Origin of the sequence: Pseudomonas halotolerans, assembly GCF_039581215.1 — a bacterium.
GTDB classification, from domain to species: Bacteria; Pseudomonadota; Gammaproteobacteria; order Pseudomonadales; family Pseudomonadaceae; genus Aquipseudomonas; species Aquipseudomonas tehranensis.
In genome coordinates this window covers 1-55,524 of sequence record NZ_JBCNTJ010000016.1, presented here as the reverse complement: position 1 = coordinate 55,524, position 55,524 = coordinate 1, and the positions used below count along the sequence as shown (strand labels likewise).

The window sequence follows — 55,524 nt, the reverse complement described above, 5'->3', positions numbered from 1 at the left end:
GCTGTTTCCCCAGTGGGAAGTGGTGCGTTATCTCGACAGTCGCGTGCCATGGCCTTACCCGGCTGACGGCGGACTGACTTACGTTCGCGACCACGCACTCCCTGCCATTGCAGCAGGGCGCGAATGGCATTGGATGATTCGTATCGCTGAAGACGCGGCACAGTGCATTGGCAGCATCAGCCTGTACGATCAGCCGGGTAACAACCGAGGCTTTTGGCTGGCACCTCAGTGGCAGGGAAAGGGTTACATGCGCGAAGCCTGTGAAGTAATCAACGCCTATTGGTTTGAAACCCTGGGGCGTCCCGTCATGCAAGTGCCCAAGGCGGTGGGCAATCATGCTTCGCGCAAGGTTTCGGAGCATGAAGGGATGCGTATGATTGCAACGCAGCAGGGGGAATTTGTCTGTGGTTCGTTGCTTAAGGAAGTTTGGGAAATGACGCGGGAGACGTGGCTTGAGAAAAAGGCTGCGCTGGGGGCGGGTTGAGCAGAACTTCGAGGGGCCGGTCGCCTTGAACGTGAATTCACTACATTCGCCAGGATCCATTTATGCCGCTGAATTTCCACAAGATGCACGCAAACGGCGATGACTTCATCCTCGTGGATTCGCGAAATTCAAAAAATACTCTAACCAGTGCCATGGCCCGGCGAATGGGTGATCGCCATCGAGGCATCGGTTTCAACCAGCTCGCGGTAATGCTCGATTGTGAGGATGCAGACGCACGCCTGATGTTCTGGAATGCAGATGGCTCCACGCTGGACGTTTGCGGCAGCGCGACGCGGGGCGCGGCGGATCGGTTGATGCGCGAAGCGAATGTGACTTCGATAACGCTGCGCACCAAGCGCGGTTTGCTCACTTGCGAACGAACTTCAAGCGGCGCAATTTCCGTCAACATGGGGCAGCCGCTTTTCGGCTGGTCGGACATTCCCTTGGCTCGGGACCTGGACACGGCTGTTTTGCCACTGGCGGGTAGCCCGATAGCGTGCAGCATGGGCAACCCACACTGCACTTACTTTGTGGATGATCTCGCCGACGTTGATATCGCGACAATCGGCCCGGTGATCGAACCCCACCCCTTGTTCCCGCTCAAGACCAACGTGCATTTCGTCCAGGTCATCAATCGAAAGCACATTCGTTTGCGCATATGGGAGCGGGGCGGTGGCATCGCACTCGGCTCAGGCTCCTGCTCCTGCGGCGCCGCTGTTAACGGAATCCGTCGAGGCTTATTGGACCATTGCGTTGAGGTTGAATGTGATGGTGGAAGCGTGACGGTTCAATGGGATGGCGTTGGGCCGGTCTTTCTCATCGGGCCGGTACAGGCAACGTTTTCCGGAGTTTTCACCGACACTGCTCAGCAAATCTCCACCTGATAACGGAAAGTATCAGCAGCCCCCCGGGACACTCGGTATTCCAGTGGCTGCCGGTCGTAGCCCAGCGCCACCCGTTCGACCACCACCACTGGGCTGCCGACGGTGACTCCCAGGGTGGCGGCGAGTGGCTCATCGGCCGAGGCGACGGTCAGGGTTTCTCGCGCAGACGCAACCCGCATGCCACAGCGTTCTTCGTAGAATGGGTAGAGCAGGGTGCCGAAGTCGCTCAGGTCGGTGTCGAGCAGAGCGCCGAAGCGAGCGGCTGGCAGCCAGATTTGCTCGTGGAACAACGGCCTGCCATCCATGAGGCGCAGGCGCTCCAGGCGAATGGTGGAGTCCTGCTCGGTCAGGTTCAGCGCTTGGCGCACGTGGGCCCCTGGGGTTTCCTGGGTGCGGCTCAGGATGCGGCTTTGCGGCACTTGCGATTGACCGCTGGCATCGACCTGCCGAAAGAAACGAAACAGTGAGCCGTCGAAGTTGGGGCGGCGCACGAATGTGCCCCGGCCCTGGGCGCGCAGCAGCAACCCTTCTCCAACCAGCGTTTCCACTGCCTTGCGCACCGTGCCCACCGCAACGCCGTAGTGACGGGTCAGCTCCGCCTCGGTGGGAATGGCTTCACCGGGCAGCCATTCACCTGCGGCGATTTTCGCCAGCATCTCTTCGCGCAGTCGTTGGTAGAGCGGCAGTCGCTCGTCATGTCCAAGGTGTGTGAGGGCCATACCGTCAATCCGATTCCAGGTAAGGCGCCACTTTACCCCAGTCATCGCGTTGACAGGGACGGTTGTTTATAGATATGGTCATTCAGTCATCTATATGAATTTCAGGTCTGTAATAGCCTTACATGCCTGGCGGGCTCCCACAAAAATCAACAAAGGCAGCTTCCTGATGTCCCTGTCGTTCGAAGGAATAGATACCCACGCCCACATCTTCCGGCATGACTTGCCCCTGGCGAGTGATCGTCGCTACAGCCCTGATTACGACGCCTTGGCCGAGCACTACCTGGGGCACCTGGATCGCTGCCGCCTTGCCCATGGCGTGCTCATCCAGCCGAGCTTTCTGGGCACCGACAACCGTTTCATGGTCGACGCCCTGCAACGTTACCCGCAGCGTTTGCGCGGCATCGCGGTGGTCGAACCGGACATCGAGGATGCGCAACTCCAGGCAATGGCCAAGGCTGGCGTGGTAGGCGTTCGCTTGAATCTGATCGGCAAGGCGCCGCAGGACTACACCGATGTGCGCTGGCAGACTTTTTACCAGCGACTGGCCCGGCTTGGCTGGCAGGTTGAAATCCAGTGTGGCTTTGACGCCTTGGTCCTGATTGTCCCGTTCGTTCTGGCGACCGGCGTCACGGTGGTTGTGGACCACTTCGGTCTTCCCTCCCAGGGTATCGACCCGAATAACCCAGCCCATCTCGGCTTCCTGGCCTTGCTCGGCGAGGACAGGCTGTGGGTCAAGTTGTCTGCTGCCTATCGCAGTCAGTCAGATCTGCCCCGCGCGGTTGGCGTGTTGGCGCAATTGCGTCAGGCGTGTGGCGGTATAGATCGTTTTGTCTGGGGCAGCGATTGGCCCCATACCCAGTTCGAGTCGCGCACCGGCTACGACGCGCAATTGGCCTTTGTGCACGCCTTGTTTCCCGACCCGAGCGAGCGTCGTCAGGTGCTGGTGGATAATCCATCGATCCTGTTCGGCTTTGCTGCGTCGACGCATTGAACTTCCCATAACAAAATAATACGGAACACACATCATGATGAGCCTGTACGTCGTCGCCGCGATCGTTCTTGCTGTCGCGCTGGGATACACCACCAAAATCAACATCGGCCTGTTCGCCATCGCCTTTGCCTATCTACTGGGCTGTTTCGGCATGGGCTTGAGTCCTTCCGAAATCATCGGCATGTGGCCGTTGAAGATTTTCTTCATCATCTTCTCGGTCTGCCTGTTCTACAGCTTCGCCATCGTCAACGGCACGCTGGAGAAACTGGCCGAACACCTGCTTTATCTTTGTCGTAACGTGCCGCACCTGTTGCCTTATGCGGTGTTCCTGACTGCTTGCCTGATTGCCGGGCTCGGCGCGGGTTACTACACGGTGCTGGCTTTCATGGCGCCGTTGACGCTGTTGCTGTGCCAGCGCACGGGTATGAGCCTGATACTCGGTGGCATGGCGGTGAACTACGGGGCCCTGGGCGGTGCCAACTTCGTGTCCAGTCAGAGCGGCATCATTTTCCGAGGCCTGATGACCGGCCTGGGTGTTCCCGAAAGTGAAGCGTTCATCAATGGCCTGGCTATCTTCGCCAGCACCATGGTCATTCCGCTGGTGGTCATCACCGCGTTCGTGTTCTTTGCCGGCCACGGCCGTGCGCTGAAGAATGCGGCGGTCGCGATCGAGGCGCCGAGCCCGCTCAACCGTGAGCAGAAAATCACCTTGTGGCTGACCTTGCTGATGATGCTGATCGTGTTGGCCGGGCCCATCGCACACATCCTGTTCCCCGACAACGCGACGGTGACGTTTATCAATTCCAAGGTGGACATCGGCCTGATCGCCAGCGTGTTCTCGGTGATCGCGCTGATGCTCAAGCTGGGCGACGAGCGCAAAGCCATCGCCTCGCTGCCTTGGGGCACGCTGATCATGATCTGCGGTGTGGGCATGCTGATTTCGGTGGCGATCAAGGCCGGCGCCATCGACGCATTGGCATCGTGGATCGGCGGCAATATCCCACCCGTGCTGGTAGCGCTGGTGTTCGGTGTCGTCGCTGCGCTGATGTCGATCTTCGCCAGCACCTTGGGCGTGGTCACGCCGGCGTTGTTTCCCATGGTGCCGCCGCTGGCCGCGGCCATGTCGATCGACCCCATGGTGCTGTTCATCAGCATCGTGGTTGGCGCCCAAGCCACCTCAATCTCGCCGTTCTCCTCCGGCGGCAGCCTGATCCTGAGCTCCTGCGCCGATGAGCAGAGCCGAACCCGGCTGTTTCCTCAATTGCTGCTGCGTGCCGCGCCCATCGGCTTCGTCGCGGCGATGCTGTTTAACCTTGCGCTGACTTTTATCTAAAGAGTTTTCGCTTTGGCAGGTCCGGGAAGTGGCAGGTCTGCGAGGTGCCATTCACTCAAGGCCTGCTGAACCACTGTGGCGAGGGAGCTTGCTCCCGCTGGGCTGCGCAGCAGCCCCCACTTCTACCGCGATTGCTGATTCGACTGGCGCTTAAGATCGAAGACTCAGCTCTCAGGAGTGGTGACTGACTCTGGAGCGGGTTCAGCAGCCAGCTTTAACCGGTCAGCCTTACTGATGTATTTGGATTTCTTTGGCGGGGCCAGTTTGGCACTCGCTTTTTTTGCGTGAGCTTTCAATAACTGATTTATTTTTTTACGGCGATTCATACTTTTTACTCGGTTTGTAAAGTCTTGGATGCTGGCAGAGGGTTTCCGCGCGAAGTCGAGGTCGTGAGATAGGGTTTCACGGTGTCTTCGGTTCTATCCACCCACTCCGGATCCATGTAGTGAAAGTGGTCGGGAATACCCAGAGAATAAATCCGCAGTGGGTGCGGATGGTAAGCGTGAATCGACGCAGTGGATAGACCATTGGGTTCCCCGCTACCATGGAAAGAACGGAGGGCAAAGGAAAGGAAATGGGAATTCTTGATCGCTTGTTCGGTGGCCGCTTCACTCTGCCACCTCCGCAGGAGACAACTGTTAGCGACGCCGCGATCATGAGGGAATTGCATCCCTATCGTCCCGGGCTCAAAGCGTTTGCTCAGGCAATACTGGCCGGCACGCCAGAAGATGAACGTGCCAGGTTGATCAGGCGGGTGCTGCGCAAGTACGGCTCAGGGGAGGACCCGACCACCGCGCTTGTGGAGGGGGTGCTGGACGTCGACAGGGGCCAGAAGCTTGAGCATCTGGCTTTGCTGGGAGTCGACTGGAAAGGCTTCGATGGCTTCGAGTACCTGGCACCCTGTTTGGTCAGCGCTTGCGGGGTGCAGGAGGCTTACGCCTATCGGCATGAAGGCGAGCTATCAATGCCGCAGGTACTGGCCAGATTCGATCAATGGCTGGCTGGGTTCGGCAAGCGCTACCTGCACCTGAACACCGGCGGCGATGAGTATGTGGGGTTCATCGTCGATTCTGATCGGGTTGAAACTACGATCGAGCTCGCGCAGCAAGCAGGTGTTGAAGTGAGCCTCGATAGTTTCTGATCCATGAGGGGTATCTGTTTGGCCGGAGTAGCCTGGAATGGGCTCACCGGGGGAGCAGTCAATCCGCTGCTTTGAAGGGGAGATAGCGCTGGCGCAGACCGATGCCTACCCCCACCCCTCAAGCCGCATGGTCGCGCGTACCAGGCGTTGCTCCTCCTGCTCGATCTCCTTGAGGTTGTCGCGGATGCTGTGGATGTGTTCGCGCGCAGCGCGCTGAGCCTGTTCCGGCAGGCGCTCGATGACGGCGTGATAGAGCCGGGTGTGCTGGCGGTCGATCTGGCGTTTTTGCAGGGGGCGATGGTAGAGGTTGTTGACCGAGGCGAACACCGTACTGAGCATCAAATCGGTCAACGACTGCAGGGTGTGCAGCAACACCGGATTGTGCGAGGCCTCGCAGATTGCCAGGTGGAAGGCGTGGTCAAGGCGGGCATGTTCGCGCGGCTCGGCAGGTACGGGTTGGCTGTGGGCGGCGAGCATTTCTTCGTAGCGTCGGGTGAGCAGAATGAAGTCGGCATCTGTGCCGCGCAAGGCGGCCAGGCGCGCTGATTCGGCTTCCAGCAGGGCGCGCACTTCCAGAAGATCAAACAAGGTGCGCGGCTGCGAGTTGAACAGGTGCATCAGTGGGCTGGCATCGCGGCTCCCGTTCAGGGTGGCCACCCGTGAGTCACGGCCTTGGGCGGTCTCGATAATGCCGCGTCCGCGTAGCACTTTCAGCCCTTCACGCAGGGCCGAGCGGGATATTCCCAGTTTTTCGCATAGGCGGCGCTCCGAAGGCAGCGCCTGGCCCACCTTGAGCACGCCATCGACGATCAATCGTTCGATCCGCTCGGCGACCACATCACTGACCTGACGGCGAACACCGGAGGTTTCTTCGAGCATGTCAGAGGCCTCGGCTAACTGGTAGTACCAGTTCTAAATGGTCATTCACGCTGCGCCTAATATAGCCACCAAGTCCTTTATATGTAAGGCCCCTGGCAAAGACTGGTTAGAGGTTGGCTTGAAAAAACTGGTCATACCAGTTAATTCACTCATAGACGGCCCTCCTGCAAGGCTCTACATATAGCGCATAACAAGCGGCCGGCTCGCGACCGACGCCGCACAAAAGAACAATAAAGCGAGAACGCCTGCCATGAGTATTTTGTACGACGAGCGCGTTGATGGGGCGCTGCCTGAAGTGGACAAGTCAGCGCTGCTGGCGGAACTGCGCCAGCAGCTTCCAGACCTGCAAGTGCTGCACACCCAGGAAGACCTCAAACCCTACGAGTGCGACGGGCTCTCTGCCTACACCACCACGCCGATGCTGGTGGCATTGCCTGAGCGCATCGAACACGTCGAACGCCTGCTCAAACTCTGTTATCAACGCCGAGTGCCCGTGGTGGCACGCGGGGCAGGGACGGGCTTGTCCGGTGGTGCGTTGCCGTTGGTCCAGGGGATTTTGCTGGTGATGGCGCGCTTCAAGCACATCCTCGAAGTCAATCCAGAAGGGCGTTTCGCCCGTGTTCAGCCGGGCGTCCGCAACCTGGCGATCTCCCAGGCTGCCGCCCCTTACGACCTGTATTACGCACCGGACCCCTCTTCGCAGATCGCCTGTTCGATTGGCGGCAACGTCGCCGAGAACGCCGGAGGCGTGCACTGCCTCAAATACGGCCTGACCGTGCACAACCTGCTCAAGGTGGAAATCCTCACGGTTGAAGGCGAGCGCATGACCTTGGGCAGCGATGCCCTGGATTCGCCCGGCTTCGACCTGCTCGCCTTGTTCACAGGTTCCGAAGGCATGCTGGGGATCATCACCGAGGTCACGGTCAAGCTGCTGCCCAAGCCACAGGTGGCCAAGGTGTTGCTGGCCAGCTTTGATTCGGTGGAGAAAGCCGGGCGCGCGGTGGGTGAAATCATTGCGGCGGGCATCATCCCTGGCGGCCTGGAGATGATGGACAACCTGGCCATTCGCGCCGCCGAAGACTTTATTCACGCCGGTTATCCGGTGGACGCCGAGGCCATCCTGCTGTGCGAACTGGACGGCGTGGAGGCCGACGTGCACGACGATTGCGAGCGTGTTCGCGCGGTGCTGGGCGAGGCCGGCGCCACCGAAGTGCGCATGGCCCGCGATGAGGTTGAACGGGTCAAGTTTTGGGCGGGGCGCAAGAACGCCTTCCCGGCCGTCGGCCGTATCTCACCGGACTATTACTGCATGGATGGGACCATTCCACGGCGTGCACTGCCCGGCGTGCTCAAGGGCATCAGTGAGCTGTCCGAGGCGTTCGGCCTGCGCGTGGCCAACGTGTTCCATGCCGGTGACGGCAACATGCACCCCTTGATTCTGTTTGATGCCAACCAACCCGGCGAGCTGGAGCGGGCCGAGTCTCTGGGCGGCAAGATTCTCGAACTCTGCGTCAAGGTGGGCGGCAGCATTACCGGCGAACACGGGGTGGGGCGCGAGAAGATCAATCAAATGTGTGTGCAGTTCAACAGTGATGAACTGACCCTGTTCCACGCGGTGAAAGCCGCCTTCGATCCGCGTGGCCTGCTCAACCCCGGCAAGAACATTCCGACCCTGCACCGCTGTGCCGAATTCGGTGCCATGCACGTGCACCACGGCCAACTGCCTTTTCCTGAACTGGAGCGTTTCTAATGGTGATGCAGCATGACTGCGACGCCAGCGAGGCGTTGCTGGAACAAGTCAATCACGCCCTCAATAGCGCTACGCCGTTGCGCATTCAGGGGGGTAACAGCAAGGCGTTTCTCGGTCGCAAGGTCGAAGGCGACGTGCTCGATACCCGTGCCCACCGCGGCATCGTCAGCTACGACCCGACCGAGTTGGTGATCACCGCCCGCGCCGGCACGCCGCTGGCTGAGCTGGAGGCGGCGCTGGACGCGGCCGGGCAGATGCTCACCTGCGAGCCTGCACAATTTGCCGGCGCCGCGACCCTCGGCGGGATGGTTGCGGCTGGCCTGTCGGGCCCGCGCCGGCCCTGGTCCGGCGCGGTTCGTGACCTGGTTTTGGGCACCCGCTTGATCACCGGAACGGGCAAGCACCTGCGTTTTGGCGGCGAGGTGATGAAAAACGTGGCCGGCTACGACCTGTCGCGGCTGCTGGCCGGTAGCTTTGGCTGCCTGGGGGTGATGACCGAGGTGTCACTCAAAGTGCTGCCCAAGCCGCGCCAGTGCCTGAGTCTTCGGCTTGAGATGGACGCGGCCCTGGCCTTGCGCAAACTGGCCGAGTGGGGCCAGCAACCCCTTTCGCTGAGCGCTGCCAGCCATGATGGTCAAGCGTTGCACCTGCGCCTGGAAGGCGGCGAAGGCTCGGTCGCGGCGGCCCGAGAGCGCCTCGGTGGTGAGCTGCTTGACAGCTCGTACTGGGCTGACCTGCGCGAGCAGCGCCTGGATTTCTTCGCGGACCCGCGCCCGCTGTGGCGTTTGTCGGTGCCGATCCATACCGGCGTGCTGGCGTTGCCCGGTGAGCAACTGATCGACTGGGGAGGCGCCCAGCGCTGGCTCAAGTCCGATGCCGATGTCGCGCTGATCCGCCAGGCCGCCGCCGAAGTCGGTGGCCACGCCACCTGTTTCACCGCCGGCCACTGCGACATTCCGTTCCATCCGCTGGCTGCCCCGTTGCTGCGCTACCACCGACAGCTCAAAACCCAGCTTGACCCCCAGGGCATCTTCAACCCTGGCCGTATGTATCGCGAGGTGTAGCTGTGCAGACCCATCTGAGTGAACAGGCCAAGCACCTGCCGCGCGCCGAGGAAGCCGAACGTGTCCTGCGCAGTTGTGTGCATTGCGGCTTTTGCAACGCCACCTGCCCGACCTACCAGCTCCTTGGCGACGAGTTGGACGGCCCGCGCGGGCGTATTTACCTGATCAAGCAAGTGCTGGAAGGCAACGAAGTCACCGCCAAGACCCAACTGCACCTGGATCGCTGTCTGAGCTGTCGCAACTGTGAGACCACTTGCCCGTCGGGGGTGCAGTACCACAATTTGCTGGATATCGGCCGCGCGGTAGTCGATGCCGCCGTGCCGCGCCCGCTGGTTCAGCGCGCATTGCGTCAAAGCCTGCGGGCCGTGGTGCCCCATGCGCGGTTGTTCAAAGGGTTGATTGAGGTCGGCCAGGTTTTTCGTCCGCTGTTGCCGGCCAGCCTCAAGGCCAAATTGCCGCGCACTGTCCGAGCCGCCAAACCCCGCCCCGAGCCACGCCATGCACGCCGTGTGCTGATGCTTGAGGGTTGTGTGCAGCCAGGCCTGGCACCCAACACCAATGCCGCCACGGCGCGGGTGCTCGATCGCCTCGGCATCAGCGTTACGCCGATCAATGAAGCCGGTTGCTGCGGCGCGGTGGACTACCACCTCGACGCCCAGGCGCAAGGCTTGCAGCGTGCACGGCAGAACATTGATGCCTGGTGGCCCGCCATCGAGCTGGGCGCCGAGGCCATTGTGCAGACCGCCAGCGGTTGCGGTGCCTTCGTCAAGGATTACGGCCATCTGTTGGCGCAGGACCCGGCCTATGCCGAGAAAGCCAGGCGCGTCAGTCTGTTGGCCAAAGACCTGGTTGAAGTGCTCAGCGTCGAACCCCTGGAGCAACTGGGTGTGCATGCCGACAAGCGCGTGGCGTTCCATTGCCCTTGCACCCTGCAGCATGCGCAGAAACTGGGTGGCGCCGTGGAGAGCGTGCTCGTGCGCCTCGGTTTCGGCCTGACGGCTGTACCCGACAGCCACCTGTGTTGCGGCTCCGCCGGAACCTATTCGCTCACCCAGCCACAGCTGTCCAAGCAATTGCGCGACAACAAACTCAATGCCCTGGAAAGCGGTAAGCCGCAGGTGATCGTTACCGCCAACATCGGCTGCCAGACCCACCTCGACGGCGCCGGTCGCACCCCTGTGCGGCACTGGATCGAACTGGTCGAAGAAGCCCTGAACTAACCGGAGAACAGCATGCTTAGCAAAGCCGTATTGAGCCAGACCGAAGTCAGCAAAATTCTCGCCGCCGCCCGCAGCGAAGCCGAGACAAACCACTGGGCCGTGAGCATCAGCGTGGTCGACGACGGCGGTCACCCGTTGGCCTTGGAGCGTCTGGATGGCTGCTCCCCGATCGCCGCCTACATCGCCGCCGAGAAGGCCCGCAGCGCCGCCCTCGGCCGTCGTGAAACCAAGGGTTATGAAGACATGGTCAATGGCGGGCGTAGCGCGTTCCTGTCGGCGCCGCTGCTGACTTCGCTGGAAGGTGGCGTGCCGGTGATTGTCGACGGCCAAGTGATTGGCGCGGTGGGGGTTTCCGGGGTCAAGGCCGATCAGGACGCCCAAGTGGCCAAAGCCGGTATCGCCGCACTGGGCTGATTGCAAGGGTGAGGCGCTTGTTTAGTGAGCCGCTGGCTCAGTGATCCGCACGGGTATCTGACGCCGGCCATCGACTGTTTTTTGGAGAGTGAAAATGACTGAACGCGTGAACTGCCAGCGCCTGCAAGTGGCCGTCAACCTGCAACGGTTTGTCGACGAGCAAGTGCTGCCCGGCACCGGGATTGAACGCGAGGCTTTCTGGGCCGGCTTCGACGCCCTGGTGCATGACTTGGCGCCGCATAATCGCGCACTGCTGGCCGAGCGTGATGCGCTGCAGGCAAAGCTGGACAGTTGGCACCGCGCGCACCCAGGCCCGATCAGCGACATGCCGGCCTACCGCGACTTTCTCGAGTCCATCGGCTACCTGTTGCCGCAGCCGGACGCGGTGCGGGTCAGCACCGCCAACGTCGACAGCGAGATCACCCATCAGGCCGGTCCACAGCTGGTAGTGCCGATGATGAATGCCCGCTACGCGTTGAACGCCGCCAATGCGCGCTGGGGCTCTTTGTACGATGCGTTGTACGGCACCGATGCCATCGCTGAAGACGGTGGTGCTCAAAAGGGCCCGGGCTACAACCCGGTGCGTGGTGACAAAGTCGTCGCGTTCGCCCGCGCGTTTCTCGATCAGGCCGCGCCGCTGGACATGGGCTCTCACGCCGACTCGGTCAATTATCGGGTCAGTGAGGGGCAACTGCAGGTGACCCTGGCTGACGGCACCCAGACCGGTTTGGCCCAGGCCGACCAGTTCGTCGGTTATCAGGGCCTGGCCAGCGCCCCGACAGCGGTGCTGCTGAAAAACAACGGCCTGCACGTGGAAATCCAGATCGATGCCGGCAGCCCGATTGGCGCCAGCGATGGCGCAGGGGTCAAGGATCTGCTGGTGGAGTCCGCGCTGTCGACCATCCTCGACTGCGAAGACTCCGTCGCGGCGGTCGATGCGGCCGATAAGGTGCTGATTTACCGCAACTGGCTCGGCCTGATGAAAGGCGACCTCAGCGAGGTGCTGGAAAAGGGCGGCAAATCCATCGTGCGCCGTCTCAACCCGGACCGCGAGTACACCGCTGCCGCTGGCGGCGCGTTGACGCTGCACGGCCGCTCGTTGCTGTTTGTGCGTAACGTCGGGCACCTGATGAGCAACCCGGCGATCCTCGACGGTGAAGGCCACGAGATCCCCGAAGGCATCCTCGACGGCGTGATGACCAGCTTGATCGCCCTGCATGACCTCCAGCGCCACGGAAACTCGCGGACCGGCAGCATCTATATCGTCAAGCCGAAGATGCATGGCCCGGCTGAAGTGGCCTTTGCCGATCAGTTGTTCACGCGCATCGAAGACCTGCTGGACTTGCCCCGGCACACCCTGAAGATAGGGATCATGGACGAAGAGCGCCGCACCAGTATCAACCTCAAGGCGTGTATCGCCAGCGCGGCGGCGCGGGTGGCCTTCATCAACACCGGCTTCCTCGACCGCACCGGTGATGAGATGCACACCGCCATGGAGGCCGGGCCGATGCTGCGCAAGGGTGACATGAAGAGCAGCGCCTGGATCCAGGCCTACGAGCGCAACAACGTACTGGTTGGCTTGAGCTGCGGTCTGCGTGGCCGGGCGCAGATTGGTAAGGGAATGTGGGCCATGCCGGACCTGATGGCCGCCATGCTCGAGCAGAAGATCGCCCATCCCCAGGCCGGCGCCAACACGGCCTGGGTACCGTCACCGACCGCCGCCACCTTGCATGCCTTGCACTACCACCAGGTGGATGTGCAGGCGGTGCAGCGCGAGTTGGAAGCCATCGACCTCAACAGCCAGCGCGACGACCTGCTCAATGGCCTGCTCAGCGTGCCGGTGGTGGCCGCGCCTGACTGGAGCGCCAGCCAGATCCAGCAAGAGCTGGACAACAACTGCCAGGGCATCCTCGGTTATGTGGTGCGTTGGGTCGAGCAAGGCGTGGGCTGCTCCAAAGTGCCGGATATCCACAACGTCGGCCTGATGGAAGACCGCGCCACCCTGCGTATCTCCAGCCAACACATCGCTAACTGGCTGCACCACAAAATCGTCAGTGAGACTCAGGTGCGCGAGAGCCTGGAACGCATGGCCAAGGTGGTCGATCAGCAGAACGCGGGCGATCCGCTGTATCGCCCCATGGCCGCCGACTATGCCGCCTCGATGGCGTTTCAGGCCGCCTGCGACCTGGTGTTCAAGGGCCGCGAACAACCCAGTGGCTACACTGAACCGCTGCTGCACGCCTGGCGTTTACGGTTCAAGCAACAGGCCTGAGGGAGGCACGTTCTTCAATCGTCGAGGGTGCTGCGGTGTCCGTCGTGACCGCAACCCCGCAAGCCCTTGCCTTAGCAGGGGCGAAATACAACAGGCCCCGACAGCCCATGGCTGCCGGGGCCCTTGAGCATAAGCGCGGCGACGGGTGACCCCTTGTCGACGCGGTTTCGCGGAGCACACGTGCTCTGGATGCGTGGCGCCGGATACCCCCGGCAAACTGTGTGGTTCACAACAATAAAAAGGAACCAAAACCATGAGTCAAACACTGCTGTCCATCCTGGCCTTCGTGCCGCTGGTACTGGCGGGCGTGTTACTGATTGGCTTTCGCTGGCCAGCCAAATACGCCATGCCGGTGGTCTTCGTACTGACGGCGCTGATCGGCCTTGGGGCCTGGGACATGACGTTGAACCGGGTCCTGGCGTCCTCGCTGCAGGGCCTGGTGCTCACGGCGGCGATCCTGTGGATTGTGTTCGGTGCCATTCTATTGCTCAACACCCTCAAGCATTCCGGCGGCATCAGTTCCATACGCCGCGGCTTTGCCAATATCAGCCCGGACCGTCGGGTCCAGGCGCTGATCGTGGCCTGGCTGTTCGGCTGTTTCATCGAGGGCGCCTCGGGCTTTGGTACACCGGCGGCGGTCGTCGCGCCGTTGATGGTTGCGTTGGGCTTCCCGGCCATGGCCGCCGTGGTGCTCGGCATGCTGGTGCAGTCCACGCCAGTGTCTTTCGGCGCTGTCGGCACACCCATGGTGGTCGGGGTCACGGCTGGTCTTGACCAGACCGGTCTCGGTACGCAACTGGCTGCTGTGGGCAGCAACTGGGAGGTGTTTTTCCAGCTGATCGTCTCGCGGGTGGCGATCATCCATGCCCTTTGCGGGATTCTCATGCCGCTGATCATGATCAGCATCATGACCCGCTTCTTCGGCAAGAACCAATCCTGGCGCGAAGGTCTGGTCATGGCGCCGTTTGCGATCTTCACCGGCCTGGCCTTCGTTATTCCGTACGCGGCCGCTGGGGTGTTCCTCGGCCCGGAATTCCCCTCGATGATCGGTGCCCTGGTGGGCCTGAGCATTGTGATCCCGGCGGCCAAAGCCCGCTTCCTGTTGCCCAAGACCACCTGGGATTTTGCCCCGGCCAGCGAGTGGCCTGTCGAGTGGATGGGCTCCATCGAGATGAAACTCGACGACATGGCCGGCAAGAAAGCGATTTCCGTCCCCCTGGCCTGGGCACCCTATGTGCTGCTGGCCGTGCTGTTGGTGCTGTCGCGCAACATTCCACCGCTCAAGGCCTGGCTGCTGTCACTGAGCTTCGGTGCCAAAGACATTCTGGGTGAGACGGGCGTATCCGCCAGCCTGGAATTGCTCTACCTGCCGGGTGGCTTGCTCTGCGTAGTTGCGCTGATGACATTCTTCCTGCACCGCATGCGCGTCAGCGAACTGGTCGCGGCCGTGAGCGAATCGAGCAAAACCTTGCTGGGCGCCGGTTTCGTGTTGATCTTCACCATCCCCATGGTGCGTATCCTGATCAACTCAGGGGTGAACGGATCGGACCTGGTGTCGATGCCGGTGGCAATGGCGCGGCTGGTCGCAGACAGCGTTGGCAGCGTGTACCCGTTCTTCGCCCCTGCGGTGGGCGCACTGGGCGCATTCATTGCCGGCTCCAACACCGTCTCCAACCTGATGCTGGCGCAGTTCCAGTTCAACACCGCGCAACTGTTGGGCATCTCTGGCGCGCTGATGGTGGCGTTGCAATCGGTGGGCGCAGCGGCCGGTAACATGATCGCCATCCACAACGTGGTGGCGGCATCGGCGACAGTCGGCCTACTGGGTCGCGAAGGCATCACCCTGCGCAAGACCATGCTGCCCACGCTGTACTACATCGTCCTGGCCGGTACCATCGGCATGATTGGTTTTTATCTGCTGGGGATCAGCGATCCGCTGACGAAGTCCTGAAGCCTGCAGGCTGCCCGCCGATGGGGCGGGCAGCCTTGTTGTGGTTTCTGACGCTTTAAAGCGTGGTGCCCGCCGGCGCCGCCTCCAGCCGCCTGGCGATCACATCCATCACGTCGCAACCGTCACGCAGCGGAATGCAGCAAAGCTGTGCCAAATCCTGCAGGGTCGCAGGGTCGACGCTCTGTTCATCACGCATCGCAAAGTTCTCAAGGAACTGAGTAGCGGCACGGATTCGGTAGGCGGCTGCATCGAGCAGGATGTGTAGCGGGGCGCGGGTATCGACGTAGAGGGGTTGGTCGTCGGCGTTGCTGGTAAGGCTCATGTATTGGTTCATATCAAATCCTTGTGTCATGAGTGAACTGTCACACTTCGTCGCCAAACGAAGGGTGACAGCTGTACACAGGTTGGCGAACCGGAGACACAAGGAGCCGGCAGACCCGAAGGTCTCCCGTGCACAGCTGCCATAAAGCAGTTCTGTGAGCACAAGGGTGCTCCTGCCACAGCAGAAAGCACCGTTGCACTTGTGTCAATCGAGTCGCCAAACCCGGTCGCCATTTGGGGCGACGCCCAGACTATAGTCGTCACCACAAAAAATACGCAAGGGATTGATAGGGAAGAGGATTCCCAATCATATGTAGGACGGTGCCTTAGTTGTCAGCGCTCGAGCTGTATGTCCTACAACTCACCAGAGCTATCACTTACGTCTTCTGGTGGGTAAATGACATGGAGGGGAGGAGCAGTAGCTACGGGCGCAGCCGGGGAAGGAATGAGGCGAGATTTTCATTATTGTTAATAGAAAATCCCTGTGAGATGACCGTTCTCTACGAATTCACGCGGCTCGCGTAAAATTTGCTCCAGAACTGCGAATCTCGAGCTGCCTTCTTGGCGTAGAAGGGTACCGACGAGTAAGCCTCTTTTAAACGTTGCGAGCCCAGCGCCCGCCTTTCGGCTTCCTGGATGCTCAAAGCTCCACTCTGCCAAATCTTCATCCAGAAGCTGTCCGCCAGCAGCGTCGCGGAAGGTTTTACTTTCGAAGTCGTAGCGAGCATTTCGTACCTCCGGCACGTAGAAGGCTAAGGATTCATATGCTGTTTCAATCATACGTTGGATATTGCCGATAGTATCATCGTCTATCCATTTGATCGACGGGATGCCTATCCGTTCATCACCATCAATCTGGCGTTGATGCGGCCTAATGTGGCTAGTCGTCCCTCGTTTCAAGGCAGATGAAAGCATCGCGTCAGTCCGTCGGCGTATGGCGATGTCTGAAAGCCCCTCAGGATCACCAATAAATTCCCGTTTCGTATTCGCAGCAAAGGCGCCTACCGCAGCGTAGATACCGTTACCTCCTCGCCCGGGATCAACCAAACTCACGTCGATCCAAACTTGGACAGGTGTCACCATTACAGAAAAGTAGTGACCGTTCGATCCCCCCGTGCGGAACGTGTAAACCTCGGTATCGACGTAATGTTTTTCGGCGACGACACTTATGAGTTTTGTCCCAAGGCTCACTTCTGGCATTACCTGGCGCAGATCTGTGGCACTGCTGTTTTGGTATAGAAACAAGTCTTCGGTACCTGCCAGGATTTGTAAGCACCTAGTTGCAAAATCATCATGAAATTTGTCTGCTGCAGCATTCCCGTCTTCGAGGCCGCTCTGAACTCCTGCACTATTCTCCATCAACGCGAGATTGCCTCTTCTATTGAGTCGCCAGATCAAGGTATCTGGGGACCGCAAGACTATGAACTCCACCACGCAGACTACGCAACGGATTGATTGGGAAGGGATTTCCTAATCCTATGTAGGATTCCGCCGTAGTCTCATTGCCCATTTTTACTCTTCACCCCCCCGTTCCAGCCCTACACGCCCCACAATCCAATCGCGCATTCCCACCCGGCGCGGGATAATACGGTCCGGCTTGGGGTCACAAGCGCTACCCCTGATTGTATTGGCGGCTGAGAAGGATCGATCGCAATGACAGACTGGCTGCAAAGCTATGGAGAGATGGCTGAAAGGGTGCGCGGCCATGACTGGGAGGCCAGCCCGCTCGGGCCGCCGAAGCAGTGGCCCGATGTGCTGAAGACCACCGTAGCGCTGAGCCTCGCCTCGCATTTTCCCCAAGCCATCATATGGGGGCCGGACCTGATCACGTTGTACAACGATGCCTTCGTGCCCATCCTCGGCAATAAACCCCAAGCCCTGGGCCGGCGCTTTGATGAAGTGTGGAAGGAAGTCTGGAGCGACATCGGCCCGATTGTGCAGGCGGCCTTCGAGGGGCAGGCGACTTACATCGAGAATTTTCCCCTGATCATCGAGCGTGGCGGCGGCCTGGAACAGGCGTATTTCACGTTCTGCTACAGCCCCATCCGTGATCAGTTCGGCAAGGTGGTGGGCATGCTGGACACCGTCACCGAGACCACTTCGACGGTGTTCATGACCCAGCGCCTGGCGGTGCTGGATGCCATTGGCAATGCCGTGGCCAATGCCACCGAGCCGCAGGCCATCATGGCCACCACCACGCGGATTCTGGCGGCGCACCTGAACCTGTCCAATTGCGCCTATGCGGATATGGATGAAGACGAGGATGGCTTCACCATTCGCGGTGATTGGGCCCGGGCGGGTTCACCCAGTATTGTCGGGCATTACCGGCTGGCGGATTTCGGTCGGCTGGCGGTTGCCAACCTAAGGGCCGGCAAGCCACTGGTGGTCAACGATAACCTCAAGGAGCTGGCGCCCGAGGAAGCGGCGACGTTCCAGGCGATCGGTATCGCCGCGACCATTTGCGTTCCGCTGATCAAGAACGGACGTTTGACCGCATTGATGGCCATCCACGATAAAACGCCGCGGGTCTGGTCCAGCAACGATCTGGCGCTGCTGATGGAAGTGACTGAGCGATCCTGGGCGCACATCGAGCGCACCCGGGCGGACGCCGCTGTGCGTCAGGGCCTGGCGGCCCTGGCGGAGCTGAACGCGACGCTGGAAGAGCGGGTCGAGGAACGCACCGCGCGCCTGAAACAGACCGAAGCGGCGTTGCGCCAATCGCAGAAACTTGAAGCCATTGGCCAGCTCACCGGCGGCGTGGCCCACGACTTCAACAACCTGCTGACGATCATTCGTTCCTCCGTCGACTTTCTGCGCATGCCCAACCTGTCTGATGAGCGTCGCAAACGCTACATGACGGCGGTTTCCGAGACGGTGGAGCGTGCCGCCAAGCTGACCAGCCAGTTGCTCGCCTTCGCCCGGCGTCAGCCGTTGAAACCGCAGGTCATCGATGTGCGCAAGCAGGTGCAAAGCCTCGGTGACATGCTGCAAACCGTTACGGGGGCGCGGATTCAGGTCAAGGTTGAGTTGAGCGATCGACCTTGTTACATCCGCGCTGACTTGAGTCAGTTTGAAACGGCCCTGATCAATATGGCCCTCAATGCCAGGGATGCCATGGACGGGCAAGGCACACTGTCGCTGCGGCTCATTGGCGGCGCTGGCATGCCGCCGATCCGTGGTCACGCGGGGGCCGGGCAGTCTTTTGCCGCGATTGCCCTGGCGGACACCGGCACCGGTATTACGGCAGAAGTCCTGGAGCATATTTTCGAGCCGTTCTTTACCACCAAGGACGTGGGCAAGGGCACCGGGCTGGGCTTGTCCCAAGTGTTCGGCTTTGCCAAACAGTCTGGCGGCAACGTGGATGTGTCGACCGTGGTTGGGGAGGGCACGGTGTTTACCTTGTACCTGCCGGAAGTCGAGCCTGAAGAAGTTCATGAACCTATCCGCGAGGAAACCGCGCCCTTGCTGCTGGAAAACGGCAAGCGTCGGGTGTTGATCGTGGAGGACAACCTGGAGGTCGGGCGCTTTGCCAATCAGATCCTGCAGGATCTGGGCTACGAAACGGCCTGGGCCACCAACGCCGAGGAGGCACTGGACATGGTTGGCCCGGATGCGATGGCGTTCGACGCAATATTCTCCGACGTCGTCATGCCCGGCATCAGCGGTATTGCCCTGGCCAAGGCTCTGCGCCGCCGCCGCCCGGATCTGCCGGTGGTTCTGACCTCGGGTTACAGCGAGGAGCTGGCCCATCGTGGCCATGAGGATTTCGAGTTTCTATCCAAGCCCTATTCGGCCGATCAGCTTGCTCGGATTTTAAGCCGCACGATGGTGGGGCGGATTGAATAAAGCTGGCATTACGCAAATCACGCCACTCCATTCGTCGGCCAATCGCTTGCCTGAATCATCAGTCCGTTGATGACCGACTAGTCTGAAAGTCGTGAAGGCCGATATTTTTCAGGCAACGAGTTGTTGCCGGTGTGGGCCTCGACGAAAAGGGGAAAGGCGATGGGAGCACCGTACAGCGAGGATAACGGAGCCGCATATCCAATCAATGAAGGTCTGCAGTGTGGTCAATCGGCCTATAGAGCAGACTTTGGCGACGAACCGATCAAATCCATCAGGACCAAGGTGTCCAAAGTGCCGCGAGGGGAAAAAGCCAAGTTTTTGCCCAGGGTCCCGGTCAGAAAATAACGTCATAACTCAATACGTGCAGCCCCGTCATCGTGGCGAGGGAGCTTGCTCCCGCTGGGCTGCGTAGCAGCCCCCACCCTCGAATAATACCCCTGGCAGGTACTAGCGCCTGCTACTCAGCCGAGCGGGAGCAAGCCCTCTCGCCACGACACCCTTCCAGCCTCTGGCATAAATATTTTTCCATCTTTTTTCCAGCAACGGTTTCTTTCACGTTTCTTTCACAACCGCACGCGTAATCTTGGCTCATCCGTTAGAAAGCAGTACCGCAATACCTGCCCGTTTCCCCAGCGGGCTTTTTTTTGCCTGTCATAAAACTACCCCCCCGTTTGCTGTCCAAGTGATATGGCCCAACGCTATCTGGCGTAGACTGACGCCCGCGCGCACCGGCCATCTTTCCCTGATGCGGCATTTTGAGGTTTCTATCATGCGTTTGATTTTGTCCACGTTGGTGCTTGGGCTTGCGGTTGCTCAGGGCGCGTTAGCCGCCGGCGACGGCACTGCTGCGGTTGGCGGTGGTCTGGGCGGTGCGTTGGGTAATGTGGTCGGCCAACAGATGGGCGGCAGCACAGGCGCGGCGATCGGTGCCGGTGTCGGGGGTGCGGCCGGCAGTGCGGTGGGGGCTCGTAAGGGCAGCCGTACGGAAGCGGCCATTGGTGGTGGTTTGGGATCGGCCGGCGGTTCGATTGTGGGTAACAGCCTGGGCGGCTCCACCGGTTCCACCATCGGCGCGGGCATTGGCGGCGCGGCCGGTGGTGCGCTGGGTAGCAACTTGTCCAATGACAACGATGGTCACTCTGGCGGCAAGAAGCACAAACACAAGAACAAGCATAAGAACAAGCATCGTTAAGCTGATGTTTGGATGAGAAAGACCCGGCCTTGAGCCGGGTTTTTTGTTCTCCAGGGGGGGGCGGCTGGTCTGCTCACAGTGTTGGGGCGGCTGCGCCACCCAGCGGGAGCAAGCTCCCTCGCCACAGGGTGTCGGGCGTTTTCTTTGCGGGGTTATTTATCCGGAACGTTTCCCCCCTCTGCACCTCGAATTCATACATCCATCAGCAATTGCGAGGTGAGTCATGACGCCGGAAACCGAAGGTACGGAAGAAAAAGGCCCGTCGGGCGTTCCTTTCGTCAATGATCCGGGCAATGAAGACCCTGGCTCGCTGATGGACGACGCCCAGGTGCCCTTGATCGAGGGTGAAGAGGTTGAAGACGCTGAGATTGAGGATGAGTCCTACGATTGAAGTCGCTCAAACCGACCGTCCCTGTTCGCAAAACTGCATGACGTGTTGTCCCGTCATCAGGAGGTTGCCATGACTGCCGACTCGCCTGTCCCTGACGACGATGAAACCCCGGAATACCCGCTGCCCTCGCCAACCGACTCCCTGAGCCGGGACCAGCGGCCGCCAGACGACGAAGCCGGAGTAGAGCAAGTGCCCAGTGAGGATGAGGGCATCGAGACGAGCCCGGACGACCCGGACATCGCCGGTAAAGATGCCTCCGGTGAGCCGAGCTGATTGCCGGTTCCGCCCGTCGATTCATCGGCACCATTGGCAAGGCACGATTGCCACACATCAGGTAGGTACCTTGAAAAGGAGACTCACCATGATGAAATCAAATATGGCCGCGCTGACCTTGGCCGGGATTCTGTCGATCAGCTCCGTGGCAGCTTTTGCACAGTCTACAAGCGGCAATCCCCCGGTAGATAAGGGCGGGATGCCACCTTCCACCGAAATGGAGGCCGGCTCCAATACGGGGGATAACGCCAATGCCTTGCCGCCTGGCTCGGTGCAAGGCGGTAATGGTGGTGATGCCACCGGCAGCAGCACCAGCCCAGGTACCGGCAGCGGCTCAATGAGCGGTGGCAGCTCCATGGGCGGCGATGCTTCCAGTAGCGGAACGGGGGCCGGAACTACCGACAGCGGTGCTGGCTCAGGTGACGGCGGCTCGAGTGGTTCCAGTGGTTCGAGCCAATAACGCATCGCCCATCAACTTAACCTGATCTTTGTGATGGCGAGGGGAGCAAGCTCCCTCGCCACCGTCGTCGTCCACCCAGATTTACCGTTGCCTCTGCCAAGCCTCTCTCGTTATCCTGCTGAATCCTTTAAGGCGAACACGTTGCCTGGCCAAATCTGAGCCATCCCTGGAACCTTGTGTTGATAACGGATCAGATGCGATGAAAACACCGCTGCAAGAGTTTGGCCCGATCAAGGCTGTGATTTTCGACATGGATGGGCTTTTGCTGGACACCGAGGGTATTTACACCGAGGTGACCTCCATCATCGCCGAGCGTTACGGGCGCACGTTTGACTGGAGCGTCAAGCAGAACATCATCGGACGCGGGGCCGGGGATCTGGCCCGTTATGTCGTTCAGGCGCTGGAATTGCCGATCACCCCGGAAGAATTCCTGGTGATCCGCGAGCCCTTGATGCGTGAACGCTTCCCTCACGCCCTGGCGATGCCTGGCGCTGAAGAACTGGTGCGGCATTTGAAAGCCCATGATGTTCCGATTGCGGTGGGCACCAGTTCGTCGAGCCAGTCGTTTGCGCTCAAAACCACGCTGCACCGGGACTGGTTCGCGCTGTTCGATTTCATCGTCACCGCCGATGACCCGGAGGTCGGCGCGGCGAAACCGGCACCGGATATCTTCCTCACCGCAGCCCGTCGCCTGGGCGTTGCACCTCGCGATTGCCTGGTGTTCGAAGACTCACCGTTCGGTGTGACCGCGGCGAAAGCGGCGGGCATGACCGCCATTGCCATTCCGGATTCGGCCATGGCCGACGAAAAATACGCGCATGCCGACGCGATCATCCGCTCCCTGAAAATCTTCCAGCCGAGCCTGTGCGGTTTGCCAGAGCTGGAGTGGGCCTGACGACACATCGCGTCACAGCAGAACGCCGGTCATGGTTTTACCCATGACCGGCGTTTTTTTATGGCCTGAATCAGGCGCCGAACCCCCCATCGATGGTCAGGCTGGCGCCAGTGATGTAAGCCGCTTGCGGGCCTGCCAGGTAGGCGACGAAACTGGCGATCTCGTCGACGGTGCCGTAACGGCCGATCGCCATCAACGCCATCAGGCTGGCGGCGAAATCACCGTCGGCCGGGTTCATGTCGGTGTCCACCGGGCCGGGCTGCACGTTGTTGACGGTGATGCCGCGCGGGCCGAGGTCGCGAGCCAGGCCTTTGGTCAGGCCCACCAGTGCGGACTTGCTCATGGCATAGGCGGCACCGCCGGTGAAGGGCATGCGGTCGGCGTTGGTGCTGCCGATGTTGATGACTCGTCCACCTTCACCCATGTGCCGAGCCGCTGCCTGGGTCGCGATGAATACGCTGCGCACGTTGACGGCCAGGGTCTGGTCAAAATCCTCGAGCTTGAACTCGTCCAGCGGCGCCATCGCCAGTACACCAGCATTGTTGACCAGGATGTCCAGCCGGCCAAAGGCGTCGACGGTGGCATTGACGGCGTTGCGGATGGCCTCTGCGTCGGCGCTGTCGGCCTTGATCGCCAGGGCCTTGCCGCCGGCTGCGATGATACTGTTCTGCAGTTCTTCGGACTTGGCCGCCGAGCTGACGTAGGTGAAGGCCACTGCGGCGCCTTCCGCTGCCAGGCGCTTGACGATGGCGGCGCCAATGCCGCGGGAACCGCCCTGGATCAAGGCGACTTTACCGCTCAGTTGAGTGCTCATGATGTTCTCCAAACGTGGGTTGATGGCGCGAGTATCGGGATTTGGCGATGGGCTGTGTAGAGGCTTATAGATACAGTCTGTGTATACCAAAAGTTTAGAGTGGTCTTTATGGAAACCTTCAGCAGTATCGAATGCTTTGTGCGCAGCGCCGAAGTCGGCAGCTTTGCCGAGGCTGCGCGCCGCTTGAGCGTGACCCCAGCGGCAGTGGGTAAAAACGTGGCCAAGCTCGAAGCGCGGTTGGGGGTGCGCCTGTTCCAGCGCAGTACCCGTCGCCTGACGCTGACCGAAGCCGGTCAGCTATTCCTCACAGAAGTCGGCACCAGTTTCAATACGATCCAGAACGCTGTCGCCAATCTGGCCAGCGTTGGCGGGCAGCCGGCTGGCACCTTGAAAGTGAGCATGGGCACGGCGTTCGGGCGACTGTATGTGGTGCCGTTGCTGGGGGAGTTTTTGCAGCGCTATCCGGCAATCAATCCGGATTGGCATTTCGATAACCGTCAGGTGGACCTGATCGGCCAAGGTTTCGATGCGGCCATTGGCGGCGGTTTCGAACTGCCCCAGGGGGTGGTGGCGCGCAAACTGGCCGTGGCTCATCGCGTATTGGTTGCCTCGAAGGACTACGTACGAAGCCATGCGCCGGTGATTGAACCGGAAGACCTGGCGCACCATCAGGGCATCCTGATCCGTTCACCCCAGACCGGGCGTATCCGTTCCTGGCAACTGACCAGCCGCGCACGACAGCACAGCCCGCTTATGCTCAAGGCCCGCATGACCATGAGTGACTCTGAAGCCGACTGCGCCGCCGCCATCCAAGGGCTGGGCATCGGCCTGGTGAGCATGCCGGTGGCGGTTCCTTATCTGCAATCGGGGGCGTTGCAGCGGGTGCTGCCGGATTGGTACGTCGACGATGGCAACATTTCCATCTACTACGCCGAGCACAAACTATTGCCGGGCAAGACCCGGGCGTTTGTGGATTTCATCATCGAGCGGTTTGCCGAACAGGGGTTGGCGGAGCGATTCAGTGCGGTTTGAGTTTGGCTTTGGACCGAGTTGGTCCCATCGCGAGCAGGCTCGCTCCCACAAGGTTTTTGGCTGTCGCAAAATATGTGGTCGCCGTAAAAACCAGTGTGGGAGCGAGCCTGCTCGCGATGGGGGCGATGCGCTCTAGTGCTGTGAACTCACCGCCCAAACCGCCCCGGCCAACCGATGATGGTCTTGGGCCGAGGCGTGGCATAGGTGCGCACTTTCGAGGTGGTCAAGCCCAACCGCACCAGGGATTCGGCAATGGTCACCGCCGCCGTCACACCATCGACCACCGGCACCCCAGTGCGCTGGCGGATCTGCTCATCGAGCCCGGCCATGCCACCGCAACCCAGGCAGATCACTTCGGCCTTGTCCTGACTGACCGCCAGTTCTGCCTGTTGCACGATGGCCTCGACCGCCCGTTGCGGGTCTTGCTCAAGCTCCAGCACTGCCAGGCCACTGGCGCGTACCGAGGCGCAGCGAGCGAACAGGCCGGAGAGCTTGAGGCGGTCTTCGATCAGCGGCACGGTGCGGTCCAGGGTGGTGACCACCGAATAGGCATGGCCCAGGAACATCGCGGTGCTGGCGCCCGCGTCGGTGATGTCCACCACCGGTACATTGAGCAGTTCCTGCAAGCCTTCGCGCCCATGTTCGCCGTAACCGGCCTGGATCACCGCATCAAACGGTTGATCGTAGGCCATCACCCGGTCCATCACCGCGATGGCGGCCAGGTAGCTTTCGAAATTGCCTTCGATGGAGTCGGCGCCGAAGTAGGGTGTGAGCCCGACGATCTCGGTGCCCGGCGCGGCCACGGCCTGGGCCTGCCGGGCGATGGCCTGGGTGATGGAGTCGGTGGTGTTGACGTTGACCACAAGAATTCGCATGAGCTGACCTCCTTAACGCAGAGTAAGTAAGCGGCCTGCACCGAGTGAGCCGTTTTGAATCATCAATGACTGACGTTATCCACGGCGATGGACTCACCGCTGACGTCTTCGTAAAAGGGCTGCCGCTTGGCGATAATCAGGTACAGCAGCCCTGCAATCGAAGCGCCAATCAGCCAGGAGAATGGGGAAACGCTGTCGAAACCGGGCACCAGCGCCAGGACAATCGCGATCAGCGCTGCCGGAATAAACGCCGCCACGGCACGCAGGTTAACCCCGTTGCTGTAGTAATACGCGCCATTGGGGTCTTCGCTGTACAACTGCGGCACGTTGATACAGCCTTTTCGCAAGAGCCAGTAGTCGACCATGATGACGCCGTACAAGGGTCCGAGCAGGGCGCCGAGGCCGGAAAGGAAATACACAATCACCAGCGGGCTGTTGTAGAGATTCCACGGCAGGATCAGCACGGCAATGGCGGCGCTGATCAACCCAGCGCGGCGGAAGGTCAGGTACTTGGGCGCCAGGTTGCTGAGTACAAAGGCCGGGGCGACAAAGTTGGCCATGATGTTCACCGCCACAGTCACAATCAAAAATGCCAGGCAGCCGAGCACCAGGAAAAAGGTGTTGGGGATCGAGGCGATGACCTGGGTCGGGCTTTCGATGATTTGCCCGTTGATCTGGAATTGCGCACCGCAAAGCAAAACGGTGATCCCGGCAAACACCAAAATATTGACCGGCAGCCCCCAGAAATTGCCCACGACGATGGTCCGGCGACACGGCGAGGAGCGAGCGAAATCGCAGAAGTTGAGCACCAACGTGCCGTAGATCGCCAGCCACAGCGCTCCGCCGGCAAAGATGTTGCGCCACATTTCGCCGCCGGTCAGTGGCTCGCGGATCGACCAGGCAATGGTTGCGCCGGCCTGGGTGTACATCCAGCCGGCCAGGGCTGCGACAGTGACCAGAATCACTGGCCCGGCAAAACCTTCGTAGCGTCGCACCATCTCCATGCCGTAGGCCAGGATCATCAGTTGCACGAACCAGATCGCCACGAAACACACCCAGCCCAGGCTCGACAGGCCCAGGATCGCGTCGCGGTCGTAGTCGGCGAAGCCGGGGTGTATTGCGACCAGCAGCACGCGTAAAACCACGGACGCCAGATAGGTCTGAATGCCGAACCAGGCGATGGCGATAACGGCCCTGATCAATGCAGGAATCTGCGCGCCGTGAATACCGAAACTGATCCGGCTGATCACCGGGAACGGCACTCCGGTTTTCTGCCCCATGTAGCCGGACAGGTTCATAAAGCCATAGACCAATGCTGCACCGATCCCCAGGGACAACAGAATCTGCCAGCCACCGAGGCCCAGGGCATACAGACCAATGGCAAAGGAATAGTTGGCGATGTTGTGTACGTCGTTGGTCCACAGGGCAAAGATGCTGTAGCGACCCCAGCGCCGACCCTCGGCCTTGGTCGGCGCCAGGTCTTTGTTGTGCAGCCTTGGACTCAAGGTCAGCGTAGCGGCGGGGGCGTCATCAACGGCAGTGGGTGAGGAGGGCAGATCCAGCGCGATGTTATTGGAGAGACTTGTACGCATTCCGGCAGGCTCCTGATTCTCGCTGCCGCGATGACTGTGCATGAGCGCAGGGCTCGACAAATCTTCGTCGCGGCGGGGCGAGCATCATTGGTTACGGGGCATCTGCAGCCTGTACGGGATAGGGCGCTTCAGGCTTGCGGATCTAAAAGTGTGTGTATGTTTTATTTAGGTTGTATACAAAACACTTGTCGACTAAAGCCAGATTTATGCCAGTTACTTAAACGGTTTTTCGAGTGCCTATTTTGTGTTTGTAAGGTTTTATCAATAAGTGACTGAAAAATAGCCGTTAAAATTTGACCATTTGAACAGGTATTTATTTTTCAGGCTGGGCGTTGGAAAGGAAGGGGCTAACAGGAAGGGGAATCGACGTGTAACTTTTCAGGGCATTAGGAGACTAACTGCACACAAAAATGGCACCTGCGGTGACATTTTTGTGTACAGGGCAGTGGCGGCTCTACAGCGCCTTGGTTTTAGTGATGATATTGCCGGCGTGCAGCCCGCATTCTTTCTGCGTGGCTTCTTCCCACCACCAGCGGCCTTCGCGTTCGTGCTGGTTCGGCAGCACTGGGCGGGTGCAGGGTTCGCAGCCGATGCTGATGAAGCCGCGTTCATGCAGGCTGTTGTAGGGCAACTCCAGCATGCGGATGTAGCCCCAGACTTCTTCGCTGGTCATCTGCGACAGCGGGTTGAATTTGTACAGGGTGCGCTCCGGGGTGGAAAACGCTGTGTCGATTTCCAGCACGGCTACCTGGCTGCGGGTGCCGGGGCTCTGATCGCGACGCTGGCCGGTGGCCCAGGCGCGGACATCGGACAGTTTGCGCCGCAGTGGCTCGATCTTGCGAATGCCGCAGCACTCACCGTGACCGTCCTTGTAGAAACTGAACAGGCCTTTTTCCTTCACGAAAGGCTCGAGTTTCGCAGGGTCCGGCGAGATCAGTTCGATATCGATCTTGTAGTGCTCGCGCACCTGCTCGATGAACCGATAGGTTTCAGGGTGCAGGCGACCAGTGTCGAGGCTGAACACCTTGACGTTCTTGTTCAGCTTCCAGGCCATGTCCACCAGCACCACGTCTTCGGCGCCGCTGAACGATATCCACAGGTCATCGCCAAATTCGGCGAAGGCCAGTTTGAGGATGTCCTGGGGGGACTTGTTGGCATAGGTCGTGGCGAGTTCCACGACGTCAAACGATGGGCTCATCAGGGCGGCTTCCTACAGGTCGGTGGCGCTGGGCGCTCTATATGGGGCTGATGGTAACAAAAGCTGTCGGGGCTGGCGCGTTCCTGTGCGTTGCGCAGGCATCGGCGAATGGCTAGAGTCGGCAGTCCTTTTGTTAGCTCAACCGATAAACATTAAAAAAAATGGGAGTGTCTTGTGGAAATTGCCTGTCTCGACCTGGAAGGCGTGCTGGTCCCGGAAATCTGGATCGCCTTCGCTGAAAAAACCGGTATTCAATCCCTCAGGGCAACCACGCGGGACATCCCCGACTACGACGTGCTGATGAAGCAACGGTTGCGCATCCTCGATGAGCATGGCCTCAAGCTCGCCGATATCCAGGAAGTCATCGCCACCCTCAAGCCGCTGGACGGCGCCATCGAGTTCGTCGACTGGCTGCGCGAGCGCTTCCAGGTGGTGATTCTGTCCGACACCTTCTACGAATTTTCCCAGCCGTTGATGCGTCAGTTGGGTTTCCCGACGTTGCTCTGCCATCGTCTGATTACCGATGACAGCGGGCGGGTAACCGGCTACCAACTGCGTCAGAAAGATCCCAAGCGCCAGTCGGTATTGGCCTTCAAGAGCCTGTACTACCGGGTGATTGCGGCGGGGGATTCCTACAATGACACGACGATGCTGGGTGAGGCCGATGCCGGGATTCTGTTCCATGCACCGGACAATGTGATCCAGGAGTTCCCGCAATTCCCGGCAGTGCACAGTTTTGCCGAGCTCAAGCAGGAGTTCCTCAAGGCTTCGAGCCGCAGCCTGAGCCTGTAAGACTGTCGCAAGACCTGTGGGAGCGGGCTTGCTCGCGAAAGCGGTGCCTCAGCCAGTATTGATGTTGACTGACACTTGTCATCGCGGGCAAGCCTTGCTCCCACAGGGGGATGGCACGCAGCCTGTGGGAGCAAGGCTTGCCCGCGATGCTTTTAGAGGTTCTGCAAAGTTTCGAGCAAGACCCGAACCTTGGTAATCGACTCCTGATACTCGGCCTGCCAATCCGAATCCGCGACAATCCCGCCGCCGCCCCAGCAACACACTTGCCCATCCTTGACCAGCAGGCTGCGAATGGCGATGGAACTGTCCATCTCCCCGCGTACATCCAGGTACAGCAACGAGCCGCAGTAGAGCCCGCGCCGGGTCGGTTCGAGTTCGTCGATGATCTGCATGGCGCGGATCTTCGGTGCGCCGGTGATCGAGCCGCCGGGAAAGCTGCCCGCGATCAAGTCCAGGGCATCCTTGGCGTCGGCCAGCTCGCCGGTCACGCTGCTGACCAGATGGTGGACGTTGGGATAGCTTTCCAGGCTGAACAACTCCGGCACGCGCACCGAGCCGATGCGGCAGGTGCGGCCCAGGTCGTTGCGCAACAGATCGACAATCATCAGGTTTTCCGCCCGGTCCTTGGGGCTGGCCAGCAGCTCGGCGGCCTGAGCGGCGTCTTCGTCAGGGGTTGCGCCGCGTGGGCGGGTGCCCTTGATCGGGCGGGTTTCCACATGGCCTTCGCTGACCTTGACGAAACGTTCCGGCGACAGACTCAGCACCGCGCCGCCATCGGGCAAGCTCTGGAAGCCGGAAAACGGCGTCGGGCAAGCCGCCCGCAGTGCCTGGTAGGCGGCCCAGGCATCACCCTGACATGGGGCACGGAAGCGCTGGGCAAAGTTGACCTGATAGCAGTCGCCGGCCTGGATATACGCCTGGATCCGTTCGAACGCTTGCCGATAGGCATCGCTATTGAGGTCGGGCGCCATCGGCGCTTCAAGGCTGAAGGCGGTTACAGGCGCTGAGGTCGGCTGGCTGAAGAGCGCCATCAGGCGCTGGCGTTCGCTGTCGGTACAGTGAGGGTGAAACACCAACTGGCTGGTCCCGGCCTGATGGTCGGTGACCAGTGCCCAGTCGTACACACCGAACCGCGCGTCGGGCAACTGCAGATCGTCCTTGGCGTGGGACGGCAGGGTTTCCAGATGTCGGCCGAAGTCGTAGCTCAGGTAGCCGATCAGGCCGCCAGCGAAGGGCAATTGCACCGAGGCCGGCAGTACAGCACGACCCAGCTGCGTCAGATGAATGCGCAGGCGTTGCAGGAAATCGGCACCGCTCTCGTCTGGCAGTACCGCCAGATGCTCCAGCGGCCAGGCACTGAGCAAATCATAGCGCCCGCGTTCGGCACTCGGCCGGCCACTGTCGAGCAGCACACTGCCTGGGGCATGACGGATCACCGCGAAATACTCGGCGGGGTTGGCACGGTAGGGCAGCGGGTGTACGGAGCAGGTTGGCATGGGCGGGGTGGATCGGCCTTTCAGGCGGGGTGGCGATTGTAATCCCTCTGTAGGATTTGCTCCTAGAGGGATGTCGGTATTGAACACGTCTTAAGGCTCAACGAGCCCGCGTGGCGAGGGAGCTTGCTCCCGCTGGGTTGCGAAGCAACCCCCAGGGCAGTTGAACGCGCTCAGCCTGATGCACCAGGGGCCTGGTTTTGGGGGGCGCTTCGCGCCCCAGCGGGAGCAAGCTCCCTCGCCACGGGGGACGGCGGCCCTCAACCCTCAACGGGCGGAATATGCCCAAACAACTCCTGGGCAAACGCCACGCGCTCCTCGACGGTTTCCACAACGCCACGGGCCTGGAGTTCTTCCAGGCGGGCTTCCACCGCATGGGTGCGCAAGGTCAGGCCGCAGTCGTTGGCGATCTGGATGTTCAGACCCGGTCGGGCGTTGAGTTCCAGAATCAATGGGCCTTTTTCCTGGTCCAGTACCATGTCCACGCCGATGTAGCCCAGCCCGCACAGTTCGTAGCAACCGGCGGCCAGTTTCATGAAGCCGTCCCAGTAGGGCAGTTGCACGCCGTCCACCGCGTTGGTGGTGTCCGGGTGTTTGGTGATGATGTTGTTCAGCCAGGTGCCGCGCAGGGTCAAGCCGGTGGCAAGGTCGACACCCACACCGATAGCACCCTGGTGCAGGTTAGCCTTGCCGCCGGACTGGCGGGTCGGCAAGCGCAGCATGGCCATCACCGGATAGCCCATCAGGACGATGATGCGAATGTCCGGCACGCCTTCATAGCTGATGCTCTTGAAGATCTGGTCCGGCGTCACGCGATATTCGATCAGCGCCCGGTCACGGTGGCCACCCAGGGAATACAGGCCGGTGAGGATGCTGGACACATGGTGTTCGATTTCTTCATGGCTGATGATCTTGCCGGACACCGTGCGATAGCGGCCCTCAAAACGGTCGGCAATGACGATGATGCCGTCGCCACCCGCGCCCTGGGCCGGCTTGATCACGAAGTCGGTTCGCCCGCCGATGATCTCGTCGAGCTTCTCGATTTCCTTCTCGGTGGAGATCACCCCGTACAGCTCCGGCACATGGATACCGGCAGCGATGGCCCGTTCCTTGGTGATGATTTTGTCATCGACGATCGGGTACAGGCTGCGCTTGTTGTATTTGAGCACATAGTCGGCGTTACGCCGGTTGATGCCCATGATGCCCCGGGCCTCCAGGGCCTTCCAGGTCTTCCACAGGCCGAACATTATGAGTCAGCCTTGAGGAAGGCCTTGAACCGCACCAGCTCGGTCAGGCGGTAGCCGCGGTAGCGACCCATGGCCAGCATGAAACCTACCAGAATCAGCAGGATGGCCGGGAAGGTGAACACGAAGTAGATCAGTTCCGGCACGCTCATGATCAGGTGCGCCAGGGCGGCGGCGAACAGGGTGCCGATGGCCACCTTCATGGCGTGGCTGGCGCCGCGTTCTTCCCAGGTGATGGACAGGCGTTCGATGGTCATGGTCAGAATCACCATCGGGAACAGCGCGACCGACAGCCCGCGTTCCAGGCCCAGCTTATGGCTGAACAGACTGATGGCGGCGATCAGCACCACCACGAAGGTCAGCACCACCGAAAGCCTTGGCAGCATTTGCAGCTTGAGATGTTCCAGGTAGGAGCGCAGTGACAGGCCCAGCGCCGTAATGACCGTGAACAGGATGATCCCGAAGCCCAACTGGGTTTCGCGAAAGGCCAGGGCGATCAACACCGGTGTGAACGTGCCCAGGGTCTGTAGACCGATCAGGTTGCGCAGCACCAGAATCACCAGCACGCCGATCGGGATCATCACCATGATCATGAACGTTTGCTGGGTTTGCAGCGGCAAGCCGTAGAGCGAGTATTCGAGGAAGTTGGCGTCGGTGTTTTCGTCCGTCAGCTTGGCCAGGCGAATGGCATTCATTTCGCTGTTGTTCATGGTGAACGTGACGTTGGCTTTTTTACCGCCATCGACGGTGATCAGGTTCTCATCACCGGTCCACCACAGCAGGCGGTCGCTGGGCAGGCCCCGCTCGCCGGTGTCCGGGTTGAAATACAGCCAGTCGGTGCCGTTGAAACTGCGCAGCCACAGTTCAGGCGACTGCGGTTGTTCGGCGATCAGGCGGATGGTGTGGACCTTCTCCACCGGCACGTGGGCGATGGACAGCACCAGCTCGACGACTCTCGCTTTGCTGGCCGTGGACGGATCGCCAGCCAGCAGCAGCTTGACGTTGTCGTCGTTGGGGTTGTTGACCCGTTTGATCGCTTCGCTGATGAAGGTCTCGACGTCGGCCGAGTGCTGGCGGATCGGCGCGAGCAGGGCTTCGGCGGCCAGTTTCTCGGGGCCCTCGACGGCGATGCTGTCGCGGAAGGTCGGGCCCTTGATCTTGGATTTTTCCGAGGTGTAGCGTTTGGTCAACACCAGGCGGTAATACAGCGTCTGGTTGCCCTTGGCCCGTCGGGCCGACCACGTGACCTTGCGGTTACCGTCCACCCGGTTCACCGCCACACCGTAGTTGTTGGAAATGAAGCTCTCGTTGAGGCTCACATAGTCCATGCTCAAGGGCGGCACGAACATCTGGATCTTCACCGGATCCTTGGCATTGGGGACGAACTCGATCTTGGCATCGATGTTCCACAAGTCGTCGGTGGCGTCTTCGGTCACGGGGATGCCGAGCACGAAAATCTGATAGGCCGTCACCGACAGACCCAGCACCACCAGGATGGCGATCAGCATTTTCAAATGGAGGGTAAGAGCGCGCATTGGGATTACTCTGCGGTTTGAGCGGCATTGGCGCAGGCGGGTTTGCCGGCAGCGTATTTGAGACTGGGGTCGACCAGCGCGTCGAAGCGTTTGAGGGCTTCGGAGCCAATCAGTAGCGGGTATTGGAAAGCACTGCGGTCGGTGAGGTTTACTTCGATGCTGCGCAGGGCCGAGCCCATGCAGATGTCCAGCTCGATGACCGGCCGAGCCGTGTAGTTCTTGCCTTCTTCGGGGTCATAGTCACCGGCGCGGCGTTTGATCTTGCTGACCCGTGCCAGCGGACGTTCGATGGGATGCGAATGCGCCGCGTCGATGGCCAGGTAAAAGCGCACCCAGGATTCGCCATCGCGTTTGAAGCGCTTGATGTCCCGGGCGCTGAGCGAAGCGGTTTTGGCGCCGGTGTCCAGCTTGGCGGCCACTTCCAGGTCGATGCCCTGCAGGGCGGCGTATTCATTGAGGCCGTACACGGTTTTTTCACCCGCCAGGGCAAGCCCCGGCAGGCACATGAAGCAAAGGACAGCAGATAAGGGCTTGAGTGTCATAAATCCTGATGCACAGTGTTCCGTTCGTCGGTTCAGGCCCTGGCATTACTGCACAAGCTCCCTGGGGTGCCTTCTCTAATAGAAGCAGAGCGGCAAATGGCGGCGGCATTCTAGCACGGTGTTTTTCTGACGCCACCGCCGTCCGGACGCTACCGATTATCCGACGTACCCGGTTAGGTCAGGGGCGCTCATTAGACGATTGTCGACAATATCGAATTTGTCTTTGACGTATTGGTGTTGATTGGTTAGTTTTTGCCTCATAGATTTGGAAGGTGTCGACAATATGCTCGATCAGCTGGAATCCCCAGTCCTGCCCCAGGAAGAATCGGAAACTCTTTCCGAGAACGTCTTCCGGCGTATCCAGGCCGCCATCGTGCGGGGCGATATTGCCCCTGGCAGCAAGATTTCCGAGCCCGAACTGGCACGCACCTATGGCATCAGTCGCGGCCCGCTACGCGAGGCCATCCATCGCCTGGAAGGCCAGCGCCTGCTGGTGCGGGTGCCTCATGTGGGCGCCAGGGTGGTGTCCTTGAGCCATGCCGAATTGCTGGAGCTCTACGAAATCCGCGAGTCCCTGGAGGGTATGGCCTGCCGTCTGGCGGCCGAGCGAATGACCCTGGAGGAAATCGATGAGTTGCGTAGGGTCCTGGAAACCCATGAGCGTGACGCGGCGTTCCAGGCGGGTGTCGGTTATTACCAGCAGGAAGGCGACTTCGACTTCCATTACCGGATCATCCAGGGCAGCGGCAACCGCACGCTGACGCAAATGCTCTGCGGCGAGCTGTATCAATTGGTGCGCATGTACCGCATCCAGTTTTCCACTACGCCCAACCGTCCGCGCCAGGCCTTTGCCGAGCACCACAGAATTCTTGATGCCATCGCCGACCGTGACGGTGAACTGGCTGAATTATTGATGCGCCGACACATCGGCGCTTCCAAACGCAACATCGCGCGTCATTTTCAGGACAGCGCCGCCACTGAACGAGGTGAGTCATGAGCAACAGCACTCCAGGCCAGCGTTTTCGCGATGCGGTCGCCAATGAGCATCCGCTGCAAGTGGTGGGCACGATCAACGCCAACCACGCGCTGCTGGCCAAACGCGCCGGTTTCAAGGCGATCTACCTGTCGGGCGGCGGCGTGGCGGCCGGCTCCCTCGGCGTGCCGGACCTGGGCATCACCGGCCTGGATGACGTGCTGACCGATGTGCGCCGCATCACCGACGTCTGCGACCTGCCGTTGCTGGTGGACGTGGACACCGGGTTTGGCTCCTCGGCGTTCAACGTGGCTCGCACGGTCAAGTCGATGATCAAGTTCGGCGCGGCGGCCATTCATATTGAAGACCAGGTCGGCGCCAAGCGCTGCGGCCACCGTCCGAACAAAGAGATCGTCTCGCAACAGGAAATGGTCGACCGCATCAAAGCCGCCGTCGACGCGCGCACCGATGACAGCTTCGTGATCATGGCCCGTACCGATGCGCTGGCCGTGGAGGGCTTGGAATCGGCCCTGGACCGTGCCGCCGCATGCATCGAGGCCGGCGCCGACATGATCTTCCCGGAAGCCATTACCGAACTTGAGATGTACAAGCTGTTCGCCAGCCGCGTGAAAGCGCCGATCCTGGCCAACATCACGGAATTCGGCGCGACACCGCTGTACACCACCGAACAACTGGCGGGCGCCGACGTATCCCTGGTGCTGTACCCGCTGTCGGCGTTCCGCGCCATGAACAAAGCGGCCGAGAACGTCTACACGGCGATCCGCCGCGACGGCACGCAACAGAACGTCATCGACACCATGCAGACTCGCATGGAGCTTTACGATCGCATCGACTACCACACCTTCGAGCAGAAGCTCGATGCGTTGTTTGCGTCAAAGAAATGAAGAGATCGCAGCCTCGCTTCGCTCGACAGCTCCTACATTGCCGAGCAACGCCCTGTAGGAGCTGCCGAGTGCAACGAGGCTGCGATCTTTCCCTCCATTCTCTACAAATCTAAAAACGGGAGACAGCAAATGGCCGAAGCAAAAGTACTCAGTGGCGCCGGGCTCCGTGGCCAGGTGGCCGGGCAAACCGCACTGTCCACCGTAGGCCAGTCGGGTGCCGGCCTGACCTATCGCGGCTATGACGTTCGCGAGCTGGCGGCTGATGCGCAATTTGAAGAAGTGGCTTACCTGCTGCTGTACGGTGAGTTGCCGACCCAGGCGCAACTGGACGCCTACACAGGCAAGCTGAGCCAATTGCGGGACTTGCCCCAGGCCTTGAAAGAGGTGCTGGAGCGCATTCCCGCCGACGCCCACCCAATGGACGTGATGCGCACCGGCTGCTCGTTCCTGGGCAACCTGGAGCCGGAGCAGAGTTTCTCCGAACAGCATGACAAGACCGACCGCCTGTTGGCCGCGTTCCCAGCGATCATGTGCTACTGGTATCGCTTCAGCCACGAAGGCCTGCGCATCGAGTGTGTGACCGACGAAACCTCCATCGGCGGCCATTTCCTGCACCTGCTGCATGGCAAGAAGCCCAGCGAGCTGCACGTCAAGGTGATGAACGTTTCGCTGATTCTGTATGCCGAGCACGAGTTCAACGCCTCAACCTTCACCGCGCGGGTGTGTGCCTCGACCCTGTCTGACCTGTTTTCCTGCATCACGGCTGCCATCGGTTCGCTACGCGGCCCGTTGCATGGTGGGGCCAACGAAGCGGCGATGGAGATGATCGAGCGCTTCAAGTCGCCGGACGAGGCGATCAAAGGCACCCTGGGAATGCTCGAGCGCAAGGACAAGATCATGGGCTTCGGCCACGCGATCTATAAGGACAACGACCCGCGCAACGAGGTGATCAAGGGCTGGTCGAAAAAACTTGCCGACGAGGTGGGTGACACGGTGCTGTTCCCGGTTTCCGAGGCCATCGACAAGACCATGTGGGAGCAGAAAAAACTGTTTCCCAACGCCGATTTCTACCATGCCTCGGCGTACCACTTCATGGGCATCCCGACCAAGCTGTTCACGCCGATCTTCGTCTGCTCGCGCCTGACCGGCTGGGCCGCCCACGTGTTCGAACAACGTGCCAACAACCGCATCATCCGACCGAGCGCCGAATACACCGGCGTCGAACAGCGCAAGTTCGTGCCAATCGAACAACGCTGAACTGGAGGGCGCTGACGTAGCGACTGAAGGAATCTAAAACCCCTTGTGGGAGCGAGCCTGCTCGCGATAGCGGTGGGCCAGACGACATCGATGTCGGCTGTGACTCAGTCATCGCGAGCAGGCTCGCTCCCACAGGGGAATAGGTTCACTTCAATAGCTGCGCCAGCCCCTTCTGAAACCACCGTGACCCGAGTGCTGACGATGAACACAGAATTTCGCAAACCGCTGCCCGGCACTTCGCTGGATTATTTCGACGTTCGCGAGGCCGTGGAGGCCATCCGGCCTGGCGCTTACGATGGCCTGCCATACACCTCCCGCGTGCTGGCGGAAAATTTGGTGCGCCGCTGCGACCCGGCCACGCTGGGCGAGTCGCTGTCGCAACTGATCGAGCGCAAGCGCGATCTGGATTTTCCGTGGTTTCCGGCCCGAGTGGTGTGCCATGACATTCTCGGCCAGACGGCCCTGGTGGACCTGGCTGGCCTGCGCGACGCCATTGCCCTGCAGGGTGGCGACCCGGCGCAGGTCAATCCGGTGGTGCCGACCCAACTGATCGTCGACCACTCCCTGGCGGTGGAAAGCGGCGGGTCCGACCCTCAGGCGTTCGCCAAGAACCGCGCCATCGAAGACCGGCGTAACGAAGACCGCTTTCATTTCATCAACTGGACCAAGAAAGCCTTCAAGAACGTCGACGTGATTCCGCCGGGCAACGGGATCATGCACCAGATCAACCTGGAAAAAATGTCGCCGGTGATTCAGCAGCGTGACGGCGTGGCGTTCCCCGATACCTGCGTGGGCACTGACAGCCACACCCCTCACGTCGATGCCTTGGGCGTGATCGCCATCGGCGTCGGCGGCCTGGAAGCCGAAAGCGTGATGCTGGGGCGTGCCTCGTGGATGCGCCTGCCGGAAATCATTGGCGTTGAGCTGACCGGCAAGCTGCAACCGGGTATCACCGCCACCGACATGGTGCTGGCGCTGACCGAATTTTTGCGCAAGCAAAAAGTCGTCGGTGCCTGGCTGGAGTTTTTTGGCGAAGGCGCCAGTGCCCTGACGTTGGGTGACCGTGCGACCATCTCCAACATGGCCCCGGAATACGGTGCCACGGCGGCGATGTTCTACATTGACCAACAGACTATCGACTACCTGAAACTCACGGGTCGCGAAGATACGCAGGTGCAACTGGTCGAGACCTACGCCAAACAGACTGGCCTGTGGGCCGACAGCCTCAAGGGGGCGCAATACGAGCGCGGCCTGACGTTCGACCTGTCGTCGGTGGTGCGCAACATGGCGGGTCCCAGCAACCCCCACGCCCGCGTCGCGGTTTCGGATCTGGCCGCCAAAGGTATCTCCGGTCAGTGGGACGATGTGCCCGGGCAAATGCCCGACGGCGCCGTGATCATCGCCGCCATCACCAGTTGCACCAACACCAGCAACCCGCGCAACGTGATCGCTGCCGGCCTGCTGGCGCGCAACGCCAATCGCCTGGGCCTGGCCCGCAAGCCATGGGTCAAGTCATCCCTGGCACCCGGTTCGAAAACCGTGGCGCTGTACCTGGATGAAGCCGGCCTGACCTCCGAACTCGAGAAGCTGGGTTTCGGCGTGGTGGCCTTCGCCTGCACCACCTGCAACGGTATGTCCGGTGCGCTGGACCCGCTGATCCAGCAGGAAATCATTGATCGCGACCTGTACGCCACCGCCGTGCTGTCGGGCAACCGCAACTTCGATGGGCGCATCCATCCGTACGCCAAACAGGCGTTCCTTGCCTCGCCGCCGCTGGTGGTCGCGTATGCCATCGCCGGGACCATCCGCTTCGACATCGAGAAGGATGTCCTGGGCGTGGTGGACGGGCGCGAGATCCGCCTCAAGGACATCTGGCCGAGCGACGACGAAATCGATGCGGTGGTCAAGGCTTCGGTGAAGCCGGAGCAGTTCCGCCAGGTGTACATCCCGATGTTCGCCATCCAGGAAGACACCGGGCCGAAAGTGACGCCGCTGTACGACTGGCGCCCACAAAGCACCTACATCCGTCGCCCACCGTACTGGGAAGGGGCGTTGGCCGGTGCACGGCCGCTCAAGGGCATGCGCCCGCTGGCGGTGCTGCCGGACAACATCACCACCGATCACCTGTCGCCGTCCAACGCCATCATGCTCGACAGCGCCGCCGGCGAATACCTGGCGAAAATGGGCCTGCCGGAGGAGGACTTCAACTCCTACGCAACCCATCGCGGCGACCACCTGACCGCGCAACGCGCGACCTTTGCCAACCCGAAACTGTTCAACGAGATGGTCCAGGAAAACGGCAAGGTCAAGCAGGGCTCCCTGGCCCGGGTCGAACCGGAAGGCAAGGTCATGCGCATGTGGGAAGCCATCGAAACCTACATGGAGCGCAAGCAGCCGCTGATCATCATCGCCGGTGCCGACTATGGCCAGGGTTCGTCCCGGGACTGGGCGGCCAAGGGCGTGCGTCTGGCCGGTGTCGAGGCGATTGCCGCGGAAGGTTTCGAGCGTATCCACCGCACCAATCTGGTGGGGATGGGGGTGTTGCCGCTGGAGTTCCAGCCGGGCACCGATCGCAAGACCCTGGGCATCGACGGCAGCGAGGTCTATGACGTGATCGGCGAGCGCACCCCGCGTGCGACGCTGACCCTGGTGATCACCCGCAAGAATGGCGAACGCGTTCAAGTCCCAGTGACTTGCCGCCTCGATACCGCTGAGGAAGTGTCGATCTACGAAGCGGGCGGCGTATTGCAACGCTTTGCCCAGGACTTCCTTGAATCGGCGGTCGCCGTTTAAATCACTGCTGCGGACACCGGCTGGTGTCCGCTTAAGGAGCATCATGGCTCACGCACCTCAAATCAGAATCCCGGCCACTTACATGCGTGGCGGCACCAGCAAAGGCGTGTTCTTCAGCCTGCAAGACCTGCCGGAAGCGGCCCGCGTCCCCGGCCCGGCCCGGGATGCCCTATTGCTGCGGGTGATCGGCAGTCCCGATCCGTACGAGAAGCAGATCGACGGCATGGGCGGGGCGACCTCCAGCACCAGCAAGACCGTGATCCTGTCCAAGAGCACTCGGGCGGACCACGACGTCGACTACCTGTTCGGTCAGGTGTCTATCGACAAGCCGTTCGTGGACTGGAGCGGCAATTGCGGCAACCTGTCGGCGGCGGTGGGTTCGTTTGCCATCAGCAGCGGTCTGGTGGAAGCCGGCCGTATCCCGCAAAACGGTGTGGCCGTGGTGCGGATCTGGCAGGCCAACATCGGCAAGACCATCATCGCCCATGTGCCGATCACCGACGGTGCGGTGCAGGAAACCGGTGACTTCGAGCTCGACGGCGTGACCTTTCCGGCGGCTGAAGTGCAACTGGAGTTCATGGACCCGGCGGCGGAGGAGGAGGGCGGTGGTGGCTCGATGTTCCCCACCGGCAACCTGGTGGACGACCTTGAGGTGCCGGGTGTGGGTACCTTCAAGGCGACCCTGATCAACGCCGGCATCCCGACGATCTTCATCAATGCCCGGGACGTCGGTTACACCGGCACCGAACTGCAAGGCGCCATCAATGGCGATCCCAAGGCCCTGGCCATGTTCGAAACCATCCGCGCCCACGGCGCCTTGCGCATGGGCCTGATTCAGCACTTGGACGAAGCCGCCCAGCGCCAGCACACTCCCAAAGTGGCGTTTGTCGCACCGCCGGCGGACTACATCTCTTCCAGCGGCAAGGCGGTGACGGCGCAAGACGTCGACTTGCTGGTGCGAGCGCTGTCCATGGGCAAACTGCACCACGCGATGATGGGGACCGCGGCGGTCGCCATTGGCACGGCGGCGGCGATCAGTGGCACGCTGGTGAACCTGGCGGCCGGCGGCATCGACCGCAACGCTGTGCGCTTCGGCCATCCCTCCGGCACCTTGCGCGTCGGCGCCGAGGCCAGCCAGGTCAATGGCGAATGGACCGTTAAAAAGGCAATCATGAGCCGCAGCGCGCGGGTCTTGATGGAAGGGTTTGTGCGGGTGCCCGGGGATGTCCTGAGCTGACATAAAACCTGTGGGAGCTGGCTTGCTCGCGAAAGCGGTCAGACATTCAACATTGATACAGCTGATCCACCGCAATCGCGAGCAAGCTCGGCTCCCACAAATCTGTGATGGATTTGAATTCTGGGTCCGCTGAAAATCCCTTGTGGGAGCGAGCCTGCTCGCGATGAGGCCGGCACAGTCAGCATTGATGTCGCCTGTTCCACCGCCATCGCGAGCAAGCCCGCTCCCACAATTGATCGCATTCCTACGATTAACTACCCGCCAGCGCCGCGACCACCAGTCCCACATTGCTCTCCAGCTCCACCACGGGATCGGCGGCGTCGGTGCTGAGTACCAGCAATTGGCTGCCCCCCTCGGTAATGGCGGCTTTCAGCGCCTCCGACGGTTGGCGATGATGCAGCACCAAGGCCACGTCGTTGTCTTTCAGCATCGCGGTCAACTGTTTGAGGGCTTCAGGCGTCCATTCGGCGTCGGGCCGGGCATCGGTGTTGATCCCGTCCAGATTCAAGCCACTGATCAAGTAGCCGAAATGATCGCTCAGACTGACCACGCTCAGGTTGTCGGCATTGGCCAGACGCTTTTCGCTGTCGGCGCTGAGCTTGAGCAGACGCTGCTTGAGCGCCGCCAGGTTGGCGTCGATCTTCGGTTTGGCCGTCGGTGCCAGGCGCACCAGGTCGGCGGCGATGACATCGGCCATTCGTCCCAGGTTATGGCTGGCCATCCACGGTTGGCTGGCCAGGCCATCGGCCGACCCCGATTGCACGGCAATACCTGGCAGGGCGCCGTCGACCGGGCGGGCGGCATCGACTTCGACGATGCGGATGTTGCTGCGTCGGGCCATGGGGTACAGCGGATCATCCGGCCACAACGAGCGCAGACCGATCACGGCGTCGGCATCGCTGGCCAGTTTACTCAAGGCCGGTGCGCCACGGCCGCTGAAGTAGGCATTCTGGCGCGTACCGGGCAGATTGGCCGGTGCGGCGCGCTCCAGGCTGACATCGGTGCCCTTGAGCAACGCCTCGCCCAATCCATAGGTGACTGGCAGCGATGCCAGCAGACGAACCTTTTCGCTGGCGAATGACGAGGTGACGGCCACGCCGCACAACGCGACGGCCAGGGTCAGTTGTCGCAATGAAAAAACCATTTATCCAAGATTCCCTTTGAGGCTGGGGACAACACCCCGGGCAATAGCGGCCAGGGCGAATGCGATGCCGGCCACCAGAATGATCGCGGCTCCGGACGGGATCGGCAGGTCGAAGACAATCGGCGCGAGAATCCCGCACAGGGTGCTGACGGTTGCGATCAGCACGGAGCACCAGAAAAAACCCTTCAACGACTGGCTGAGCAGGCGCGCCGCTGCTGCCGGAATCACCAGCAAGGCCCCCACCAGAATCGCGCCGATGACTTTGACCGCCGCCACGGTAATCAGCGTGACCAACACCACGAACAGGTAATCCAGGGTCTTGACCGCCACCCCACGCACCGCCGCCAGTTGCGGGTTGAAACTGGCGAGCATGATGCGGTTGTACAGCGGCAACGCCAGCGCCATCACCAGTGAGCCGACCACCGCCAGCACCAGCAGGTCATTGCCATTGACCGTCAGTACCGAGCCGAACAGCACGTTTTCCAGAATGTGTACGTTGATCTTGCCCGCCAGGATCAGCAGCAGGCTGGCGCCCAAGGCCAGGGACACCGAGAGGAAGACGCCGATCAGCGTGTCCGGTGCCAGGCCGGTGCGGTTGCGCAGGTAATTGAGCAGGATGCCGAACAGCAAGCAATAGCCGAACAGGCTGCCGTAGGGCCCGGTGTACGGTTCGCCGAGCAGGATGCCCACCGCCACACCGGTCAGCGCCGCGTGGCCCACCGCTTCAGAGAAAAACGCGAAGCGCTTGACCACCACCAGGGTGCCGAGGCCCCCCAGGACCGGACCGATCAACAGCCCGGCGAGCAACGCATTGACCACAAACCCGTAGGCCAGCGCCTCGGGCAGATAGCCGGACGAGGCCCAGCCCTGGACCATCAAACGAAAGGCTTCGTAACTCATCAGGCGGCGCTCCCGTTTGTGCGTGGATGAGTGGAGAACAGCGTCAGCAAACGCTCCGGCGTCAGGGTCTGGCGCGGCGGGCCATCGAACAGCACGCGGCGGTTCAGCCCGGTGACGCGGTCAGCCAGGCGCCCGACGGCTTCCAGGTCGTGTTCGATCCACAGCACCGTAATGCCGGCCTGGCGCCAGTCTCGCAGCAGCTGTTCAAACACCTGGATACCGGCCTCGTCCAGCGCCGACATCGGTTCATCCAGCACCAACAGTTGCGGTGCAGGAATCAGCCCCTGGGCCAACAACACCCGCTGGCGTTCGCCGCCGGACAGTGCGCCCATGCGCCGCTTGCGTTTGTCCTGCATGCCGACCCGCTCCAGGGCCTGGCCGATAGCGCCGACGTAATGCTTGCTCAGACCCAGAAAAGCCGGCCGGCGTTGGCACATCGCTGCCATGAAATCATCCACGGTCATAGGCAGGCCGCGGTCGAATTCCAGAGCCTGGGGCACATAGCCGATCACACCGGGCTCCCCCGGCCATTGCAGGCTCAAGCGTCCCTGGTGGGGCATCTGCCCCAGCAAGGTCTTGATCAGCGAACTCTTGCCCCCACCGTTCGGGCCCACCAGTGCATGAATGCTACCGGGCTGCACCTGGAAGGCTACGGCATCGAGAATTGTGGTACGGCCCAGGTTCAGGCTGACATCGCCGAACTCGATCAAAGGACCGACGTGTTGCAAGGTGAGCGTTTCCTGGACAGTCATGCGCCGGACTCCTGAATGGCCCGGACCACGGTGTCGAGGTTGCCGGTCATTTCCTTTTCGTACTTCTCAGCGCTGTAGTCGCCGTAGGAAATGTGCGAGAGCGGGTACAGTTTTACCCCCGACTCGCGCTGGATGGTGTCGACGTAGGTGGACGGAAAGTCCATCTCCGAGAAGATCACTTTCACGTCCAGTTCGCGCAGTTGGTCGATGGTTTTCTTCAACTGGCTCGGGCTCGGCTCGATACCGTGAGCGGGCTCGACCACGGCGGTGACTTCCAGGCCGAATTCGCGCAACAGGTAATCGTAGGCGGCATGGACCGTGGCGACCCGCAACTCGGCATTGGGGGCCTGGGTCAGCTTTGCCAGGGCCGCAGCGCGCATTAGCCGCAGGCGCTTGCCATAAGCGCGGGCGTTCTGGGTGTAGGCCTTGGCGTTGTCCGGATCAAGCTTGCCCAGTTCCCGGGCGATGTTATTGACCTGGGCAATGGAGGCACTGATGGACAGGAACGTATGCGGGTTCACGACCTTGCCAGCGCCCCGGGCGGCAATGCCGGTGGCAGCGAGCAACGGTACATTTTCGTTGGCTTCGATTACCTTCACGTTCGGGGTTTCGCTGGCGGCGATCATCCGGTCAGCGAAGTCGTCATGGCCCACGCCGTTGAGCACGATCACATCGAGACCACTGATGCGCTTGATGTCCTCGGCACGCGGCTCATAGGCATGAGGGTTGAAACCGGCCGGGATCAGCGGTACCACTTCGGCCTTGTCGCCGACGATGTTGGCCACGTAGCTGTAATAAGGGTGCAGGGTGATGCCGATACGCAGGCGCTTGGCCGCTTCGGCGCTGGCCAGTGGGGTAAACAGGCAGGCGAGCAGGCCGATCAGCAGCAGGCCCAGCAAAGGGCGGCGTTGAAATGCAATAGACATGGGCAAACGGTCTTCTCTCGAATGAGGACGTGGGGTCAGTGCCGGTGCTGGCGGGTTACGCCGGCGTCGAACTGCGCGACGATCTGTTTCCAGCCGGCGGCGGACAACGCGCTATCGTCCAGATCGCTGGAGACGGCGACGCCATTGCCGCGATTGAGCCAGATGTCCGGGGCGGCGTCGGATGCTTCGCTGATGCGCATCAGAAATGAACCGGCGACGGATGGATTTGCACTGGCGCCGAAGTAGGCCCGGTTCTCAACCTGCCGCCAGACATGTCCGCCTCGGCTGACGGAGCTGGCGTCCTGAGCGAACGGGGCAAAGCCCTCTTCGGCCAGGTTTTGCGGGGTGGGCAGGGACTGTTGTTCGTCGCGGAGCAGACGGATCTCATCCAGGGTCACCCGCAGGTCGGCATAGATGCCTTGTTCGGCGGCACTGAGATCGCGGCGGGCGTCAACTTGATGGGCAGGTACATCGCTGACGTCCTGGGTTTCACCGTGCCAGGCCACTACTGACCCGGCCACTAGAATGATGATCAGGCACAGCAGCAACACATACAGGGTTTCATGGCCGGCGCCGGCGGGGCGGATCACTTGGGTGGTGGGATTGCTCATGGGGCCTCGATATCGGCTTGGTCGATTTCCACCACGTGGCCGGGGCCGGCGTCGAAGAGTACGTAGAACTCGGCGTTGGGCTTCTTGAATGTCAGCGTCGAATCGGCGCCAAGCTTGCCCGGCACCAGGATGGTTTCGTCGTAGCCGATCACATCCAGGGTCACGCCGGGCGCGCCACTGCCGTCGGAAAAACCGCCGGTGCACTGGATCTGCTCGGCATCAATGGCCTTGCATTCACACATCGGGTTATGGGCCAGGGCGCTGGTGCTTGCACCTGTGCAGAGCAGCAACGCCAGACTGTTGAGATAGCCGCGGGCAGTCATGGTTGGGTTCCTTGGGTTTTCAGCCAGGCGATGGTGGCCGGCGAGGCCTGGCTCAGGGGAATGGAGGCCTGGTGCATCGAACCGTCCCAGCCTTCAAGGGTGATCCACAGTTCGGCGTCGGGCCGGGTTTTTTGCGGCACCGGCAACAAGGCGCCCATGCGATAGGGCGAACCGAAGAAAATCACCCCGGCGGCCCGCAGGCTGCGAGGTTTGCCGATGCGCAGATAAGTAGCCTTGACTTGGCTGATGCAGCTTTGGCACAGCGCGGCGGTGAAGTGCTTCATATGGCCTGCCGGTCCATCGAGGCGTGGCGCTTCGTCGCGAAACTCTGCAAGGCGCAGGCTCCAGGGGCCGACCTGGACCTCGCCGACCTCCCGCTCACCCAGGCCGGCATCACCGCGGAACAACGCGGCTTCGGAGAAGTACTTGGGCATGAAACCCAGTGGGATCAGCAATAGCAGCACGTTTAGATGAAAGCGCCATTTTTGCCAGAACACACTTAGACGCGATGGCGGGGCGGTGGTGGTGGACGGGGTCACAGGTTGCCCTCCGGCGATTCACGGTGGATGGACGGCTGCAATAACGGCGCAGATCGAGCTTCCCGGGAAGGTTTTTGGCTGCGTTTGAATGCATTTGCGGTGGCCAGGGCAGTGCGTTTGGTCCAGATCAGCAGCCCGCTGAGGACCATCATGCTCATGATCAAACCAAAGAAGAACCAGATGAGCTTGATCCAGAGACCGCCGAAATCCCCAGTGTGCAACGGACGCATGGATTCGGTGACGAACTCCAGTGCTGTACGGTCCGACAGCAGTCGTGAGGCGGCAACCTCACCGTTATAGGGATTGATGGTGGCGGTCTGGAACATCAGCGGATACCAACCGCGTCCACCGATTTCCAAATGGCTATAAGCGTTGCCGGGGAGGCTGACAAAACTCGTTTCCAGGCCAGGGATTTGCTGGCGGGCGATTTCAATCGCGCGGTCCAGGTTCAGTTGTGGTGGCGCGGTACCGTCGGCTGACAGCGGGACACTTTCACGTGACACCACCGGGATGACGGGTGCGCTGGAAATGGAAATCTGGTTGTCCGACAGCAACGCCTGGATCAGGAACCAGGTGCCGGTAATGGAAATGACCGCGATGAACCAGATTGACCAGATACCGCTGAGCCTATGGAAATCACCCCAGAAAATGCGTGCGCCGTGGCGGATCCGCAAGGTCGGATGGAAAAACCCCTTCCAGAAACGCTTGTAGACCACCAGCCCGGTCACCAGGGATGCCAGCAGCGGCAGGCCGAGGAATGACACCAGGTACCAGCCCCAGCTGTAACCGTTGGTGAACGGCACCAGCCACCAGCCATGCAGGGCACGGGTAAAGCCTCTGAAATTGAATGTCGGCGCCGAGCCCTGGACGATGCCGCTGTAAGGGTTGACGTAGATTTTGTCGGGGCGCCCGTCGGGGTAGGTCACGCCGACCTCCAGGGCAAAATGCGACTCATCCGGGCGCACGATGCTCTGCACCTGGGTTTGCGGCTGGGCTTTCTTGATGGCGGCGACGACCTGATCGTAGCTGAGCAGCGTTGCGTCGTCCGAGGGTTTGCTGGCGCGCATCTCGGGATTGACCAGCCAGACGATTTCCTGGCTGACCACGGCCAGGGTGCCGGTGACGCAAACAATCAGGACAAAAAACCAGATGGGCAACGCCAGCCAGCTGTGGACCAGGAACCAGAGTTTGGAGCGGGATTTCTTCGACATGATTTGAACGTCTTGATCCGATGAAAGGTTCGGTATTGCGGGCTTCGTAATACCCTGAACCCTGAAAAAACCGGCCGTGGCTTTTGCCGACGCGACCTGCTGCATCTAATTAAGACGAACGAGCGATGAAAATCCCGAAGCGAAAGATGAAAGAAAATGTTTCGCGTTTACCGACCGCAGCTATTTCCACCCTTTCTGAAGCCAGCCGGAGAGACGAAACACACAGAAAACTCTGGCCAGGGGATAGATCCCCTGGCCACAAGGGCGGATGAGCCGTCAGCCCTGCTGTTGAAACATCTCCCTGGCCCGCTGTTCAATCTGTTCCTGAGTGAGATCCTCCTTGTGCGTCGCCAGAAACCACACATGCCCATAGGGGTCCTTCAAGGTGCCGCTACGATCACCATAGAACTGATCCTTGACCTCGGAAATCACTGTGCCGCCGGCGGCAATCGCTTGGGCGAACGTATTGTCCACATCTTCGACATAGAGATGCAGGCCTACCGGCACCGATTGCTCGGGGTTACGCAACGGCCCTTGATCACAAGGCGTGCCGAGCATGATCGGGCAATCGCCAATCCGCAGCTCGGCATGACCGACGTCCCCGTTCGGCATGTCCAGGCGCATGACCTCGGTGGCATTGAAGGCTTTTTTGTAGAACTCGATGGCTTCGGCGGCTTTTTGGATGCCCAGGTAGGGCGTGATGCTGTGGAAACCTTCAGGAATGGCTTTGACACCCATGACGATTCTCCTTGTTGTGATGGGGAGGCGCAGTGGCCTTGGCCGATTTGCGCCCATCCACTATAGGACAGTGACTTGGGGGCGGCGCATGACCCGACGAGCGTTTCACGGCGGGTTCAGCAGGTGCGCTCCCGGGCCGCGCTTGCCCAACACATCGCCCTGATTGCGCAGCGGGCAACCTTCCATCGACAGGCAACCGCAACCGATGCAGCCGTTGAGTCGATCGCGTAGTGCCATCAAGTGGTTGATGCGCTGATCCAGCTCGCGGCTCCACTGGGCTGAGAGGATCTTCCAGTCGTTCGCCGTTGGGGCGCGGTCGTCCGGCAAGGTTTTCAAGGCGTTGCCGATCTCCGCCAACGGGATGCCCAGACTTTGGGCGACTTTGATCAGCGCCACACGCCGCAACACTTCCCGTGGATAGCGGCGTTGGTTGCCCTGGTTGCGATTACTTTTGATCAGCCCCTTGGTTTCGTAGAAGTGCAGGGCAGTGACGGCCACGCCACTGCGGGCGGCCACTTGGCCGACGGTGAGTTCCTTGTGGACGTTTATCGGTGTCATCGTCTGCAATCTCTGCTTGACCTTGAGTTAACTGGAGGTTTTACCCTGCACGCCATCGGACCGCAAGATCCGCCCTACGTGCATCGAGGACCTTTCATGCAATCACTAAGGAACAATCAGAGTTTTACCCAGTTGATGGAGTTCGACATCGAACCTCAATGGCAGGAGGCGCTGGTGACAGCCCTGTCAGAACAGACCGAGCGCTTGGCTCGGGGGCATGCGGGATTTCTGAGTGCCAGTATCCAGGTCAGCGAGGACGGACGCCGGGTTCTCAACTATTTGCATTGGCAAAACCGCGAGGCGGGCGAAGCGGCATTTCAGAGTTTCGAGCGCGGTGAGCCGGATTTCTGGCGGCTGATCCAGGCTCATAGGGCCAAGGCCGTGACATTCGGCTCGTTCCAGGTGTTGCGCAACATCGAGCGCAGTGCCGACAACGCGCTGCATTGCCGGTTGGTCGGCTAAGTGCAACGGACGATCCGCGTCAGCGATACCCACTATCAAAAGGGGTGATTTCTGCCGCGCAGAGTCGGCGGGTAGCCTTTGTACATCGCCCCACTTCAGAACACTGGATACTCGCCATGAATCGGACTTTTGCTGTTTTGCTGCTGTTGACGGCCACTGCGTTGAGCGGTTGCGCCTCTTCGTCGCCGGAGTTGCGCCCCTACACCGCCGAAGAAACCCGTGAGTTGGCCCTTGAAGCCTTGAATCGCCGGGGCCTGTCGTTCGAGGAATATCACGCGAAAAAAGCTGAGTTACTCGGTCCTTCGCAGAGAAACGTGGGTTTCGACGACCAGGGGCAAATGAGCGCGGAGCGTGCCATCAAGCTGCCGGGGCGGCCGAGCTGAGAGACTGTACCGCTCGAAGTTTTGCCTAACTGTCCATGGGTTTGGATCAGGGCGTGGAGTAGGGTCATGACTTGACTGACCGTCCCAATGGATACGCCTGCCATGACCCTTTCGCTAGACCTGTTGCTGGGCTTTGCCCTGTTTGCCCTGGTGACTTCGATCACCCCCGGTCCCAATAACACGATGTTGCTGGCCTCGGGCGTCAACTTCGGTTTCAACCGTACGATTCCTCACATGCTGGGTATCACCTGCGGTTTCTTTTCTTTGGTGCTGGCGGTGGGCCTTGGCCTGGGCGCGGTGTTCCAGACCTATCCTCTGCTCTATACCGTACTGCGCTACGTAGGTGCGACCTACCTGTTGTACCTGGCATGGAAAATCGCCCACTCCGGGCCGGTCTCTGAAAACCGGCCAGGGGATAGCACGCCCATCAGCTATTGGGGGGCGGCGGCGTTTCAGTGGGTCAATCCCAAGGCGTGGATCATGGCCATCGGCGCCATCAGCACTTACACGCCGCTTCAAGGTTATTTCTTCAATGTGGTGGTTATCGCTGCGGTGTTTGCCCTGATCAACCTGCCGAGCGTAAGCCTGTGGGTGGTGTGTGGCAGCCTGTTGCGCAATCTTTTGCGTGATCGTCGCTGGCTGCGCCTGTTCAACTGGGGAATGGCGCTGTTGTTGGTCGCCTCGTTGTATCCGTTGCTGCTCGAAAGCATCGGCTGAGGGCTGAGCTTGGGGCGGATGCCTGTTAAGCTCGCGGATCAGTCGCTGTGGCAGATACCCAGAGCCCTTGGTGCAAGCGAACAACACTATATTACGAGCAGGAGAAACGATGAGTACCGAGCCTTTGACCCATGGACTGGTTCCCCAGCGCCTGGCCCGAATCCGCCAATTGATGAATCGCGAAGGCATTCACGCATTGCTGGTGCCATCGGCCGACCCGCATCTGTCGGAATACCTGCCGGGCTATTGGCAAGGACGGCAATGGCTGTCGGGGTTTCATGGCTCGGTCGGGACGCTGATCGTCACGGCCGACTTCGCGGGCGTCTGGGCCGACAGCCGTTATTGGGAGCAGGCCACCAAGGAGCTTGAAGGCAGCGGTATTGAACTGGTCAAGCTCATTCCCGGTCAGGCTGGCCCGCTGGATTGGCTGGCCGAACAGACGCCTGAAGGCGCAACGGTGGCGGTTGATGGCGCGGTCATGGCTGTGGCCTCCGCCCGGACCCTGAGCGGCAAGCTTGAGGCGCGCGGGGCGCGGTTGCGCACTGACATGGATCTGCTCAAGGAAGCCTGGAGCGACCGCCCGAGCCTGCCGAACCAACCGGTTTATGCCCATCTGCCGCCGCAGGCGACCGTCAGCCGGGTCGAGAAACTCGCCAAGCTGCGCGAAACCCTCAAGGAGCGCGGCGCCGACTGGCATTTCATCGCCACGCTGGATGACATCGCCTGGCTGTTCAACCTGCGCGGCGCGGATGTGTCGTTCAACCCCGTATTCGTTTCCTTTGCCTTGATCAGCCAGCAACAGGCAACGCTGTTTGTGGCCCTGGATAAAGTCGATGCACCACTGCGTGCCGTTCTTGAACAGGACGGCGTGACCCTGCGTGATTACAGTGAGGCCGCTGCCGCATTGCGGGAAGTGCCCAGCGGCGCGAGCCTGCAGATCGATCCGGCGCGGGTCACGGTCGGTTTGCTGGATAATCTGGACAGTGGCGTGAAGCTGGTCGAGGGACTCAATCCCACGACGCTGGCCAAGTCCCGCAAAAGCCTGGCCGACGCCGAGCACATTCGTCGGGCCATGGAGCAGGACGGCGCGGCGCTCTGCGAGTTCTTTGCCTGGCTGGAAAGCGCCTGGGGTCGCGAGCGCATCACCGAACTGACCATCGATGAGCACCTGACGGCAGCCCGCACACGCCGGCCGGAGTTTGTATCCCTGAGCTTCAATACCATCGCCGCATTCAACGCCAATGGTGCAATGCCCCATTATCACGCTACGCAAGAATCCCACGCGGTGATCGAGGGCGATGGCTTGCTGCTGATTGATTCCGGTGGCCAATACCTCGGAGGTACCACCGACATCACCCGCATGGTGCCGGTCGGAACGCCCACTGCCGAGCAGAAACGCGATTGCACTCGCGTGCTCAAGGGTGTGATTGCCTTGTCTCGCGCCAAATTCCCACTCGGCATTCTGTCGCCCTTGCTGGATGCCATCGCCCGTGCGCCGATCTGGGCCGAGCAGGTGGATTACGGTCACGGCACCGGCCACGGCGTCGGTTACTTTCTCAATGTTCATGAAGGCCCGCAGGTGATTGCCTATCAGGCCGCCGCCGCGCCGCAAACGGCGATGCAGGCGGGCATGATCACCTCTATCGAACCGGGTACTTATCGTCCGGGCCGTTGGGGGGTACGCATCGAGAACCTGGTGTTGAACCGCGAGGCGGGGAGCAGCGAGTTCGGCGAGTTCCTCGAGTTCGAAACCCTGACCCTGTGCCCGATCGACACGCGCTGCTTGGAGCCGTCCTTGCTGACCCAGGAGGAAAAAGACTGGTTCAACGCCTACCACGCCGAGGTTCAGCGTCGATTGAGTCCGTTGCTGGAGGGCGACGCGCTGCAATGGCTGAACACACGGACGCTGGCGATCTGACTTAAGGCATCAGCCCAGGGCTTCACGGACGAAGTCCAGTCGGTCCTGGCCGAAGAACAGCTCATCGCCGACGAACATGCTCGGGGCGCCGAACACGCCCCGTTTAATCGCTTCTTCGGTGGTGATCTTGAGTGCTTCCTTGACCTGCTCGTTGCTCGTCAGGGCCAGCACACGATCGGGATCAAAATTGCCTTGGTTCAAAACCTGCGCGACTGTTGCCGGGTCGTTGAGATTGCGGCCGTCCACCCACAGGGCGCGAAACAGACAATCAATGAAAGCCTCGAATCGTTCGGGATGATGCAGTTGCATGCCGGTCACGGCGCGCATCAGTAACAGCGTATTGATCGGGAAGTGCGGATTGAGCTTGAAGTCAACGCCGTAGCGGTGGGCGAAGCGATTCAAATCCTTGAATAGATAAGGCCCCTTGGCCGGCACGGTAACCGGTGACGCATTGCCGGTCGCCTTGAAGACGCCGCCAAGCAGCATCGGACGGTAGATCAACTGGCTGTTGGTTTGCGCGCACAGCGTCGGCAGTTGGGTATAGGCCAGGTAGGTGGTCGGACTGCCGAGATCGAAGAAAAACTCCACGGATTTGCTCATGGTATCTGCTCTCTTGTTGTTATGAGGGGGCGGTTTACCAGCGTTCACTCCAGGGGCGCAGGTCCAGCTCGAAGGTCCAGGCGTCGCGGGGTTGGGCGTGCAGATACCAATAGTTGTCGGCGATGTGTACGGGGTTGAGGATGCCGTCCGCATCCTTGGTTGCATATTTTTCCGGAAAATTATCGCGGATGAAGTCAGTGTCGATGGCGCCGTCCACCACCACATGGGCTACATGAATATTCATCGGGCCCAGTTCACGGGCCATGCTTTGGGCCAATGCGCGGATGCCATGTTTGGCCCCTGCGAAGGCGGCGAACCCTGAAGCCCCACGCAGTCCCGCTGTGGCCCCGGTGAACAGAATTGTTCCGCGCTGGCGCGAGGCCATGCGTTTGGCCACTTCCCGGGCATTGAGAAAACCGGAAAAACAGGCCATCTCCCAAATCTTGAAATATTTGCGCGCGGTCTCTTCAAGGATACTGCAGGGCACGTTGGCGCCGATGTTGAATACAAAGGCTTCAATCGGGCCGATCTGGCTTTCGATCTGCTCGATCAGCGCGATCACCTCGTCTTCCTTGCGCGCGTCACAGGCAAAACCATGAGCATCGCCGCCTTGAGCCCGAATGGAGTCGACCAATGGCGCGAGTTTGTCAGCGCTGCGGCGGGTCACACAGGCCACGAAACCTTCCTGCGCAAAACGTTTGGCTATTGCGCCTCCGGTGGCATCGCCTGCGCCAACAACCAGTACGACCTTCTTGTTATTCATGATGAGCCTCATTGGTAAACGATCGTTAGCTAAACGGACGTTATGCTAAGATCCGGCGAGCGTCAAGGTGGGCAATCAGAGGCCAGACATATGCGTTATTCAGCCAATCACAAATTGGAGACCCGAGAGAAACTGCTCGCCAGCAGTGCCATGTCCGCCAAGAAATCGGGGTTTTCCACTGTCGGTGTCGATGGCCTGATGAAGGCGATCGGCTTGAGCGGCGGGGCGTTCTACAGTCACTTCTCATCCAAGGATGAGCTTTTCAAGACGATCGTCGAGCGAGAGTTGGCTCAAAGCCTGGAGCGCTTGAGTGGTGAGAAGGTTCTGGACTCACGGAAACTGGAGCGATGTCTCAAGCAGTACCTGAGCATGAGCCATGTTGAACAGCCGGAGGCGGGGTGTGCACTGCCGGTGCTGGGCGCTGAGATCGCGCGGTCGGATGTGCAGGTGAGGGAGGCGGCGCAAACATGGATCTGTCGTTTGCATGAAAGCTGGGCGCGGATATTGGAAAGCGACAGCTTGGCCTGGGCCATTCTGTCGCAATGCGTGGGCGCGTTGGTGGTCGCGCGCATGCTGGCCACGCCAGAGGTCCAGCGTGATGTCCTCAAGTCCAGCCATGATGAGATCAGTCGTCGAATAGCCCAGCAGCGGCCCGACTGAACTGCCGGCTATTTACAGATGACGATCATGCTGCGACTGGTATAGCCGGCGGGGTTGAGTCCAAAAGGATAATCCCCCGGCTCCTCGACGGCGTCCCCCGACTTTGCGATCACCCTGTAGCCTTTGGGGGCGCATGAATTGGCGGCGCTGGCGGCGCATTGTTCCCAGGACGAGGACAGGCCGGAGCAGTTGATGTGCAAACCCTTTTTACCGCGTTTGACTTCAGTTCTGGTGGTCGCTGCGCAGCCCGCAATTGCAAGCACAACGATCAATATCAAAATTCGTTTCATTCCCGTCCTTATCACCGCCGCGGATCTTATGTCTGCGTGCGATTGTGTTCGCTTTTGTTTTAAGCGTTCGTGACGTCCTGTGTGAAAATTCCATGTGTGACATTAGTTTACGGGCTAAACATGGCCTAAATGTGCGGTAAATACCAGAGCTTCGTTAAATCCCGCCTCAATCAACCGCGATGGCGGGCTTCGCGGCGCTCCCCATCGTCAGCGTTGCGCCGACTGACGCCAGGATGATGCAGCCAATGGCGGCCCACTGAGCCAGGGATAAGTACTCCTGGAGAAATACCAGTCCTGACAGCGCACCGAAGGCCGGTTCTATGCTCATGAGTGTGCCGAAAGTACGGGCTGGCATTCGTGTGAGGGAGATCATCTCCAGCGTGTAGGGCAGGGCAGTTGACAGAATGGCGACGCCAATGGCGATCGGAATCAGGGTCGGCGTCAGCAATGCGGCTCCTGCGTGGACGATACCGATGGGCGCGACGAAGAGGGCCGCGATCATTACCCCCAGTGCGGCGGTTTGCACGCCGTTGTCCGCGCCGGCCTTCTGGCCAAACAGGATGTACAGCGCCCAGCAGAATCCTGCACCCAGGGCATAACCAGCGCCGACCAAGTCAATACCGCTGCTGGTGGCTCCAGTGGGTATCAATAGAAGCAGGCCGATGATCGCCAGGGCAATCCAGAGAAAATCGATGGCCCGACGCGAAGCGTAAATGGCAACCGCCAGAGGGCCGGTGAATTCCAGTGCCACGGCAATTCCCAGCGGGACGGTTTGCAGTGACATATAGAACAGAAAGTTCATGCCGCCCAACGCCATCCCATAGACGATCACGGTGCGCAGGGATTGAGCTGAGAGTTTGGCTCGCCATGGTCGCAGCAACAACAGCATGATGAGGCTGGCAAAGATGAGCCGCAGTGTCGTGGTGCCTTGTGCGCCCACTATAGGGAACATGCTTTTGGCAAGTGAAGCGCCCGACTGGATAGAGGCCATGGCAATCAATAGGAGGGCGACCGGGAAAAGGGTGGTTGCCAGGCTGCGAGGTGGAAGCGTCATTACGAAGAGTCGTCCAAGATAAAAGCGGGGGAAGTCTGGTTTGCGCAATATACTGCGCAATCGCCGCGATCCCGTCTATATATAAGAAGGATTTCAGCGAGGTGAAGCTGACGGGATAGAAAAATCAAATTAAGGGTTGACGGCAAATTCTGGACGTCTATAATTCGCCCCACTTCCGGCGCAGTCGAAACGGAAAACTCCTTGAGTTTCAAT

At 60.6% G+C, this 55,524-nt stretch carries 56 protein-coding genes (1 of these 56 only partly in view); 29 read left to right on the top strand and 27 right to left on the bottom strand.

Translation table 11 applies throughout. The features are described 5' to 3' along the window. Together AAIS01_RS20280 and dapF are read left to right on the top strand one after the other, a co-directional pair. A protein-coding gene (locus AAIS01_RS20280) for a GNAT family N-acetyltransferase (protein WP_343470432.1) crosses the window boundary here: on the top strand, positions 1 to 484 show its 3' portion. 80 nt of this gene lie to the left of the window's left edge; the window shows 484 of its 564 coding nt (coding positions 81–564); its start codon lies off the left edge, out of view; its stop codon occupies positions 482 to 484. Between the two features lie 62 nt (positions 485 to 546). Beyond that, complete coding sequence (dapF, locus tag AAIS01_RS20275; protein WP_343470431.1) at positions 547 to 1,368, top strand: diaminopimelate epimerase; 822 nt, start codon at positions 547 to 549, stop codon at positions 1,366 to 1,368. On the opposite strand, the gene AAIS01_RS20270 is transcribed toward dapF, so the two are convergent. Continuing rightward, on the bottom strand, positions 1,350 to 2,087 hold the full coding sequence (locus AAIS01_RS20270) for a GntR family transcriptional regulator (RefSeq protein ID WP_343470430.1): 738 nt from the start codon (positions 2,085 to 2,087) through the stop codon (positions 1,350 to 1,352). The genes dapF and AAIS01_RS20270 overlap by 19 nt on opposite strands. Positions 2,088 to 2,253: 166 nt before the next feature. Between AAIS01_RS20270 and AAIS01_RS20265 the strand changes: the two genes are divergently transcribed. Both AAIS01_RS20265 and AAIS01_RS20260 read left to right on the top strand, forming a co-directional pair. Continuing rightward, positions 2,254 to 3,078 carry an amidohydrolase family protein gene (locus AAIS01_RS20265; protein WP_343470429.1) on the top strand — a complete coding sequence of 275 codons (825 nt, stop codon included), beginning with the start codon at positions 2,254 to 2,256 and terminating at the stop codon, positions 3,076 to 3,078. 34 nt (positions 3,079 to 3,112) lie between these two features. Beyond that, positions 3,113 to 4,411, top strand: coding sequence for an SLC13 family permease (locus AAIS01_RS20260; protein WP_343470428.1), 1,299 nt, complete (start codon positions 3,113 to 3,115; stop codon positions 4,409 to 4,411). Positions 4,412 to 4,575: 164 nt separating this feature from the next. Here the strand turns inward: AAIS01_RS20260 and AAIS01_RS20255 are convergent, their stop codons facing one another. Then, the gene (locus tag AAIS01_RS20255; RefSeq protein ID WP_343470427.1) at positions 4,576 to 4,737 is read right to left on the bottom strand and encodes a DUF2986 domain-containing protein; all 162 of its coding nucleotides are present in this window, start codon (positions 4,735 to 4,737) and stop codon (positions 4,576 to 4,578) included. A 248-nt stretch (positions 4,738 to 4,985) separates the two neighbouring features. Here AAIS01_RS20255 and AAIS01_RS20250 point away from each other — a divergent pair, with 248 nt between their 5' ends. Then, positions 4,986 to 5,552 (top strand): DUF6630 family protein, encoded by a 567-nt coding sequence (locus AAIS01_RS20250; protein WP_343470426.1) that lies wholly within the window; start codon positions 4,986 to 4,988, stop codon positions 5,550 to 5,552. Between the two features lie 105 nt (positions 5,553 to 5,657). Here AAIS01_RS20250 and glcC read toward each other — a convergent pair whose 3' ends face one another. Continuing rightward, the gene (gene glcC, locus AAIS01_RS20245; RefSeq protein ID WP_343470425.1) at positions 5,658 to 6,431 is read right to left on the bottom strand and encodes a transcriptional regulator GlcC; all 774 of its coding nucleotides are present in this window, start codon (positions 6,429 to 6,431) and stop codon (positions 5,658 to 5,660) included. A gap of 250 nt (positions 6,432 to 6,681) precedes the next feature. Here glcC and glcD point away from each other — a divergent pair, with 250 nt between their 5' ends. The 6 genes from glcD to AAIS01_RS20215 all read left to right on the top strand — a co-directional run bounded on the left by glcD (position 6,682) and on the right by AAIS01_RS20215 (position 15,102). After that, on the top strand, positions 6,682 to 8,181 hold the full coding sequence (gene glcD, locus AAIS01_RS20240) for a glycolate oxidase subunit GlcD (RefSeq protein WP_343470424.1): 1,500 nt from the start codon (positions 6,682 to 6,684) through the stop codon (positions 8,179 to 8,181). 5 nt (positions 8,182 to 8,186) lie between these two features. After that, entirely contained in the window at positions 8,187 to 9,245 is a 1,059-nt protein-coding gene (gene glcE / locus AAIS01_RS20235; protein ID WP_343470508.1) for a glycolate oxidase subunit GlcE, read from the top strand. Between the two features lie 2 nt (positions 9,246 to 9,247). Continuing rightward, positions 9,248 to 10,465 carry a glycolate oxidase subunit GlcF gene (gene glcF, locus AAIS01_RS20230; protein ID WP_343470423.1) on the top strand — a complete coding sequence of 406 codons (1,218 nt, stop codon included), beginning with the start codon at positions 9,248 to 9,250 and terminating at the stop codon, positions 10,463 to 10,465. Between the two features lie 12 nt (positions 10,466 to 10,477). Beyond that, complete coding sequence (locus AAIS01_RS20225; protein ID WP_092399931.1) at positions 10,478 to 10,879, top strand: heme-binding protein; 402 nt, start codon at positions 10,478 to 10,480, stop codon at positions 10,877 to 10,879. A 94-nt stretch (positions 10,880 to 10,973) separates the two neighbouring features. Beyond that, on the top strand, positions 10,974 to 13,151 hold the full coding sequence (locus AAIS01_RS20220) for a malate synthase G (RefSeq protein ID WP_343470422.1): 2,178 nt from the start codon (positions 10,974 to 10,976) through the stop codon (positions 13,149 to 13,151). A gap of 253 nt (positions 13,152 to 13,404) precedes the next feature. Then, a complete protein-coding gene (locus tag AAIS01_RS20215; RefSeq protein ID WP_343470421.1) occupies positions 13,405 to 15,102 on the top strand; it encodes an L-lactate permease in 1,698 nt (565 codons plus the stop codon). Between the two features lie 55 nt (positions 15,103 to 15,157). Here the strand turns inward: AAIS01_RS20215 and AAIS01_RS20210 are convergent, their stop codons facing one another. Then, entirely contained in the window at positions 15,158 to 15,436 is a 279-nt protein-coding gene (locus AAIS01_RS20210) for a short-chain dehydrogenase (protein WP_343470420.1), read from the bottom strand. A 455-nt stretch (positions 15,437 to 15,891) separates the two neighbouring features. Beyond that, the gene (locus AAIS01_RS20205) at positions 15,892 to 16,839 is read right to left on the bottom strand and encodes a hypothetical protein (protein ID WP_343470419.1); all 948 of its coding nucleotides are present in this window, start codon (positions 16,837 to 16,839) and stop codon (positions 15,892 to 15,894) included. 237 nt (positions 16,840 to 17,076) lie between these two features. On the opposite strand from AAIS01_RS20205, the gene AAIS01_RS20200 reads away from it, so the two are divergent. The 6 genes from AAIS01_RS20200 to AAIS01_RS20170 all read left to right on the top strand — a co-directional run bounded on the left by AAIS01_RS20200 (position 17,077) and on the right by AAIS01_RS20170 (position 22,480). After that, positions 17,077 to 19,269 carry a response regulator gene (locus tag AAIS01_RS20200; RefSeq protein ID WP_343470417.1) on the top strand — a complete coding sequence of 731 codons (2,193 nt, stop codon included), beginning with the start codon at positions 17,077 to 17,079 and terminating at the stop codon, positions 19,267 to 19,269. Between the two features lie 769 nt (positions 19,270 to 20,038). Further along, positions 20,039 to 20,461, top strand: coding sequence for a glycine zipper domain-containing protein (locus AAIS01_RS20190; protein WP_343470416.1), 423 nt, complete (start codon positions 20,039 to 20,041; stop codon positions 20,459 to 20,461). A 223-nt stretch (positions 20,462 to 20,684) separates the two neighbouring features. Further along, positions 20,685 to 20,852 carry a hypothetical protein gene (locus tag AAIS01_RS20185; protein ID WP_171061338.1) on the top strand — a complete coding sequence of 56 codons (168 nt, stop codon included), beginning with the start codon at positions 20,685 to 20,687 and terminating at the stop codon, positions 20,850 to 20,852. 69 nt (positions 20,853 to 20,921) lie between these two features. Continuing rightward, entirely contained in the window at positions 20,922 to 21,125 is a 204-nt protein-coding gene (locus AAIS01_RS20180) for a hypothetical protein (RefSeq protein ID WP_343470415.1), read from the top strand. An 88-nt stretch (positions 21,126 to 21,213) separates the two neighbouring features. Beyond that, positions 21,214 to 21,585, top strand: coding sequence for a hypothetical protein (locus AAIS01_RS20175; protein ID WP_343470414.1), 372 nt, complete (start codon positions 21,214 to 21,216; stop codon positions 21,583 to 21,585). A gap of 199 nt (positions 21,586 to 21,784) precedes the next feature. Beyond that, complete coding sequence (locus tag AAIS01_RS20170) at positions 21,785 to 22,480, top strand: HAD-IA family hydrolase (RefSeq protein ID WP_343470413.1); 696 nt, start codon at positions 21,785 to 21,787, stop codon at positions 22,478 to 22,480. Between the two features lie 70 nt (positions 22,481 to 22,550). On the opposite strand, the gene AAIS01_RS20165 is transcribed toward AAIS01_RS20170, so the two are convergent. Further along, positions 22,551 to 23,294 (bottom strand): 3-oxoacyl-ACP reductase family protein, encoded by a 744-nt coding sequence (locus tag AAIS01_RS20165; protein ID WP_343470412.1) that lies wholly within the window; start codon positions 23,292 to 23,294, stop codon positions 22,551 to 22,553. A 108-nt stretch (positions 23,295 to 23,402) separates the two neighbouring features. On the opposite strand from AAIS01_RS20165, the gene AAIS01_RS20160 reads away from it, so the two are divergent. Continuing rightward, entirely contained in the window at positions 23,403 to 24,326 is a 924-nt protein-coding gene (locus tag AAIS01_RS20160) for a LysR family transcriptional regulator (protein WP_343470411.1), read from the top strand. A gap of 146 nt (positions 24,327 to 24,472) precedes the next feature. Here AAIS01_RS20160 and AAIS01_RS20155 read toward each other — a convergent pair whose 3' ends face one another. The 3 genes from AAIS01_RS20155 to AAIS01_RS20145 form a co-directional block, all read right to left on the bottom strand. Next, complete coding sequence (locus AAIS01_RS20155) at positions 24,473 to 25,201, bottom strand: aspartate/glutamate racemase family protein (RefSeq protein ID WP_092399909.1); 729 nt, start codon at positions 25,199 to 25,201, stop codon at positions 24,473 to 24,475. A gap of 62 nt (positions 25,202 to 25,263) precedes the next feature. Next, a complete protein-coding gene (locus AAIS01_RS20150; protein WP_343470410.1) occupies positions 25,264 to 26,793 on the bottom strand; it encodes an NCS1 family nucleobase:cation symporter-1 in 1,530 nt (509 codons plus the stop codon). Between the two features lie 454 nt (positions 26,794 to 27,247). Continuing rightward, on the bottom strand, positions 27,248 to 27,991 hold the full coding sequence (locus AAIS01_RS20145) for a phosphoadenylyl-sulfate reductase (protein WP_288912120.1): 744 nt from the start codon (positions 27,989 to 27,991) through the stop codon (positions 27,248 to 27,250). Between the two features lie 174 nt (positions 27,992 to 28,165). Here AAIS01_RS20145 and thrH point away from each other — a divergent pair, with 174 nt between their 5' ends. After that, positions 28,166 to 28,783, top strand: coding sequence for a bifunctional phosphoserine phosphatase/homoserine phosphotransferase ThrH (gene thrH / locus AAIS01_RS20140; protein WP_343470409.1), 618 nt, complete (start codon positions 28,166 to 28,168; stop codon positions 28,781 to 28,783). A 152-nt stretch (positions 28,784 to 28,935) separates the two neighbouring features. Here the strand turns inward: thrH and pabB are convergent, their stop codons facing one another. From pabB to rloA, 4 genes are all read right to left on the bottom strand, one after another. Continuing rightward, positions 28,936 to 30,279, bottom strand: a complete 1,344-nt coding sequence (gene pabB / locus AAIS01_RS20135) for an aminodeoxychorismate synthase component I (protein WP_343470408.1) — start codon at positions 30,277 to 30,279, stop codon at positions 28,936 to 28,938. 257 nt (positions 30,280 to 30,536) lie between these two features. Next, entirely contained in the window at positions 30,537 to 31,523 is a 987-nt protein-coding gene (locus AAIS01_RS20130) for an alpha-L-glutamate ligase-like protein (protein WP_343470407.1), read from the bottom strand. Beyond that, positions 31,523 to 33,055, bottom strand: a complete 1,533-nt coding sequence (gene rloB, locus AAIS01_RS20125; RefSeq protein WP_343470406.1) for an osmotic stress tolerance membrane protein RloB — start codon at positions 33,053 to 33,055, stop codon at positions 31,523 to 31,525. The genes AAIS01_RS20130 and rloB overlap by 1 nt, the downstream gene beginning before the upstream one ends. Before the next feature lie 5 nt (positions 33,056 to 33,060). Next, positions 33,061 to 33,597 (bottom strand): retropepsin-like aspartic peptidase RloA, encoded by a 537-nt coding sequence (rloA, locus tag AAIS01_RS20120; protein ID WP_092399897.1) that lies wholly within the window; start codon positions 33,595 to 33,597, stop codon positions 33,061 to 33,063. 283 nt (positions 33,598 to 33,880) lie between these two features. Here rloA and AAIS01_RS20115 point away from each other — a divergent pair, with 283 nt between their 5' ends. The 5 genes from AAIS01_RS20115 to prpF all read left to right on the top strand — a co-directional run bounded on the left by AAIS01_RS20115 (position 33,881) and on the right by prpF (position 40,762). Continuing rightward, on the top strand, positions 33,881 to 34,594 hold the full coding sequence (locus tag AAIS01_RS20115) for a GntR family transcriptional regulator (protein WP_092399895.1): 714 nt from the start codon (positions 33,881 to 33,883) through the stop codon (positions 34,592 to 34,594). Next, positions 34,591 to 35,475 carry a methylisocitrate lyase gene (gene prpB, locus AAIS01_RS20110; protein ID WP_343470405.1) on the top strand — a complete coding sequence of 295 codons (885 nt, stop codon included), beginning with the start codon at positions 34,591 to 34,593 and terminating at the stop codon, positions 35,473 to 35,475. The genes AAIS01_RS20115 and prpB overlap by 4 nt, the downstream gene beginning before the upstream one ends. A gap of 129 nt (positions 35,476 to 35,604) precedes the next feature. Continuing rightward, a complete protein-coding gene (prpC, locus tag AAIS01_RS20105) occupies positions 35,605 to 36,732 on the top strand; it encodes a bifunctional 2-methylcitrate synthase/citrate synthase (protein ID WP_343470404.1) in 1,128 nt (375 codons plus the stop codon). 201 nt (positions 36,733 to 36,933) lie between these two features. Beyond that, complete coding sequence (gene acnD, locus AAIS01_RS20100) at positions 36,934 to 39,525, top strand: Fe/S-dependent 2-methylisocitrate dehydratase AcnD (RefSeq protein WP_343470403.1); 2,592 nt, start codon at positions 36,934 to 36,936, stop codon at positions 39,523 to 39,525. Between the two features lie 43 nt (positions 39,526 to 39,568). Continuing rightward, on the top strand, positions 39,569 to 40,762 hold the full coding sequence (gene prpF / locus AAIS01_RS20095; protein ID WP_343470402.1) for a 2-methylaconitate cis-trans isomerase PrpF: 1,194 nt from the start codon (positions 39,569 to 39,571) through the stop codon (positions 40,760 to 40,762). 250 nt (positions 40,763 to 41,012) lie between these two features. Here the strand turns inward: prpF and AAIS01_RS20090 are convergent, their stop codons facing one another. The 10 genes from AAIS01_RS20090 to soxR all read right to left on the bottom strand — a co-directional run bounded on the left by AAIS01_RS20090 (position 41,013) and on the right by soxR (position 48,464). Next, positions 41,013 to 41,906 (bottom strand): metal ABC transporter solute-binding protein, Zn/Mn family, encoded by an 894-nt coding sequence (locus AAIS01_RS20090; RefSeq protein WP_343470401.1) that lies wholly within the window; start codon positions 41,904 to 41,906, stop codon positions 41,013 to 41,015. Continuing rightward, the gene (locus tag AAIS01_RS20085) at positions 41,907 to 42,806 is read right to left on the bottom strand and encodes a metal ABC transporter permease (RefSeq protein ID WP_047228283.1); all 900 of its coding nucleotides are present in this window, start codon (positions 42,804 to 42,806) and stop codon (positions 41,907 to 41,909) included. Continuing rightward, entirely contained in the window at positions 42,806 to 43,558 is a 753-nt protein-coding gene (locus tag AAIS01_RS20080; RefSeq protein ID WP_256233264.1) for a metal ABC transporter ATP-binding protein, read from the bottom strand. Before AAIS01_RS20080 ends, AAIS01_RS20085 begins: the two co-directional genes overlap by 1 nt. Continuing rightward, on the bottom strand, positions 43,555 to 44,484 hold the full coding sequence (locus AAIS01_RS20075; RefSeq protein ID WP_343470400.1) for a metal ABC transporter substrate-binding protein: 930 nt from the start codon (positions 44,482 to 44,484) through the stop codon (positions 43,555 to 43,557). The genes AAIS01_RS20080 and AAIS01_RS20075 overlap by 4 nt, the downstream gene beginning before the upstream one ends. 35 nt (positions 44,485 to 44,519) lie before the next feature. Further along, positions 44,520 to 45,095: a DUF6162 family protein gene (locus AAIS01_RS20070; RefSeq protein ID WP_343470399.1), complete on the bottom strand. Its 576-nt coding sequence runs from the start codon at positions 45,093 to 45,095 to the stop codon at positions 44,520 to 44,522. Further along, positions 45,092 to 45,418, bottom strand: a complete 327-nt coding sequence (locus AAIS01_RS20065; protein WP_343470397.1) for a hypothetical protein — start codon at positions 45,416 to 45,418, stop codon at positions 45,092 to 45,094. The genes AAIS01_RS20070 and AAIS01_RS20065 overlap by 4 nt, the downstream gene beginning before the upstream one ends. Next, on the bottom strand, positions 45,415 to 45,957 hold the full coding sequence (locus AAIS01_RS20060) for a thiamine pyrophosphate-binding protein (RefSeq protein ID WP_343470396.1): 543 nt from the start codon (positions 45,955 to 45,957) through the stop codon (positions 45,415 to 45,417). Before AAIS01_RS20060 ends, AAIS01_RS20065 begins: the two co-directional genes overlap by 4 nt. Beyond that, positions 45,954 to 47,168, bottom strand: coding sequence for a PepSY-associated TM helix domain-containing protein (locus AAIS01_RS20055; protein WP_343470395.1), 1,215 nt, complete (start codon positions 47,166 to 47,168; stop codon positions 45,954 to 45,956). Before AAIS01_RS20055 ends, AAIS01_RS20060 begins: the two co-directional genes overlap by 4 nt. 276 nt (positions 47,169 to 47,444) lie before the next feature. Next, on the bottom strand, positions 47,445 to 47,906 hold the full coding sequence (locus AAIS01_RS20050) for a VOC family protein (RefSeq protein ID WP_343470394.1): 462 nt from the start codon (positions 47,904 to 47,906) through the stop codon (positions 47,445 to 47,447). A 105-nt stretch (positions 47,907 to 48,011) separates the two neighbouring features. Beyond that, a complete protein-coding gene (gene soxR / locus AAIS01_RS20045) occupies positions 48,012 to 48,464 on the bottom strand; it encodes a redox-sensitive transcriptional activator SoxR (protein WP_343470393.1) in 453 nt (150 codons plus the stop codon). Between the two features lie 96 nt (positions 48,465 to 48,560). Between soxR and AAIS01_RS20040 the strand changes: the two genes are divergently transcribed. The 4 genes from AAIS01_RS20040 (at position 48,561) to AAIS01_RS20025 (ending at position 51,944) form a co-directional block, all read left to right on the top strand. Further along, a complete protein-coding gene (locus AAIS01_RS20040; protein ID WP_343470392.1) occupies positions 48,561 to 48,926 on the top strand; it encodes an antibiotic biosynthesis monooxygenase in 366 nt (121 codons plus the stop codon). A 116-nt stretch (positions 48,927 to 49,042) separates the two neighbouring features. Further along, positions 49,043 to 49,309, top strand: a complete 267-nt coding sequence (locus AAIS01_RS20035) for a hypothetical protein (protein ID WP_343470391.1) — start codon at positions 49,043 to 49,045, stop codon at positions 49,307 to 49,309. A gap of 102 nt (positions 49,310 to 49,411) precedes the next feature. Then, positions 49,412 to 50,026 carry a LysE family translocator gene (locus AAIS01_RS20030; RefSeq protein WP_047228293.1) on the top strand — a complete coding sequence of 205 codons (615 nt, stop codon included), beginning with the start codon at positions 49,412 to 49,414 and terminating at the stop codon, positions 50,024 to 50,026. Positions 50,027 to 50,135: 109 nt separating this feature from the next. Next, positions 50,136 to 51,944 (top strand): aminopeptidase P family protein, encoded by a 1,809-nt coding sequence (locus AAIS01_RS20025; RefSeq protein ID WP_343470390.1) that lies wholly within the window; start codon positions 50,136 to 50,138, stop codon positions 51,942 to 51,944. Between the two features lie 9 nt (positions 51,945 to 51,953). Here the strand turns inward: AAIS01_RS20025 and AAIS01_RS20020 are convergent, their stop codons facing one another. Together AAIS01_RS20020 and AAIS01_RS20015 are read right to left on the bottom strand one after the other, a co-directional pair. Continuing rightward, positions 51,954 to 52,544, bottom strand: a complete 591-nt coding sequence (locus AAIS01_RS20020; protein ID WP_214913274.1) for a 2-hydroxychromene-2-carboxylate isomerase — start codon at positions 52,542 to 52,544, stop codon at positions 51,954 to 51,956. A gap of 34 nt (positions 52,545 to 52,578) precedes the next feature. Then, entirely contained in the window at positions 52,579 to 53,307 is a 729-nt protein-coding gene (locus AAIS01_RS20015) for an SDR family oxidoreductase (protein ID WP_343470389.1), read from the bottom strand. A 90-nt stretch (positions 53,308 to 53,397) separates the two neighbouring features. On the opposite strand from AAIS01_RS20015, the gene AAIS01_RS20010 reads away from it, so the two are divergent. Further along, complete coding sequence (locus tag AAIS01_RS20010; RefSeq protein ID WP_343470388.1) at positions 53,398 to 53,967, top strand: TetR/AcrR family transcriptional regulator; 570 nt, start codon at positions 53,398 to 53,400, stop codon at positions 53,965 to 53,967. An 8-nt stretch (positions 53,968 to 53,975) separates the two neighbouring features. On the opposite strand, the gene AAIS01_RS20005 is transcribed toward AAIS01_RS20010, so the two are convergent. Together AAIS01_RS20005 and rhtA are read right to left on the bottom strand one after the other, a co-directional pair. Then, entirely contained in the window at positions 53,976 to 54,257 is a 282-nt protein-coding gene (locus tag AAIS01_RS20005; protein WP_092458872.1) for a hypothetical protein, read from the bottom strand. A gap of 166 nt (positions 54,258 to 54,423) precedes the next feature. Further along, the gene (gene rhtA / locus AAIS01_RS20000; RefSeq protein ID WP_343470387.1) at positions 54,424 to 55,311 is read right to left on the bottom strand and encodes a threonine/homoserine exporter RhtA; all 888 of its coding nucleotides are present in this window, start codon (positions 55,309 to 55,311) and stop codon (positions 54,424 to 54,426) included. Positions 55,312 to 55,524: the final 213 nt, after the last annotated feature.

Bases quoted from the DNA above. Each gene is read 5' to 3' on its own strand.
- AAIS01_RS20010 (WP_343470388.1), top strand. From the start codon at position 53,398: ATGCGTTATTCAGCCAATCACAAATTGGAGACCCGAGAGAAACTGCTC.
- AAIS01_RS20030 (WP_047228293.1), top strand. From the start codon at position 49,412: ATGACCCTTTCGCTAGACCTGTTGCTGGGCTTTGCCCTGTTTGCCCTG.
- AAIS01_RS20150 (WP_343470410.1), bottom strand. From the start codon at position 26,793: ATGCGTACAAGTCTCTCCAATAACATCGCGCTGGATCTGCCCTCCTCA.
- prpF (WP_343470402.1), top strand. From the start codon at position 39,569: ATGGCTCACGCACCTCAAATCAGAATCCCGGCCACTTACATGCGTGGC.
- AAIS01_RS20115 (WP_092399895.1), top strand. From the start codon at position 33,881: ATGCTCGATCAGCTGGAATCCCCAGTCCTGCCCCAGGAAGAATCGGAA.
- AAIS01_RS20180 (WP_343470415.1), top strand. From the start codon at position 20,922: ATGACTGCCGACTCGCCTGTCCCTGACGACGATGAAACCCCGGAATAC.
- soxR (WP_343470393.1), bottom strand. From the start codon at position 48,464: ATGACACCGATAAACGTCCACAAGGAACTCACCGTCGGCCAAGTGGCC.
- AAIS01_RS20035 (WP_343470391.1), top strand. From the start codon at position 49,043: ATGAATCGGACTTTTGCTGTTTTGCTGCTGTTGACGGCCACTGCGTTG.
- AAIS01_RS20215 (WP_343470421.1), top strand. From the start codon at position 13,405: ATGAGTCAAACACTGCTGTCCATCCTGGCCTTCGTGCCGCTGGTACTG.
- rloB (WP_343470406.1), bottom strand. From the start codon at position 33,055: ATGCGCGCTCTTACCCTCCATTTGAAAATGCTGATCGCCATCCTGGTG.
- glcC (WP_343470425.1), bottom strand. From the start codon at position 6,431: ATGCTCGAAGAAACCTCCGGTGTTCGCCGTCAGGTCAGTGATGTGGTC.
- AAIS01_RS20080 (WP_256233264.1), bottom strand. From the start codon at position 43,558: ATGACTGTCCAGGAAACGCTCACCTTGCAACACGTCGGTCCTTTGATC.
- AAIS01_RS20175 (WP_343470414.1), top strand. From the start codon at position 21,214: ATGATGAAATCAAATATGGCCGCGCTGACCTTGGCCGGGATTCTGTCG.
- AAIS01_RS20265 (WP_343470429.1), top strand. From the start codon at position 2,254: ATGTCCCTGTCGTTCGAAGGAATAGATACCCACGCCCACATCTTCCGG.
- AAIS01_RS20055 (WP_343470395.1), bottom strand. From the start codon at position 47,168: ATGTCGAAGAAATCCCGCTCCAAACTCTGGTTCCTGGTCCACAGCTGG.
- AAIS01_RS20025 (WP_343470390.1), top strand. From the start codon at position 50,136: ATGAGTACCGAGCCTTTGACCCATGGACTGGTTCCCCAGCGCCTGGCC.
- AAIS01_RS20040 (WP_343470392.1), top strand. From the start codon at position 48,561: ATGCAATCACTAAGGAACAATCAGAGTTTTACCCAGTTGATGGAGTTC.
- glcD (WP_343470424.1), top strand. From the start codon at position 6,682: ATGAGTATTTTGTACGACGAGCGCGTTGATGGGGCGCTGCCTGAAGTG.
- rhtA (WP_343470387.1), bottom strand. From the start codon at position 55,311: ATGACGCTTCCACCTCGCAGCCTGGCAACCACCCTTTTCCCGGTCGCC.
- dapF (WP_343470431.1), top strand. From the start codon at position 547: ATGCCGCTGAATTTCCACAAGATGCACGCAAACGGCGATGACTTCATC.
- rloA (WP_092399897.1), bottom strand. From the start codon at position 33,597: ATGACACTCAAGCCCTTATCTGCTGTCCTTTGCTTCATGTGCCTGCCG.
- AAIS01_RS20250 (WP_343470426.1), top strand. From the start codon at position 4,986: ATGGGAATTCTTGATCGCTTGTTCGGTGGCCGCTTCACTCTGCCACCT.
- AAIS01_RS20225 (WP_092399931.1), top strand. From the start codon at position 10,478: ATGCTTAGCAAAGCCGTATTGAGCCAGACCGAAGTCAGCAAAATTCTC.
- AAIS01_RS20020 (WP_214913274.1), bottom strand. From the start codon at position 52,544: ATGAGCAAATCCGTGGAGTTTTTCTTCGATCTCGGCAGTCCGACCACC.
- AAIS01_RS20065 (WP_343470397.1), bottom strand. From the start codon at position 45,418: ATGACTGCCCGCGGCTATCTCAACAGTCTGGCGTTGCTGCTCTGCACA.
- AAIS01_RS20085 (WP_047228283.1), bottom strand. From the start codon at position 42,806: ATGAGTTACGAAGCCTTTCGTTTGATGGTCCAGGGCTGGGCCTCGTCC.
- AAIS01_RS20255 (WP_343470427.1), bottom strand. From the start codon at position 4,737: ATGAATCGCCGTAAAAAAATAAATCAGTTATTGAAAGCTCACGCAAAA.
- AAIS01_RS20050 (WP_343470394.1), bottom strand. From the start codon at position 47,906: ATGGGTGTCAAAGCCATTCCTGAAGGTTTCCACAGCATCACGCCCTAC.
- AAIS01_RS20220 (WP_343470422.1), top strand. From the start codon at position 10,974: ATGACTGAACGCGTGAACTGCCAGCGCCTGCAAGTGGCCGTCAACCTG.
- pabB (WP_343470408.1), bottom strand. From the start codon at position 30,279: ATGCCAACCTGCTCCGTACACCCGCTGCCCTACCGTGCCAACCCCGCC.
- AAIS01_RS20160 (WP_343470411.1), top strand. From the start codon at position 23,403: ATGGAAACCTTCAGCAGTATCGAATGCTTTGTGCGCAGCGCCGAAGTC.
- AAIS01_RS20260 (WP_343470428.1), top strand. From the start codon at position 3,113: ATGATGAGCCTGTACGTCGTCGCCGCGATCGTTCTTGCTGTCGCGCTG.
- acnD (WP_343470403.1), top strand. From the start codon at position 36,934: ATGAACACAGAATTTCGCAAACCGCTGCCCGGCACTTCGCTGGATTAT.
- prpC (WP_343470404.1), top strand. From the start codon at position 35,605: ATGGCCGAAGCAAAAGTACTCAGTGGCGCCGGGCTCCGTGGCCAGGTG.
- glcE (WP_343470508.1), top strand. From the start codon at position 8,187: ATGCAGCATGACTGCGACGCCAGCGAGGCGTTGCTGGAACAAGTCAAT.
- AAIS01_RS20170 (WP_343470413.1), top strand. From the start codon at position 21,785: ATGAAAACACCGCTGCAAGAGTTTGGCCCGATCAAGGCTGTGATTTTC.
- AAIS01_RS20165 (WP_343470412.1), bottom strand. From the start codon at position 23,294: ATGAGCACTCAACTGAGCGGTAAAGTCGCCTTGATCCAGGGCGGTTCC.
- AAIS01_RS20210 (WP_343470420.1), bottom strand. From the start codon at position 15,436: ATGAACCAATACATGAGCCTTACCAGCAACGCCGACGACCAACCCCTC.
- AAIS01_RS20185 (WP_171061338.1), top strand. From the start codon at position 20,685: ATGACGCCGGAAACCGAAGGTACGGAAGAAAAAGGCCCGTCGGGCGTT.
- AAIS01_RS20075 (WP_343470400.1), bottom strand. From the start codon at position 44,484: ATGTCTATTGCATTTCAACGCCGCCCTTTGCTGGGCCTGCTGCTGATC.
- AAIS01_RS20155 (WP_092399909.1), bottom strand. From the start codon at position 25,201: ATGCGAATTCTTGTGGTCAACGTCAACACCACCGACTCCATCACCCAG.
- AAIS01_RS20015 (WP_343470389.1), bottom strand. From the start codon at position 53,307: ATGAATAACAAGAAGGTCGTACTGGTTGTTGGCGCAGGCGATGCCACC.
- AAIS01_RS20090 (WP_343470401.1), bottom strand. From the start codon at position 41,906: ATGGTTTTTTCATTGCGACAACTGACCCTGGCCGTCGCGTTGTGCGGC.
- AAIS01_RS20190 (WP_343470416.1), top strand. From the start codon at position 20,039: ATGCGTTTGATTTTGTCCACGTTGGTGCTTGGGCTTGCGGTTGCTCAG.
- AAIS01_RS20130 (WP_343470407.1), bottom strand. From the start codon at position 31,523: ATGTTCGGCCTGTGGAAGACCTGGAAGGCCCTGGAGGCCCGGGGCATC.
- AAIS01_RS20070 (WP_343470399.1), bottom strand. From the start codon at position 45,095: ATGAGCAATCCCACCACCCAAGTGATCCGCCCCGCCGGCGCCGGCCAT.
- AAIS01_RS20145 (WP_288912120.1), bottom strand. From the start codon at position 27,991: ATGAGCCCATCGTTTGACGTCGTGGAACTCGCCACGACCTATGCCAAC.
- AAIS01_RS20005 (WP_092458872.1), bottom strand. From the start codon at position 54,257: ATGAAACGAATTTTGATATTGATCGTTGTGCTTGCAATTGCGGGCTGC.
- AAIS01_RS20270 (WP_343470430.1), bottom strand. From the start codon at position 2,087: ATGGCCCTCACACACCTTGGACATGACGAGCGACTGCCGCTCTACCAA.
- prpB (WP_343470405.1), top strand. From the start codon at position 34,591: ATGAGCAACAGCACTCCAGGCCAGCGTTTTCGCGATGCGGTCGCCAAT.
- AAIS01_RS20200 (WP_343470417.1), top strand. From the start codon at position 17,077: ATGACAGACTGGCTGCAAAGCTATGGAGAGATGGCTGAAAGGGTGCGC.